General features: G+C 61.6%; 51 protein-coding genes (1 of these 51 running past the window's edge). 22 read left to right on the top strand and 29 right to left on the bottom strand.

Going from position 1 to position 57671, the window contains the following annotated elements; translation table 11 throughout:
* The 5 genes from NZ585_12850 to NZ585_12830 form a co-directional block, all read right to left on the bottom strand.
* Positions 1 to 1144: the 5' portion of an alpha/beta fold hydrolase gene (locus tag NZ585_12850; protein ID MCS7080921.1), read on the bottom strand. The gene continues 5 nt to the left of window position 1, outside the view; only the first 1144 of its 1149 coding nucleotides appear in the window; it begins with the start codon at positions 1142 to 1144; its stop codon lies beyond the left edge, outside the window.
* A gap of 97 nt (positions 1145 to 1241) precedes the next feature.
* On the bottom strand, positions 1242 to 1919 hold the full coding sequence (locus NZ585_12845) for a WG repeat-containing protein (protein ID MCS7080920.1): 678 nt from the start codon (positions 1917 to 1919) through the stop codon (positions 1242 to 1244).
* 78 nt (positions 1920 to 1997) lie between these two features.
* Complete coding sequence (locus NZ585_12840; GenBank protein ID MCS7080919.1) at positions 1998 to 2741, bottom strand: hypothetical protein; 744 nt, start codon at positions 2739 to 2741, stop codon at positions 1998 to 2000.
* Positions 2742 to 2845: 104 nt separating this feature from the next.
* Positions 2846 to 3544, bottom strand: coding sequence for a pirin family protein (locus tag NZ585_12835; protein ID MCS7080918.1), 699 nt, complete (start codon positions 3542 to 3544; stop codon positions 2846 to 2848).
* A 105-nt stretch (positions 3545 to 3649) separates the two neighbouring features.
* Complete coding sequence (locus NZ585_12830; GenBank protein ID MCS7080917.1) at positions 3650 to 3967, bottom strand: MarR family transcriptional regulator; 318 nt, start codon at positions 3965 to 3967, stop codon at positions 3650 to 3652.
* Between the two features lie 267 nt (positions 3968 to 4234).
* On the opposite strand from NZ585_12830, the gene cobN reads away from it, so the two are divergent.
* Together cobN and NZ585_12820 are read left to right on the top strand one after the other, a co-directional pair.
* Entirely contained in the window at positions 4235 to 8167 is a 3933-nt protein-coding gene (gene cobN / locus NZ585_12825; GenBank protein MCS7080916.1) for a cobaltochelatase subunit CobN, read from the top strand.
* An 8-nt stretch (positions 8168 to 8175) separates the two neighbouring features.
* Positions 8176 to 9078 carry an ABC transporter substrate-binding protein gene (locus NZ585_12820; GenBank protein MCS7080915.1) on the top strand — a complete coding sequence of 301 codons (903 nt, stop codon included), beginning with the start codon at positions 8176 to 8178 and terminating at the stop codon, positions 9076 to 9078.
* Positions 9079 to 9260: 182 nt separating this feature from the next.
* On the opposite strand, the gene NZ585_12815 is transcribed toward NZ585_12820, so the two are convergent.
* The gene (locus tag NZ585_12815; GenBank protein ID MCS7080914.1) at positions 9261 to 9842 is read right to left on the bottom strand and encodes a porin family protein; all 582 of its coding nucleotides are present in this window, start codon (positions 9840 to 9842) and stop codon (positions 9261 to 9263) included.
* A gap of 122 nt (positions 9843 to 9964) precedes the next feature.
* On the bottom strand, positions 9965 to 13288 hold the full coding sequence (locus tag NZ585_12810; GenBank protein ID MCS7080913.1) for a carboxypeptidase regulatory-like domain-containing protein: 3324 nt from the start codon (positions 13286 to 13288) through the stop codon (positions 9965 to 9967).
* A 458-nt stretch (positions 13289 to 13746) separates the two neighbouring features.
* Here NZ585_12810 and NZ585_12805 point away from each other — a divergent pair, with 458 nt between their 5' ends.
* The 5 genes from NZ585_12805 to NZ585_12785 all read left to right on the top strand — a co-directional run bounded on the left by NZ585_12805 (position 13747) and on the right by NZ585_12785 (position 17306).
* Positions 13747 to 14031 carry a hypothetical protein gene (locus NZ585_12805; GenBank protein MCS7080912.1) on the top strand — a complete coding sequence of 95 codons (285 nt, stop codon included), beginning with the start codon at positions 13747 to 13749 and terminating at the stop codon, positions 14029 to 14031.
* Entirely contained in the window at positions 14028 to 14714 is a 687-nt protein-coding gene (locus NZ585_12800) for a nucleotidyl transferase AbiEii/AbiGii toxin family protein (protein ID MCS7080911.1), read from the top strand. The genes NZ585_12805 and NZ585_12800 overlap by 4 nt, the downstream gene beginning before the upstream one ends.
* Entirely contained in the window at positions 14704 to 15345 is a 642-nt protein-coding gene (cobO, locus tag NZ585_12795; protein ID MCS7080910.1) for a cob(I)yrinic acid a,c-diamide adenosyltransferase, read from the top strand. Before NZ585_12800 ends, cobO begins: the two co-directional genes overlap by 11 nt.
* 72 nt (positions 15346 to 15417) lie before the next feature.
* Positions 15418 to 15762 (top strand): YddF family protein, encoded by a 345-nt coding sequence (locus tag NZ585_12790; GenBank protein MCS7080909.1) that lies wholly within the window; start codon positions 15418 to 15420, stop codon positions 15760 to 15762.
* 131 nt (positions 15763 to 15893) lie between these two features.
* Positions 15894 to 17306: a cobyrinate a,c-diamide synthase gene (locus tag NZ585_12785; protein ID MCS7080908.1), complete on the top strand. Its 1413-nt coding sequence runs from the start codon at positions 15894 to 15896 to the stop codon at positions 17304 to 17306.
* Here the strand turns inward: NZ585_12785 and NZ585_12780 are convergent.
* The 12 genes from NZ585_12780 to gap form a co-directional block, all read right to left on the bottom strand.
* Positions 17287 to 17709 carry a secondary thiamine-phosphate synthase enzyme YjbQ gene (locus NZ585_12780; GenBank protein MCS7080907.1) on the bottom strand — a complete coding sequence of 141 codons (423 nt, stop codon included), beginning with the start codon at positions 17707 to 17709 and terminating at the stop codon, positions 17287 to 17289. The two genes, NZ585_12785 and NZ585_12780, sit on opposite strands and share 20 nt — an antisense overlap.
* Before the next feature lie 30 nt (positions 17710 to 17739).
* The gene (locus tag NZ585_12775) at positions 17740 to 17958 is read right to left on the bottom strand and encodes a hypothetical protein (protein ID MCS7080906.1); all 219 of its coding nucleotides are present in this window, start codon (positions 17956 to 17958) and stop codon (positions 17740 to 17742) included.
* 513 nt (positions 17959 to 18471) lie between these two features.
* A complete protein-coding gene (locus NZ585_12770) occupies positions 18472 to 18819 on the bottom strand; it encodes a hypothetical protein (GenBank protein MCS7080905.1) in 348 nt (115 codons plus the stop codon).
* 75 nt (positions 18820 to 18894) lie between these two features.
* Positions 18895 to 19356: a hypothetical protein gene (locus tag NZ585_12765; GenBank protein ID MCS7080904.1), complete on the bottom strand. Its 462-nt coding sequence runs from the start codon at positions 19354 to 19356 to the stop codon at positions 18895 to 18897.
* 62 nt (positions 19357 to 19418) lie between these two features.
* Positions 19419 to 20303, bottom strand: a complete 885-nt coding sequence (locus NZ585_12760; protein ID MCS7080903.1) for a radical SAM protein — start codon at positions 20301 to 20303, stop codon at positions 19419 to 19421.
* Positions 20296 to 21168: a radical SAM protein gene (locus NZ585_12755; GenBank protein ID MCS7080902.1), complete on the bottom strand. Its 873-nt coding sequence runs from the start codon at positions 21166 to 21168 to the stop codon at positions 20296 to 20298. The genes NZ585_12760 and NZ585_12755 overlap by 8 nt, the downstream gene beginning before the upstream one ends.
* Before the next feature lie 260 nt (positions 21169 to 21428).
* On the bottom strand, positions 21429 to 22547 hold the full coding sequence (locus NZ585_12750; GenBank protein ID MCS7080901.1) for a radical SAM protein: 1119 nt from the start codon (positions 22545 to 22547) through the stop codon (positions 21429 to 21431).
* On the bottom strand, positions 22525 to 24324 hold the full coding sequence (locus NZ585_12745; protein MCS7080900.1) for a hypothetical protein: 1800 nt from the start codon (positions 24322 to 24324) through the stop codon (positions 22525 to 22527). Before NZ585_12745 ends, NZ585_12750 begins: the two co-directional genes overlap by 23 nt.
* Positions 24321 to 25568 (bottom strand): hypothetical protein, encoded by a 1248-nt coding sequence (locus NZ585_12740; GenBank protein MCS7080899.1) that lies wholly within the window; start codon positions 25566 to 25568, stop codon positions 24321 to 24323. The genes NZ585_12745 and NZ585_12740 overlap by 4 nt, the downstream gene beginning before the upstream one ends.
* Positions 25569 to 25751: 183 nt before the next feature.
* On the bottom strand, positions 25752 to 26822 hold the full coding sequence (gene bchU / locus NZ585_12735) for a C-20 methyltransferase BchU (GenBank protein ID MCS7080898.1): 1071 nt from the start codon (positions 26820 to 26822) through the stop codon (positions 25752 to 25754).
* Between the two features lie 371 nt (positions 26823 to 27193).
* Positions 27194 to 27319, bottom strand: coding sequence for a hypothetical protein (locus NZ585_12730; protein MCS7080897.1), 126 nt, complete (start codon positions 27317 to 27319; stop codon positions 27194 to 27196).
* Positions 27320 to 27563: 244 nt separating this feature from the next.
* The gene (gene gap, locus NZ585_12725) at positions 27564 to 28577 is read right to left on the bottom strand and encodes a type I glyceraldehyde-3-phosphate dehydrogenase (GenBank protein MCS7080896.1); all 1014 of its coding nucleotides are present in this window, start codon (positions 28575 to 28577) and stop codon (positions 27564 to 27566) included.
* A gap of 96 nt (positions 28578 to 28673) precedes the next feature.
* Between gap and NZ585_12720 the strand changes: the two genes are divergently transcribed.
* The 5 genes from NZ585_12720 to NZ585_12700 all read left to right on the top strand — a co-directional run bounded on the left by NZ585_12720 (position 28674) and on the right by NZ585_12700 (position 31727).
* Complete coding sequence (locus tag NZ585_12720; protein MCS7080895.1) at positions 28674 to 29165, top strand: hypothetical protein; 492 nt, start codon at positions 28674 to 28676, stop codon at positions 29163 to 29165.
* Between the two features lie 59 nt (positions 29166 to 29224).
* The gene (locus tag NZ585_12715; protein ID MCS7080894.1) at positions 29225 to 30070 is read left to right on the top strand and encodes an oxidoreductase; all 846 of its coding nucleotides are present in this window, start codon (positions 29225 to 29227) and stop codon (positions 30068 to 30070) included.
* 20 nt (positions 30071 to 30090) lie between these two features.
* Positions 30091 to 30663 carry an elongation factor P gene (gene efp, locus NZ585_12710; GenBank protein ID MCS7080893.1) on the top strand — a complete coding sequence of 191 codons (573 nt, stop codon included), beginning with the start codon at positions 30091 to 30093 and terminating at the stop codon, positions 30661 to 30663.
* A gap of 147 nt (positions 30664 to 30810) precedes the next feature.
* A complete protein-coding gene (locus tag NZ585_12705) occupies positions 30811 to 31395 on the top strand; it encodes a Uma2 family endonuclease (GenBank protein MCS7080892.1) in 585 nt (194 codons plus the stop codon).
* Between the two features lie 119 nt (positions 31396 to 31514).
* A complete protein-coding gene (locus NZ585_12700; GenBank protein ID MCS7080891.1) occupies positions 31515 to 31727 on the top strand; it encodes a DUF2283 domain-containing protein in 213 nt (70 codons plus the stop codon).
* A 136-nt stretch (positions 31728 to 31863) separates the two neighbouring features.
* Here the strand turns inward: NZ585_12700 and NZ585_12695 are convergent, their stop codons facing one another.
* The 10 genes from NZ585_12695 to NZ585_12650 all read right to left on the bottom strand — a co-directional run bounded on the left by NZ585_12695 (position 31864) and on the right by NZ585_12650 (position 45948).
* The gene (locus NZ585_12695; GenBank protein MCS7080890.1) at positions 31864 to 32553 is read right to left on the bottom strand and encodes a bacteriocin fulvocin C-related protein; all 690 of its coding nucleotides are present in this window, start codon (positions 32551 to 32553) and stop codon (positions 31864 to 31866) included.
* A gap of 82 nt (positions 32554 to 32635) precedes the next feature.
* Positions 32636 to 33706, bottom strand: coding sequence for a type III-B CRISPR module RAMP protein Cmr6 (gene cmr6 / locus NZ585_12690; protein MCS7080889.1), 1071 nt, complete (start codon positions 33704 to 33706; stop codon positions 32636 to 32638).
* On the bottom strand, positions 33675 to 34073 hold the full coding sequence (locus NZ585_12685; GenBank protein ID MCS7080888.1) for a type III-B CRISPR module-associated protein Cmr5: 399 nt from the start codon (positions 34071 to 34073) through the stop codon (positions 33675 to 33677). Before NZ585_12685 ends, cmr6 begins: the two co-directional genes overlap by 32 nt.
* Positions 34074 to 34075: 2 nt before the next feature.
* Positions 34076 to 34969 (bottom strand): type III-B CRISPR module RAMP protein Cmr4, encoded by an 894-nt coding sequence (gene cmr4 / locus NZ585_12680; GenBank protein ID MCS7080887.1) that lies wholly within the window; start codon positions 34967 to 34969, stop codon positions 34076 to 34078.
* A gap of 436 nt (positions 34970 to 35405) precedes the next feature.
* The gene (gene cmr1 / locus NZ585_12675) at positions 35406 to 36701 is read right to left on the bottom strand and encodes a type III-B CRISPR module RAMP protein Cmr1 (GenBank protein ID MCS7080886.1); all 1296 of its coding nucleotides are present in this window, start codon (positions 36699 to 36701) and stop codon (positions 35406 to 35408) included.
* Positions 36679 to 37884, bottom strand: a complete 1206-nt coding sequence (locus NZ585_12670) for a type III-B CRISPR module-associated protein Cmr3 (protein ID MCS7080885.1) — start codon at positions 37882 to 37884, stop codon at positions 36679 to 36681. The genes cmr1 and NZ585_12670 overlap by 23 nt, the downstream gene beginning before the upstream one ends.
* Positions 37881 to 39707: a type III-B CRISPR-associated protein Cas10/Cmr2 gene (cas10, locus tag NZ585_12665; protein MCS7080884.1), complete on the bottom strand. Its 1827-nt coding sequence runs from the start codon at positions 39705 to 39707 to the stop codon at positions 37881 to 37883. Before cas10 ends, NZ585_12670 begins: the two co-directional genes overlap by 4 nt.
* Positions 39704 to 40735 (bottom strand): CRISPR system precrRNA processing endoribonuclease RAMP protein Cas6, encoded by a 1032-nt coding sequence (cas6, locus tag NZ585_12660; protein ID MCS7080883.1) that lies wholly within the window; start codon positions 40733 to 40735, stop codon positions 39704 to 39706. Before cas6 ends, cas10 begins: the two co-directional genes overlap by 4 nt.
* 359 nt (positions 40736 to 41094) lie before the next feature.
* Positions 41095 to 44226 carry an IPT/TIG domain-containing protein gene (locus tag NZ585_12655; GenBank protein ID MCS7080882.1) on the bottom strand — a complete coding sequence of 1044 codons (3132 nt, stop codon included), beginning with the start codon at positions 44224 to 44226 and terminating at the stop codon, positions 41095 to 41097.
* A gap of 183 nt (positions 44227 to 44409) precedes the next feature.
* Positions 44410 to 45948 (bottom strand): AarF/UbiB family protein, encoded by a 1539-nt coding sequence (locus NZ585_12650; GenBank protein MCS7080881.1) that lies wholly within the window; start codon positions 45946 to 45948, stop codon positions 44410 to 44412.
* 570 nt (positions 45949 to 46518) lie between these two features.
* Here NZ585_12650 and clpS point away from each other — a divergent pair.
* From clpS to NZ585_12600, 10 genes are all read left to right on the top strand, one after another.
* Positions 46519 to 46836: an ATP-dependent Clp protease adapter ClpS gene (clpS, locus tag NZ585_12645; GenBank protein MCS7080880.1), complete on the top strand. Its 318-nt coding sequence runs from the start codon at positions 46519 to 46521 to the stop codon at positions 46834 to 46836.
* 135 nt (positions 46837 to 46971) lie between these two features.
* Positions 46972 to 49239 (top strand): ATP-dependent Clp protease ATP-binding subunit ClpA, encoded by a 2268-nt coding sequence (clpA, locus tag NZ585_12640; protein MCS7080879.1) that lies wholly within the window; start codon positions 46972 to 46974, stop codon positions 49237 to 49239.
* Positions 49236 to 50432, top strand: coding sequence for an FAD-dependent oxidoreductase (locus tag NZ585_12635; GenBank protein ID MCS7080878.1), 1197 nt, complete (start codon positions 49236 to 49238; stop codon positions 50430 to 50432). Before clpA ends, NZ585_12635 begins: the two co-directional genes overlap by 4 nt.
* A gap of 9 nt (positions 50433 to 50441) precedes the next feature.
* Positions 50442 to 50990, top strand: coding sequence for a hypothetical protein (locus NZ585_12630; protein MCS7080877.1), 549 nt, complete (start codon positions 50442 to 50444; stop codon positions 50988 to 50990).
* Positions 50991 to 51042: 52 nt separating this feature from the next.
* Complete coding sequence (locus tag NZ585_12625; protein MCS7080876.1) at positions 51043 to 53742, top strand: glucosidase; 2700 nt, start codon at positions 51043 to 51045, stop codon at positions 53740 to 53742.
* A gap of 3 nt (positions 53743 to 53745) precedes the next feature.
* Positions 53746 to 55551 (top strand): aspartate--tRNA ligase, encoded by a 1806-nt coding sequence (aspS, locus tag NZ585_12620; protein MCS7080875.1) that lies wholly within the window; start codon positions 53746 to 53748, stop codon positions 55549 to 55551.
* A complete protein-coding gene (locus NZ585_12615; protein MCS7080874.1) occupies positions 55548 to 56699 on the top strand; it encodes an alanine racemase in 1152 nt (383 codons plus the stop codon). Before aspS ends, NZ585_12615 begins: the two co-directional genes overlap by 4 nt.
* A 127-nt stretch (positions 56700 to 56826) precedes the next feature.
* Positions 56827 to 57024 (top strand): hypothetical protein, encoded by a 198-nt coding sequence (locus NZ585_12610; GenBank protein ID MCS7080873.1) that lies wholly within the window; start codon positions 56827 to 56829, stop codon positions 57022 to 57024.
* Positions 57025 to 57040: 16 nt separating this feature from the next.
* Positions 57041 to 57259 (top strand): hypothetical protein, encoded by a 219-nt coding sequence (locus NZ585_12605; protein ID MCS7080872.1) that lies wholly within the window; start codon positions 57041 to 57043, stop codon positions 57257 to 57259.
* Positions 57260 to 57336: 77 nt separating this feature from the next.
* Positions 57337 to 57671, top strand: a 335-nt coding sequence (locus NZ585_12600) for a circularly permuted type 2 ATP-grasp protein (protein MCS7080871.1), incomplete at its 3' end; no start/stop codon positions are given.

Genomic DNA, 57671 nt, shown 5'->3' with positions numbered 1-57671 from the left:
GCCGCCGAACGGCGTCCAACGCGCGGACAAAATCCATAATCCGGTGTTCGGCCCAGCGCCGGTCGGCGTCTGTCCCCCGCGCCGCCAGAAAGCCGACGTGGCCGCCGTGCTTGGTCAACAGGACGGCGATGCTGGGGTTGTCGGCGAAGGGCGGTTCGAGCAGCGGCGCAGCCGGAATGAACGGGTCGTCCTGCGCATGGATGATGAGCGTCGGCAGGCGAATCGCCGCCGCCGTTCGTACGGCGCTGGCCCGATGGTAGTAATCCGCTGCGCTTTCATAACCAGCGGCGACGGCGGTGTAAGTTTCATCGAACTCACGGATCGTCCGAATCCGCGCCAAGTGACGTGCGTCGTAGCGGTCAGGGAACAGCGCCGCTTTGCGTTTCATGCGCGCTTTGAGGCTTTGCACAAAGCGCCGGTGGTAAAGCCAGTTGCTGCGCCGCTCAATGGCGGCGGTACTGGCCGTCAAGTCGGCCGAAGGGGAAATAGCGGCGACGCCGCGAACATGCCGAGGGGCGTTTGCGCCGTACTCGCTCGCTAGCCGCAGCACGACGTTGCCGGACAGGGAAACGCCGACAACGTACACATCCGTTGCGCCGTCGCGCTCACCTAACTCGGCAATGACGGCACGTGCGTCCTCTGTCAGGCCGGCGTTGTAAAGATGCGGCGACAGATGCTCCGTCCCGCCGCAGGTGCGGGTGTTGAGGCGGATGACGTGGTAACCGGCCCGCAGGGCTTTCTCCGCTATACCGCGCATGTAGCTCGATTCCACCGAGCCTTCCATACCGTGCAGCAGCAGCAGCGTTGGCCGGTCGGCCGGTGTGTACCCGGTCTGCCAATGGCAAACACCCGTCACAGCCGTATCCGGTCGAGTCTGGAAGGTTCGCGGCTGACCGGTTTGATCCACGAGCGGCGTTCGGCGCGGCAGGATGGAACCAAGGATGGTTTGGAGGTGAGGATTGGTTAGACGCGGGTCGGGAACAAACGGGCGGGCGCGAAGCCGTTCCAGCAAATAGGCTCGCGGCGTGACCGCCCGCGTCGCCGTCCCTAGCGCTCCGAGTTGCATAGCGTGTACCCCAATACGTTGTTTTTCGAACTCGTCGGCGGCCTGCAGAAGCTGTCGCGGGTCGCGTTGCGGCAGCATAGGCGGTGTCGCTGCGTAACACCCACAACGGAGCAAAGACCGCGCCATACCGGCATGCGCCCCTGCAGGGCGGCTCGACTGGCGTCCGGTGCGGCCGTCAGTGTTGATGCCGATGCTCGTCGCTTCCGGGCTGTTCCCTGAAGCCATCTTTCTGGAGCCAGATGACGCGGCCTGTCCGGTCAATGTAGGCGTACCGTCCGTCTATAACAACCTGAGCGACGCCGCCGATGAAACGGTGGACATGGGAAAACTGCGCCGGAATCACCAACTTGCCCGTTCGGTCAATGTAGCCGTACAGCTTGCCCACCTTTACGGCCGCCAGCCCTTCAGAGAAGCTCATGGCGTCGTCAAACTGCAGCGGGATGACGACCTTGCCCGTGGGGTCAATGTAGCCGTATTTGCCATTCTGCTTGACCCAGGCCAAACCTTCCTTGAAAACATACGTGTCATCAAAGATGGCTGGAATGACGAGTTGACCGGTGCGGTCAATGTAGCCGTGTTTGCCGTTGAGGCGGACGCCGGCCAACCCTTCACTAAAGCCGAAGGTGTTTTCGTACTGCGGTGGGATGACGACCTTGCCTGTGTGGTCAATGTAGCCGTACTTGCCCTGTTCTCGAATCCAGTACAGCTGGGTTTCCCCAGTGGCCGGCGTCTGCGCAGTGGTTTTGCCGTGAGCGGTTTTCTTGCTAGCTGGCTTCTTCTGCGCAATCGCCGTCGTCGCCAAGGTCAAGCCGAGCGCCAAAGCCAGCGCCGGCGTCGTCAGCCTGTAAGTCATACGTGTCGGCTCCGTAAGGTAAGTCCGTAGTGTAAGCAAGTTTAAGCTGCGGTGTGCCGCCACAGTGTCAAAAAAAACTCACAACCGGTTGCGGATGGCATCGACCAGCTCGCGAAATTCCTCAGCCGTTTGGCCCGTAAATGACTCTAAGTTGGCGCGCGCTTGGCGGCGAATGCGTTCGCGTTCCAGCCCATCGGCGAACTCATACTGCGAGTTGATGGCCGTCGCCAAGATAGCCAGGGACTCGGCCAACGTTTGCCGCTCTCGATCGTCGGAGGCGAGGAAGTCCGCGTCGTTGAGCAAAATATCGGAGAAGAGTTCATAAAACGCATAGGGAACGCCCGGCGGCATCGGCGTTCCAAACACGATGGTGTAGTGGTTGTTGAGGTAGAGTGTCATGGCGGCGGCGACATCCTCGACAGGCCATCCTTGCTCAACCATCCCGCGCCGGTATTCACGCAAAGCGTTTTCGTAGAACCGGCGAACTTCGTCCGGGTCGCCGTCGGCCGACTGCGCCAGAATATCCGGCGCCAGCATGGCGGCGACCGGGCGGTACGCCGTCGTCCGACGAAGTGGGCCGCGACGCGGCGTGTCCGTCGGGCGAGTCCCACGGCGCGTCACCGGCCGGTCGGAAAAGATCGCCCCGGCGCGTTGTTCATAATCACGGATTTTATCCCGCGCCGGGCGGCCGTTAATCGTCGGCTCACGGCCGACTTGTTCATAGTCATACCAGTCGGGGTCGGCGGGACGGGGATTCTGAGCGGAAGCCGCCGCGCCGACGGCGAGTGTCATAAAGAACATCAGCAAAGTGCGCAAAAGCATGGGTTGATCCTTATCATGTGGGGCGGTGGTAACCTGTGCGGGCGTCGCCATGCATGCGGGGAGGATTCCGCCGTGCAGCGCGGCGCCCGTTTTTGGAAAAGCCGTCAGGCTAGGTCAAGCAGCATGATTTCGCTTTCCATGGATGCGTCAAAGGTCAGCCGGCGTTTGTTCTGTACGGCGAGGCCGTCCCCGGCGGTGAGCGTCACGCTGTTGACCGTCGCCGCGCCGCGCAGCATCTGTACCCACGCGCTGCGTCCCGGCGCAAGCTGATGCGCGGCGCTTTGTCCGGCGGCGAGTGTCGCCAGCCAGATGTGGGCGTCTTGGTGAATCTTGAGTTCGCCCGGCCGGGCGTCAGGTGATACGACACGACGGAATGCGCCGTGCGACGAGTCGTACTGCAGAGACAGTTCTTGGTAACTTGGCGGCAGTCCGGTGCGTTCCGGCAGAATCCAAATTTGCACAAAATGCACCGGCTCGGTTGCGGAGGCGTTCATTTCGCTATGCCGGACGCCCGTGCCGGCGGTCATACGTTGTAGGTCGCCGCGCCGGAGAACGGACGTGTTGCCCATGGAGTCGGTGTGGCGGAGCGCGCCGTCCAGCACGTAGGTCACAATTTCCATATCGCGGTGGCCGTGCATGCCGAAGCCGGCCCCGGGCGCGACACGGTCTTCATTGAGAACGCGCAGCGTCCGAAAGCCCATCCAGTTTGGGTCATAGTAGTCGGCGAAGGAAAAGGTGTGATGGGTGTTGAGCCAGCCGTAGTCGGCGTGGCCGCGATCATTGCTTTTGCGTATGGTCAGCATCGTTTCTCATGTCCTCCTTTTAGGTTTAGACGATATTTGTTCAAACGACATTTGGTTCGGAAAATGAGCGCGGTGACGATTTGGAGCGACATTCGTCTGATAACGTTAAGATGTTACCCGTGCTAGTAATGCCAGCAGCGTCCGCCGCTCAGCGGGGGAGAAGTGACCAAAGTGGTCGGCGTGCCAGTCGCGTACGGGCTGGTCAAGTTGGTTGACGAGCGCCAGACCTTCCGCCGTGAGTGTCGCCTTGACCACCCGGCGGTCATGGTCGTCACGGCGGCGGCGGACGAGTCCTTTGTGCTCAAGCCGGTCAAGCAGGCGCGTTACGTCGGGATCGCGGGTGATAAGACGAGCGGCGATGTCGTGACAGGTTGCGCCGTCGTCGCCCGCCCCGCGCAGGATGCGCAGCACGTTGTACTGCACGGGCGTCAGGTCGCATGCTTTCAGAAAGTCCGCGAAAGCCGTCGTGAGCGCGTCGGCGCTTTTTAAGGATGGTAAGGAAGACTTGCTCGCGTTCGCGGCCATCCGTTGAAAGCCTTGGTGCGGCGCGCAGTTTTTTGTTGTGAGGGGGGGGGCGTAAGCTGCAAGCAAGCTGGGACGTGCTTTGGGCAAGGTACGAGGAAGACATTCGTCTGATAACGTTTCTAGAGTGACACAAGCCTTTGATTCCCAAGAAAACTCGGAAACACCATGGGCTTTTACCATCCATCAACCGACAACGACGCGCCACTCAACAACAAACTCGCCTTCACCTGCGAACCTGCTGTTGCGACAGGCTGCCGGGACGACCATACAACCAAGCTTTACGCCGCCAAACCGGACATCGTGTTCATCTCGGCGTCCGACACGGAACTGCGTCTGGTCGCCGAAGCCCGAAAGCGGTTGCCGCAAAATTTCCCGGTCGTACAGACACAAACACTGCGGGCGCTCCAGCGGACGGCCGACCTTGACCGGTTTCTTGCCGACATTGCGCCGACAGCCAAGATCGTCATTGCCCGGATTTTGGGCGGCGTCGCCTACTTTGCGGAAGGTTTTGACCGGCTTGACCAATTGCACCGTGAAACCGGCTGCCGCGTTGTCGCGCTTCCGGGCGACAGCCGTTCCGATGCGGCGTTGCTTGCGCGCTCAACCGTCGGTGTGGATGTGGTTGAGCGATTGTTGGCGTACTGTACCGCGGGCGGTGTCGAAAACTACGCGCAGGCGTTGTGCTACACGGCCGACCGCCTGTTGGGAACAACGTTTGGCTTTGCGCCGCCGCAGGAAGCACCCTTGACGGGGCTGTACCACCCGCAAGCGACCGACCGAGACGCGACGGCGCGGATGCCGGTCGCCGACTTCCAGCGTGCTTACTGGCGTTCCGACCGTCCGGCCGTCGGGGTGGCGTTTTATCGCGCTTACTGGCAAAGCGGCGATTTAGCCGTTGTGGACGCGCTCATTTCGGCCGTCGAGGCGGCGGGCGGCAACGTCCTGCCGGTGTTTTGCTACAGCCTGCGCGATGAGAAAGAACGCGCCGACGGCTTGCCGGACATCTTCGCGCGCTACTTCAGCGACAACGGCCGCCCGCGCGTTCACGTCATTGTCAGCCTGCTGAGCTACGCCGTCGCCGACCTCGCACGTACGGAGCGGCTGACGTACGCCACAGGCGGCGCGGCCGAGGCGCTGCACGCGCTAGGCATCCCGGTCATTCAGGCGATCACCAGCGGCGAAACCGTCGCCGACTGGCGCGCGAGCGCCCAGGGACTGACGCCGCTTGACGCCGCGATGAAGGTCGTCATGGCGGAATTTGACGGGCGCATCATCACGACGGTCGTTGGCGCGCGCGAGTCGGACGCGGCCGGCGCGCGTCTGGCGGCGCTTCCCGAACAGGCTGACGCCGTGGCGCGGCTGGCTGTCCGGTGGGCAAGGCTGCGCGACCGGCCGAACGCCGAGAAGCGATTGGCGATTGTGCTGACTAACTTCGCCAACCGCAACGGGCGCGTCGGGAGCGCTGTCGGTCTCGATACGCCGGCGTCGGTGCTGAACATCCTGCGCGCGTTACGCGACGCGGGCTATACGGTCGGCGACCTGCCGCCGACTGGCGACGCTCTGATGGGCGAGTTACTGGCGCAGGGCGGCTACGAAGCGCCGGCGTTGTCCGAAGAACAGGCTGCACACGCTTTTGCGCAATACCGGGCGGATGATTACCGCGCGTGGTTCGCCGCGCTGCCGCCCGACAACCAAGCACAATTGCGGGCGACGTGGGGTGAGCCGCCCGGTACGGTCATGACGGCGGGGGAGGTGGGCTACATTGCTGCGCGGCGCTACGGGAACGTGTTGGTGATGATCCAGCCGCCGCGCGGCTATGGCGACAACACGCAGGCGCTTTACCACAGCGGAGAACTCGTCCCGCCGCATCACTACTTGGCCGTCTATCACTGGCTGCGCGACGTGTTTGGCGCGGACGCCGTCATCCACTGCGGCAAGCACGGCACGGCGGAGTGGCTGCCGGGCAAGGCGCTGGGGTTGTCCGGCGGTTGTTATCCGCAGCTTGTTCTGACGGATACGCCGGTGTTTTACCCGTTTCTGGTCGGCGATCCGGGCGAGGGATTGCAGGCGAAGCGGCGGTGGCATGCTTGCATCGTCAGCCATCTGCCGCCGCCGATGACGCAGGCGGAAGTTGACCGTGAAGGCGAGTTAGCCCCGTTGCAGGCGCTCTTGACCGAGTTGGCCCGCGCCGACCAACTCGACCCGGAAAAACGTCCGCTCATCATTGACGCTATTTGGGAGGCGGTGGTCGCCGCCCATCTCCACCGCGATCTCGGCTATGAAATCCGTCCCGATGAGGATGAAATCGGCGCGTTTCTGAAGAAGCTGGACGGCTACCTCTGCGACCTTGGCGAGATACAGATTCGTCACGGTTTGCATGTCTTCGGCGAAGCGCCGGCCGGCGATCGGCTGACGGACATGCTCTGCGCGCTGGCGCGGCAGACGACGCCGCCCCGACTGGGACTGCCGGCGGCGTTGGCGCGCGATTTGGGGCTGCCGGAGGACATCTTTGACCGTCCCAGTGACGCGCCATGGCCGCCGGAGGCGACGCCGCCGTGGCTGGCGGGTTTTGATGACGCGCCTATGACGAGCGTTGGGAGGCTGCGCCGCGCGCTTGACGCCGCTGTGCGACGCCTGGTTCAGGAACTTGTCGAGCGCAACTTCGACCCGGCGGCCGTCGCCCTACCGTCGCCGCCTGAAGCGGCGTCGGCGATGCGGTGTGTGCTGACGTATCTGGCGGAGGATATTGTCCCGCGTCTCCGGCAAACCCCGGACGAGATCACGAACCTTCTGGCCGGCCTCGACGGACGCGCCGTGCCGCCGGGACCTTCCGGCGCGCCGACGCGCGGGACGCCGGACATTCTGCCGACGGGACGCAACTTCTACGCCGTGGACATCCGCGCCGTTCCGTCGCCTTTCGCCTGGCAGGTCGGACGGCGATTGGGCGACGCCCTGCTGACGACCTATGTTCGCCAACAGGGGCGCTTCCCGGAAGTCGTCGGACTGACGCTGTGGGGGACATCCAACATGCGGACGCAGGGCGACGACGTAGCGCAGGCGTTGTGGCTGTTGGGCGTCGAGCCAGTTTGGCAGGTGGGGAACCGGCGCTTGGCGGGACTCAAGCTCTTGCCGGTTGAAACCCTCCGGCGTCCTCGCGTGGACGTGGTGATGCGCGTCTCCGGCTTTTTCCGCGACGCTTTTCCAAATGTGCTGGCGTTGCTGGATGAAGCTGTCAACTTGGCGGCGGACGCTGACGAACCCGATGAGTGGAACGCCGTACGCAAGCGCGTCCGCGCCGATGAAGCCCGCCGACTGGCGGCCGGCGAGTCGCCGGACGAGGCCCGCCGGCGCGCGCGTTTTCGGCTCTTTTCCAACCAGCCGGGCGTGTACGGCGTCGGCATTCTTTCGGCCATTACGGAAGGCGCATGGGAATCGCGCGAGGACCTGGCAGCGATTTACCTGCGCTGGAGCGGCTACGCCTACGCCAACGGGGCGTACGGCGCGCCCGCCGAAGACGTATTCGCCGCGCAGTTGGCGGCCTGCGAGGTCGCCGTTCAGAATCAGGATAACCGCGAGCATGACATTCTCGACAGCGACGATTACATGCAGTTTCACGGTGGGATGGCGGCGGCGGTGCGCAGTCTCCGGGGCGCAGCGCCGGTGACGCTGTTTGGCGATTCAGCTGATCCGACGCGCCCGCGTGTCCGCACGCTTCAAGACGAGTTGCGCCGTGTCGTACGGGCGCGCGTTACCAACCCGAAGTGGCTACAAGCCATGCAGGAACACGGCTACAAGGGGGCGCTCGAAATGGCGGCGACGGTAGATTACCTGTTTGGCTACAGTGCGCTGACCGGGCTGGTTGAGGACTGGATGTACGAGCGCGTCGCCGAGGCGTACTTGTTTGACGAGACGACGGCTGCGTTCCTGCAGCGCAGCAATCCGTGGGCGCAACGCGACATCGCGGCGCGCTTGCTTGAGGCTGTGCGTCGGGGGCTGTGGGCGCAACCACCGGAGGCCATGACGGCGCGGCTTGAGGCAATTCGGGCAGCGGCCGAAGAGAACTTGGCGCACCGTCGGGGGGAGGGAAGCGCCGGATGAGAGAGCGGATGAGAACACCCTGTGTGGCGGCGGCCGGCGCGCTCGCCGTTGTTGTCTGGACAACGGAGGGTTGTCAGGTCGGCGCTCCGCGACCGACTGGGGAAAAGGCGGTGGAGCAAACGCGCGTAACAAAACCGCAGCGCGTGGCGTCGCTTTCGATTGGGACGGATGAAATCCTGTGCGCGCTGGTTGAGCCGGAGCGGATTGTCGCGTTGTCGAAGTACGCTCCCGACCCGGAGGCGAGTTATGTCGCGGAGCTTGCCCGGCGCATCAGCGTATTTGTGGAGCGCGACCCGGAGCGGATTCTGGCGCTGCGGGCGGATTTGGTTCTGCTCGCGCGTTACACGAAGGCGGAGTTGCGGCGGGCGGTCGAGCAGACCGGGACGCCGACGCTTGTCGTCGAGGACTTCCGCTCTCTGGCCGACATTGAGGGCAACATTCGGCGGATTGGGCGGGCGGTCGGCGAGGAAGCGCGCGCCGAGGCGGTCATCGCTAACATGCGGGCCAAACTGGCGCAGGCGCGTGCGGCGCTGCGTTCCGACCGGGTGGGCCTGCGGGCGCTCTATGTCGCGCCGCCACTAGTGGTCGCCGGGCGGGACACCATGGGTGACGTCAAGTTGACGGCAGCGGGGCTGCGTAACGCAGCGGCGGACGCCGGCCTGACGGGCAACGCGACGCTTTCCGCCGAGGCGCTCCTGAAGCTTGACCCGGATGTGATTTTTGTAGCGACCGGCTTTGCGTCCGACGCTGGCTTTCGGGAACGGTTGTTGAATGATACGCAACTAGCGGCGCTGAGCGCCGTCCGGCGGAAGCGCGTCATTGCCCTGCCGTCGCGGGCGCTGCGGACAGTGTCACACCATACGGCCGACGCTGTTCTGGAGATCGTGCAAGCGGTCAACGCGCTGCCCTGATGGTTAGCGGCACCTGCCGAGGCCTTTTTCGGCGTAGCGCTATTTCAATCAGTTGTCCTTCATGGAAGGGCGAGTTCGAGGTGCCATTTGGCGTGACGGTGGCGTTCCGCCGCAAGCGCAGGTACTGAAGGGCGGGACAGGGTTTTTCCGCCCTTCAGCCCACTGGTTTCGGCAAGGGTTCGTCACTTTTTGCCGAAGGTAAAGTTGACGCCGAAGCTCAGGCGCAGGTGACTTTGCGTGTCGCGCAGCACACTGCCGGAGCCGCCGATTTTGGTGAACATATACTCACCCTGAATCGGACGCAGCGAAACGATATCGGAAACCTTTACGTCGAGGCCGCCGCCTACGGCCATGGCAAAGCCGCCGTCGCCGTCAAACCGGAGCGGTCGCGAGCCGCTGACCGGCACACGACTAGCGCGCGCGCCGCCAAGGAGGACGTGGGCGAAGGGCGTCAGGCGGTCGCTCCGCAAATTGACGCGCGGTCCAGCCATAAACGTATAGAGGTTCGTTGCATTGTCATAGTGTGCGCCAAAGTCGCCAACGATACCTAGCACGCGGTTCACGTTGTACACACCCTGCAAGTTGAAGCCGAAAGCGTCCTGACTGGGGCTGCGGGGTGTGAGGTCGTTCAGCCGCGCGTAGGTGAACCCGGCGAACAATTCGCCCTGCGGAACATCTTGGGCGTAGGCTGGAGCACTGAACCAGACCAGTCCAACGGCCGCTATAGCCGTCAACCACATTCGTTTCAGCATTCGTTTCAGCATAGGCATCATTCCTTAAAAGTAGACAGTAAGAAGTCGCGGCGTCCCCGGACGAGACGCCGAAACATCGACGGTCGAGCGGTTGGACAGGCTTACCCGTCCAACCGCCGAACGCTCAAAAAGCCTTAGAAGTCAATCCGCACTGCAAGCTGGATGACGCGCGGGTTGCTCCCGAACGTCGCTCGTGGACGGTTGAAGAAGCTGTCCGAGGCGATGGTGAAGCGGTTAATAGACGTTCCCGTGGTGTTCACCGGGTTGACGCCGTTGACCGAACCCGGCACAAACTGCGGGTGGTTGAAGGCGTTGAAAAAGTCCGCCCGGAACTGCGCCCGGATGCCCTCCGTGATGCGGAAGTTCTTGCGGATGAAGATGTCAAAGTTGTTGATGGCCGGCACCCGCAGGGTATTGCGTCCAGCCGTAGCCAAAGCGCCGGGGCCAGCGACGATGTACTGCGCGTTTGGATTGAGCGCCACATAGGCTACTGTCGCCGGATTGCCGATCGGCACAGTGTTGCCTAGTGCGTTGACGGCACGAACGCCGCTGCCCGTTCCACGTTGGCCGTTGGGGTTGAGGATTGTCCGGTCGCCGGCGTTGTCGCCGTTAAGGTTGGAATCCACACCGCTGCGCGCTGTAAACGGCTTACCGGTTTCGTAGCTGTAGGTTCCCGAAAGGCTGAACCCGCCCAGCAACGACCGCAGCCACGGGTTCGCGCTGTTGAGGAAGAACGGCAAGTCATAGGTCCCGGCGATGGTGAGGCGATGGGTGCTGTCCAGCAAGGAGAGCGACCGCTCGGGGCGCAGGTTCTGGAAGTCTTGGACGCGCCGTGAGGCCAAGACCGTGCTGAACAGCTCCGCCGTTGTGTCGTCAATCAGCTTGCTGAAAGTGTAGGCGAGGTTGACCGTGTAGTTCCGAGTCAGCCGCTTCTGCACCTGCAACTGCAAGCCGTGGTAAGTCGAGTTGCCGTTGGAGAGAAACGCGACGAGATTGCCCGCGTTGAAGCCGGCCGCTGCGAACGCTGGGACGAAATTCGACCGCGCCGCGATGATCTGTGCCAGTGTCGGCAGCCCGGCAAGCTGGGCAGGCGTTGGGGGCGTGAGAAATGTCGGCAGTGAGTTCTGCGGCGTGACGCGCGGTTGCCGGTTGATGCGGTTCTGCGTCAGCAGGTGGACGCCGCGTGTTCCAACATAGCGCGCCTCCACAGCCCAATCCTTGAAGACCTGGCGCTGAACGCCTAGCGTCCACGTAATGGCGTAGGGCACTTTCTGGTCGGGAATCCACGACGACGTAATAGCGCGCAACTGCGCCGGCGTTCCCGTGACGGGCGCGGGCGTCGGCGGCAGCCCGCCGCCAGCTAGAAAGCCCGGCACACCGGGCACTTCAACGTTCCGCGTCTGGTTGAACTGCGGGGGCAACGACAAGATGTAGAGGTTATCAAAGATGATGTCATAGCCCATGGAAAAACCAGCGCGGATGGAACTTTCGCCGGGATTGCCGAAAATTTGGTTCAGCAGTCCCGATGAAAAGTTCGGCGCGTAAGCCAGACCAATGACTGGCGCAAAGTTGGTGGTTTGTTCCTCCGGTGCGTCAAACGAAATCAACCCCGGCACAGACGCGGCGCTGTTGAGCCGCTGCAACCGCGCCGTAAAAGGCACTTGCTGATAGGAATACCGGAAGCCGTAGTTGAAGGTCAGCTCCGGCCGAATGCGCCAGCTATCTTGCGCAAAGCCGAAGAACAGCCACTGGTTGCCATAGTAGGGCGACACGCCGACAGTGCGTTCGCCGAATTCAGGACTGAGATCGCGCAAAAACGACTCCGTCGCCAAGTAGAAGTAGTCGCCGCGCTGCCGCTGGACAAACGACTGCGGAGCGATCAAGCGGCGGGTGTCAATCCCGAACTTCAGCGTGTGGTTTCCGACCGTCCATGTGATGTTTTCAATGAGTTGGTAGTTGTTCTCTATACCGAACTGCGGGGCGACCGGATTCGGCCCAATGTTGACGCCCAAATCATTGAGTTCGATGTTGGGGAAGCTGTCTAGCCCCGGATAGGGGATATCCGGCACCGGCACGTCGTTGCGCGACCGCCGGAAGGAGAAGCGGAACTCATTGGTCAGGTTTGGCCGAATGGCAAAGACGTTCGTGTAGGAAAAGAGTCGGCCGTCTGTTGGGATGGAGGTGAAAAAGGCCGGTAGTCCTGCACCGGTGTCAATGCCACGGATGCGGTCAAAGATGAAGCGCGTCCGGTGCGTCATGCGCTCGCTTTGCATAAAGTCAAGATTGAGCACGAAGTTGCGCTGGTTGCTGAAGGATGGCCGCTGAATAGGCACAAACCCGACCGGGATATTGCGGCCGGCGACAACCAGCCTTCCAGACAATGATGGATCGGCTGTCGGCGCAGCGGGCAGATACGTCCGCAGGATATTGAGATTGGTCGCCGACAGACCAGGAATGCTGCTGAGGATGCTGTAGCCGGCCTGGGTCGGCGCGATAATGCCGCCGGCGGTCGCCGATGAACCGGTCTGCTGACCTTCATACTGAGTGAAGAAAAACAGCCGGTCTTTGACAATCGGGCCGCCAACGTTAGTGCCGTAACGCGAATAGTCAAAGCGCGGCTGCGTGTCGCGCGTGATGCCCTGTTCTTTTTCCCGTACACCAAGCGCGTTGAGGTTACGGTTCTGAAGAAAGAAATAAGCCGTCCCGTGGAAGGCGTTTGTCCCCGACTTGGTGACGGTAATGAACTGTCCCCCGTTGGAGCGGCTGAACTCCGCCCCAAACTGGTTAGTGAGGAGGGTGAACTCGGCGACGGCTTCCGGTGAAATGTAGATTTGCGGTCCTGTCACTGACTTATCGTTGTTGTCAATGCCGTCCACAGTGAAGTTATTGTTGCGCGGCCGTTGGCCGCCGACCGAACCGCCCGTGCCGACGCCTAAACCGCCGCCGCTTGAAACGCCCGCCGAGAGCAGCGCCAAGTTGTAGATGCCGCCTGCGGATGTGGTCTGGCCCAGTTCGACAACCTGCCGCGCCTCGTACGAGCGAGCCAAGTCGTTGGAACTGGTTTGAACAAGCCCAACGTTGGTGGCCGTAATCTCAACCACATCCGTTGTCCCCCCGGCCTCCAACCTCGCCAGTAGGTCGGTCGTCCGATTGAGCTCAACCCGCACATCCGTAAAGCGCAGGGCCGAGAAATTTGTGGCTTCAATCTTGACTTCATAGAGACCCGGCGGCAAGTTGACGAACAAGAACTCGCCATTGTCGCTGGACTGCTGGGTGGCGACTTTATTGGTTTGCTTGTCGGTAAGCGTGACTTTAGCGCCGGCGATCACGGCGCCGGTGGCGTCCTGAACGATGCCGCGAATGTTGCCGTTGGTGACTTGCGCTTGCCCCGGCGCAGTCAACAGCCCAGCAAGGGCGAACAGCGCCGCAATCAGCGCTGACCGCCAGCGGCTGAGCATTAATCGAGGTCTGCACATAGCCTTTGAGAACTCCTATCTTCAGAAGGTCTGTCGGATCAAATGTTCAGGAGCTTCTGCTGGGCAAACTATGTGCCAAATAGAACAGTTAGGCTAAACTCATGTCGGACAAAGAGTTAGGTGCGGCGCTTTGCAAGCCCGCCTTTCAAAAAAGTACGAACCGATTCATTTTCTCGTAAAGCGTCCGCTGCTCTCTACGCCGGCTAAGCAACGCTCAACGCGCCGGACGCGCCGCCCTGTGAGCGCTTTGCCTTTGCGCTGGCGCAGGCCGGCCTGTAAGAATGGCGAACGGGTATAGTCGGAAAGTCCCCTAGGCTGCGTCTTCCCGCCAGCCACAGCACCACAGGCTTCCAACGCGATGTGCGCCAGACGCCAGCCTGTTATCAACAATCAGGCTACCACAACGTCTAGGGAGTGGGACGAAAGCCACCATTCTCGCCATGCAGGACAACGCCTTAGCTGATCTTGCTCAACGCTACGTATGGTGGAAATCGCCGGAGGAAGCGCACGATGACTTGCGGCGGTTGGCCATACAGGTAATGAACCTGGGTGATTTCGACGATGTTCAGCGGCTCCTAGCGCTTGTTGGCGAAGATTATCTAGCAGACGTGCTACGTACGGCTGAAGCCGGCGACTTCGAGCCGCGTTCGTGGCATTACTGGCACTACCGATTGGGGCTGGCGACTGATGGGACCGTGCCGCCGCTGCCACAGAGGTTTCCATGACGCCGCGCCTTGACCAGCTGCTGCCGGCCCAACTGGCGCTCTGGCCGCAACTTGCGCCCTGCGCCGGTCTGCGCTACGTCCTGTACGGTGGCACCGCAATCACCCTGTGGCTAGGCCACCGCGTCTCGGTTGACTTCGATTTCTTCACCGACCAGCCGCTTGACCGAAAACGTCTCCGCGCCGCCTTGCCATGGTTGAAGCGCAGCCTCGTTATTCAAGATCGCCCAGAAACGCTCACAGTGTTGGCGTCACCGGACACTGCTCGCTGCGATACGGTGAAGGTCTCGTTTTTTGGCGGGATAGGCTTCGGGCGCGTCGGCGAGCCAAGCCTAACAGCCGACGGCGTAGCATGGGTCGCATCTTTGGAAGATCTCATGGCGAGCAAGCTCAAAGTAATGCTCCAGCGTATTTCATCCAAGGACTACTTGGATGTGGCCGCCCTGCTCGACGCCGGTGTTGACCTAGCGGTAGGGTTGGCGGCGGCGCGCGCTCTTTGGGGCGACGCTTTCCAACCGATGGAGAGCCTCAAGGCGCTGGCCTACTTTGAGGGGGGTGACTTGGCTACGCTTCCGGCGACCGTGAGACAAAAGCTCATCGCTGCAGCAGCGCGGGTTGCCCATTTGCCGTTGATCCCCAGGAAGTCAACCCGCCTATCACCCGACGAGCAGCCGTATGACCAATGAGCCAACCGCCACGCCTTCCAAGACAAGCCAAATTGATGCCGACGCCCGTCATCGCGAGCGGATGGCTCGGAAAAAAGCCATCCAAGACGCCCGCCTTGCGCGGGCGACACAAGAAAAAGGTCTCATTATCGTTCACACCGGGACCGGGAAGGGCAAAACAACCGCAGCGCTAGGGATGGTTTTTCGGGCCCTGGGTCATGGTATGCGCGTCGCCGTCGTCCAGTTCACGAAGGGTGCACGGACCAGCGGGGAAGCTGCCTTTGCCCGCGAACTCGCCGGTCGAGTGGATTTTTTTGCGCTTGGCGAAGGTTTTACGTGGGAAACCCAGGACCGCGCGCGCGACCGCGCCGCCGCCGAACGCGCGTGGGCTAAGGCCTGTGAACTAATGGCCGATCCCAGCTACGCGCTAGTGGTTCTAGATGAACTGAACATCGTCCTGCGGGACGATACCTTGCCGCTTGAGGTCGTCTTGACGGCCTTGCGCCAAAAGCGCCCAGAACTGCATGTAGTTGTCACCGGGCGCAGCGCCCGCCCGGAACTCATTGAGATGGCTGACCTCGTGACTGAAATGAAGCTGGTCAAGCATCCCTTTCGCGCCGGCGTCAAAGCGCAGCCGGGCGTTGACTTTTAAGCGTTTGCCGCGTCTGCCTCCGTGGACAGGCGTTGTGTTGATGGCGAAACCCGGCCTATAAGTTACGCCGTTATGGAGCCGCCCTGTATTTTGCTCATCAACGCTAGCATCCTGACCGCCTATGGACTTTACCGCTACGAACCGCTCACAATTGAGGACGCCCGACGACTGGTGACGTACAGCCAATCAAATGGGGTCCAGTTGCGGTCGGCGATTGGCCATGCGGCGACGGCGAAGTTGCTGACACGCTTGCTCGGCGTCGAGGTACCGGTCAACCGCATCGCCATCACGCAACAGGTCGGCGAGCAGGCGATCGTCTTCCGCCTGAAAGACCGTCCGCCCGAAGGGGCGATTTTGTCGGAGACTGAACTTGAGGCTATCGGCTACGAACTTGGCTTGCTGACCCGGCTTGAATAGTTGTTGCTCTTCACAGGAGACGGAAAATGCCAACGATGACCATTCGTAATTTACCAGACGAGCTTCACCACGCGATTCAAGCGCGCGCAGCTAGGACTGGCGGTCGTTAGGGAAGCACATTTTTGAAAGCCTTGTTTCACGCGCCGCGACTCATCATCGCCGCGCCGTCCAGCGGCAGCGGAAAAAGTACGGTGGCGACTGGCTTGATGGCGGCCTTTGCGCAACGCCTGCGCGTACAAGGCTTCAAGGTCGGACCCGACTACATTGACCCCATGTACCACACCGCCGCGACGGGCCGCCCGTCGCGCAACCTTGACGCCTGGATGCTCCCGCCTGAAGCTGTCCGGCGCGCCTTCTCACAGGCCGCCGCCGATGCGCAACTCAGCGTCATTGAAGGCGTCATGGGCTTTTTCGATGGAGCAGACGCCGAACCGCTCGACGGCAGTACGGCGCAAATAGCCCAACTGCTGGAAGCGCCGGTCATCCTCGTCGTGGACTGCGCTTGTATGTCGGTCAGCGCCGCCGCCGTCGTCCACGGCTTTCACACGTTTATGCCAAAGGTCAGTATCGCGGGCGTCATCTGTAACCGCGTCGGCGGCGAGCGTCACGCCGCTTGGCTGCGCGAGGCTATTGAGCGGTACGGCGTGCCGGTGCTGGGCTGTCTCCCGCGTCTGCCTGATCTCACAATCCCCGAGCGCCACTTGGGACTACTGACGGTCGCCGAGCGGCCGCAGGCGGTCGAGAAGTTTCTCGCGGCGGCGCGCGAAGCCATGGCGCGTTATCTTGATTTGGAAGCTCTACTGAGACTGGCGGAGTCCGCTCCGCCGCTCACGCCGGATGCGTCCGACGTTGGCGCGTCGTCCGCTTCCATAGAATGGCCGCCGGTTCGAATTGGCATCGCCCGCGATGAAGCTTTCTGCTTTTACTACGAGGACAACCTAGACGCCTTACGTCGGCACGGCGCGGAGACGGTCTTTTTCAGCCCTCTGCGCGACGTGATGTTGCCGGACGATGTTTCCGGCCTGTACTTCGGCGGCGGCTACCCCGAACTCTACGCTCAATACCTGAGCGCCAATGCGCCGATGCGCGCCGCCGTGCAGGCCGCACATCGGCAGGGGATGCCGATCTACGCCGAGTGTGGAGGGCTGATGTACCTCGCCGAAGCCGTTGATGTGGACGGCCGCGCATGGCCGATGGCGGGGCTGCTCCCCGGCGTGTGCCAGATGGCAACGTGCCTCACCATGGGCTACCGCGAAGTTGCGCTTGCGCGCGACGGTCTGCTGGGACGGGCGGGGCAGCGCCTCCGCGGGCATGAGTTCCATTACTCGCAATGGGAGGGTCGCCCCGCCGACCGGCCGGCGTACGAAGTCCTGCCGCGTCAGGCGGCGGAGACGCCGCGCGCGGAAGGCTTCGCACAGGACAATTTGCACGCGAGCTACATTCACATTCACTTCGGGCAGGATCAAGGACTCGCAGCCAGCTTCGTCGCCCACTGCCGGCTATGGCGCGACCGCGTGCAAACTGTTACTCGCCAATCACCTTGACAAGCACCCGTTTGGGCCGGCGGCCATCAAACTCGCCGTAGAAGATTTGCTCCCACGGGCCAAAGTCAAGCCGCCCATTTGTAATCGCCACCACGACTTCGCGCCCCATGATCTGGCGCTTGAGGTGGGCGTCAGCATTGTCCTCGCCGGTGCGATTGTGGTGGTAATGGTTGGGGTCAGGGTTGAAGGGGGCAAGCTTTTCCAACCAGACGCTGAAATCGTGGTGCAGTCCGTGTTCGTCGTCGTTGATGAAAACACTCGACGTAATGTGCATGCTGTTGCACAACACCAGCCCTTCCTTGACCCCACTCCGGCGGACAATGGCCTCAACCTGGGGCGTAATGTTCACAAAACCCATCCGAGACGGAATGTTGAAGGTCAGATACTCAGTCAGCGACTTCATAGGCGATGCTCAAACGTAACAAGAAACACGCTAGGGGTTTGTGACCACAACCAGCTCCCCGCCATTTCCGGCGTTTGGGTCCATCGAGAAAGCGGTTATCGAAGCGTTATTGAGCTGAAAGAAACCACAAAGGGCATGGCCTGCTTGTCCGGCGCAGATGAATGTCAGTCCACCTTCGGAGCCGATGACCATTTCACTCGCGTTGTCTTTGACCACGACGGCGTTTGCCGTAATCTTCAGTTTTGTCATTCGTGTTACCTCCGAGCCGTTTAAAAGTACCAACTCACGGTTTCCATCTTATCAGGCAATGCCGTAGCTGCCTTCAGTTGGCAAGCTTGCCGGTAAACTTAACGACTATTATCAGACTCAAAACATCCCCCCGACGACTGTTCCCCACTTCCGCCCGCACCGGACAATGCGCTAGCGCTGGCTGGCGGAGGAACGCCGGCTGACGGCACCTGACTCCTGGTGGCATACGACCACTCTATGACTCAAAAGACCCCACGCACGCGGACTTAACAGTCAAGTCTGGATCGAGATGATTGCGAAAGGGTGACCACCGCTCAACCGCCAACCTAGTAGGCCTATATGTCCGCCCCAACGCCCCACCGCCTCCCTAAACCCACCGCCGGCTTTGACGACGCCCAGTTTGCAGCCTTCACACGGCTTCATCCCGACCTGCGCATCGAGCGCGATGCCACCGGAAAACTCATTGTTATGCCCCCGACCGGCTGGAACACAGGACGCCGCAATCAAGAATTGTCACGCCAACTTGGCAACTGGTCTCAACAGGATGGAAGAGGCGTCGCCGTGGATTCCTCGACCGGCTTCAAACTCCCCAATGGCGCTATCCGATCCCCAGACGCCGCTTGGGTACCCCACGAGCGGCTGGCGACGCTGTCCCCGGCCGACCTCGACGGCTTCCCGCCCCTGTGTCCCGATTTCGTCGTCGAACTGCGTCCCCCAAGCGATACACTCGACGAACTCCACGCCAAAATGCGCGAATACCTCGCCAACGGCGCGCGGCTGGGCTGGTTGATTGACCCGTACACGCGAACGGTCTTCGTCTATCGTCCAAACCGCCGCGTCAGTGTTCGAAAAAAACCTCACACGCCTCGCCGCCGACCCCGAACTGCCCGGCTTTATACTCGATCTAGCCAACATCTGGGACTGACCCCTGCACGCCTATTTGGAAACCCACCGCCCGCCGCGCCAGCGATATTCCACGTCGTAGTTTTCATCGTCGCGCGACGCCACCAACCGCTTGACCGGCTCGCCGTTGATGATGGTGATCTTCTCATCCCACTTGCTGTTGCGGTTGAGGTCAATCTTCGCCCGATTCCATCCTTGTCCAGGCGTGTCACAATAGAGGCTGATCTTGTACGGCCGGTTGGGAAAGGCATCCTTGATGCGGTCAGTCGTCGCCGGACGGCGCAAGGCTTCCAACAGGTCGCGATCCACCGGACGCAGGACGTTTTCGTCAGCCGGGATGGGGGACGCTTGCGGCGACGACGGGAGAGACGGCTGTGACGCCGCCGGGCGGCGTGAGCGGGCCGTCGAAAGCAGCCATACGCAGGAGCCGACGACCAGCGCCGACGCCACTACGCCTCCAGCAATAACCAACGCCAGAAACGTCTTGAACTTCATAAATTCCAAGGTCCCCTTCCAAAATTAGACGCCGACGAGAATCAGGCAAACGTAAAGCCGACCTACCGCGCTGGCATGCCCCGCTCAATCGGGACGGTGCAGTTGCAGTAAGCGTATTGACACAGGCGCGCCGCGTCATAGAGCGCAAACGTCCCGTCCAGAAAGTTTCCCAGATACTCGCGCCGGTAGCGCCGCGCCGGATAACACCGCCATGCCGCTCCGCGATCATCGAGCGTAAAGGCGTATGCGCCCGCCCAGCACGGCCGCCCTTTAAACGACGGCGCAATCACACCCAAATCATTGTGTCCGCCAAGCGCCAAAAGTTGGGCGTGCTCTTCCTCCGTGTAATCAATCACGTCCCGGTTCTGCTTTTCCGGCTGGACTTTGAAACGAATCCCTGCTGCCGCAAACCGTCGCGCCAACGCCGGAAGCTCCGGCAAATTGCGCCGCGTTGCTACGCAGGTCACGTTAAACGTCGCCCCCAGCGGCAACTGCGCAGTCACCCGCCGCCCCTTCTCAATAAACGCCGTCAGTTCCGCCTCCGTCGTCACGTACTCACGGTGCAGGCTCGCTGAAAACACGCGCAGCGCCCCACCCGCCGCCGCTAGAAACTGATCGAGCTTTTCTATTGAGGCTGAGAAGTTCGTCACCACACTCACCCAGTGCCCCATCGCGGCCAACGCCGCGACAACCTCCAACAGCGTCGGGTGCAGAAATGGCTCGCCGCCCGAAATTTTGACTTCCCACCGTCCAGGTAACCGCCGAAAGCCCTCCAAAAAACGCGGCGTGTCACGCGCCCAGCGCGTCCGGTCGTCCAGAAACCGCTGTGTGCAGTAGGAACACCGGTAGTTGCACGTCGTGTTGATGTTCCACATCACGACGCCTTCCGCCGGCCGCGGCGGCGCTTCCCACCTTACCGACGCTTCTCCAGATGATGACTCAAGCATTTGGCGGCTTTGCCTCATGACGCTCATCAAGACCTTCAATCATGCCCCGATTAGCCGGCACGGTGCAGGGGCAAATGTCATAACGACACACTTCCGGTCTGTCCGCCAAGCGAAACGTCCCGTCAAGAACGTTCCCCAAGTACCCCTCCCCGTACCGCTTAGCTGTTCGACAGCGAAAAGCGTCACCAAACTGGTCAACGACAAAGTAGGCCGCGCCGGCCCAACAGCGCCGCCCCCTGTATGACGGCGCGATGTTTGCTTCGCGCGCTGTCGGCCGCTCGCCGGTCAGCGCCTTCACAAGCACCGCCTCCGCCGCGTCGTAAGCATAGACGCCGCGCTTGGTCTTCATGACCTGCGGAAAGTACTTTAGCCCGGCGGCCTCGACTTGCGCTCTGACGGCCGCCAGTTCGGCAACCGTTCCCGGCACGAGGACGTTGTTGACGACAAACGCCGTTTCCGGTCGCAGCCAAGACCGGAAGGTTTGCGCTTTGGCGACAAACGCGCCCACCTTGACGTACTCCAAATGCAAACTCGCCGAGAACACCTCCAGCTTGTCGCCGACCAAATCTACAAACCGGCGCAGGACAGGCAAAGGCGCAGAAAAATTCGTCAACACTGACACGCGATGTTGTAGCTTTGCCAGACCCGGAATGACGCGCGTCATAAAACCACGAAACGCGAACGGCTCGCCGCCCGACATCTTGATTTCCCAAACACCTGGCAGCGCAGCGAAAAAACTCAGAAAACGATCCACATCGGCGTCTGACGGGTGACCCTGCCGGTATTGGCGCGACTGAATGCAGTATGAACAGTCATAGTTGCAGACGCCGTTGGTTTGCCATTCAATCGTCGGTCGGGGCGGCATGGCTAGTTCCTCCAAACAATAGCGACTGCTTTGGCGAACTCCTCGAAAAAGGACGAAGGTCTCCAACTCTATCCGACGGGATTGCGTCACCCGCTACGCGAGGCTTTTAGAGTGGGTGGAGCGCGCCTGTTCAGTATTCCAGACCTGCGGTACGCCAACCAGCCTACGGGCTGTCGCCCGCCAACCAAGCTTGGAGGCTACCGCTGCTGCCGGCCCTAAGCCAGCGTTGCGGCGCTGCCTTTCGTCCAAATCCGCGCCCGTCACAGCCGTCGGTGCTCTCTCTTTGCTTCGTTATCAGATGCTCGTCGCCCAGTCAGCGCCAGATACGCTGCTTCTCCGAGCTTCGCCCTGACCTTCGCCGCCAGCTTGACGTTCTGATTGAACTTCCCACACTGCTGACAAGCAGGCGCGTATGTCCCAGCCATCAACTGCGCCCGTAGCGCTTCCCACGACGCTCCAAACCACTGGGTCGAAAACGGCCCCCAGTCCAGATGTCCGACCTGAAGCGTCGTTGCGCAGCAATACAGCAACGCACCCTCGACCGTAACACGCGCGTAGTGCCAACCCATAAAACAACCAACTTCCTCAATTGGTGTCGTCGCTAGGCCGCCGGCCGCGAGCTGCCGTGCAAACACATCAAGATTTGTCGCCACACCCAGCCGCGCCGCCGCCGCCCTTGCCTCCGGCACAAGCCATTTCTGCAATTGCGCCCGCTGCGCTTCCGTCACGGCGCAGGCTTCTGTCCCGCCGCCCAAACTCGCCAACTTGAAGGTCACATGACGCGCGCCATAACGCGCGGCAAACTCAACCATTTCAACCAACTCCGGCGCGGTGTCACGGTTGATGACTTGGACGTGCTTGACCGGCACGCCCAGCACCTGCCACCGCGCCAGCAGCGTCTTCAGCCGCTCAAAATCCTCCGCCCGCAGATTGGGATGAAAGGCCGTGTAGGACGCCGGCGTGACGCCGTTGACCGATACCAGCATGGCGTCCACACCCAGCGCAGCAATGCGGTCGGCGTCAGCCAACAGTGCGTTGGTTAACACTGTCACATGCCAGCCATGCCGCTTACACTCGGCGATAATGTCGTAAATCGCCGGATTAACGAACGGATCGCCCATGCCCGACAAAATCACTGCCTCTACTGACTGCATCCCAGCCAAATCCTGCGCCAGCGCGACAAACCGCTCAAAATCAAACAGCTTTCGCTTCCAAACGGCTGAACGCGGCGTCGTCAACAGCGGCGAGTGATCCCAGCACGTCGTACAGTTGGTGTTGCAGCCGTTAGCCAAGTCAATGTGGACGGTTTGCGGGCCGACAAGCGTTCGCCCTTCGGCAATCCCCTTCCACCGTCGCTTACGCGCCTGCTCGTAAACCATCGCTCACCTCCCGCGCGGCGGCTTCAACCGCCGTCAGCCAGCGCCAGGGATCGCTTTCCGCCCCCGCCGTATGGCGTTCCAGCACGCTTAACGCCCGGTAAAGGCTTTCGCCCGCCGCGCTTGCAGCCGCCAAGAAGCGGATGATGACGCGCACTTGATCATCCGGCGACGCCCGCCGCGACCACGGCAGATGCTGTAGAAATGCGACGCGCCCCCGTGCATCGCCAAAGGGTCGCAACGCCTCCGCCAGCCTTACCCACAAGGCAAAGGCAGCTTCAAGGTCAGCAGCGTCAGCCAGTGTCGGCAGCCGACTGGCAAACTTTAGGAAATCCTCCAGCCCGAAACTTTCCGGCAGCTGCTCCAAAAGCTCAGCTAAGTCGTCGCCGTCGGTGATGGCGGCGGTTAGCGCCCACAAGCGTGCGCACTGTTCGGCGTCCAGCTTCTGCCGTTCCAGCCATTGGCACAGGCGCGGCGTTGCGCGCGCTACCGCCGCATGTAGTTCTTTATGTTTGAGCAGCAGTTGCAGCCCGTACCAGGCGGCCTGCCGCGCTCCCCCCAACGGGACAAACGCCCGCGCTTGCGCCGCCAACTTTACCCGCGTTGCTTCGTCGCGCAGGCAGGCAAACGTTTCGCGCAAGGCCGCCGCGTCCGGTCGCCCATCTGCACCAGCCGGCAACCACAGCGCCGCGCCGGCCGCCGCTGCGCGCGCTGCGCGGGCGGCCTGGTCGTCGGCGATTTTCTCCTGCGCAAACAACGCCGTCGGGACACCCATCGCTAGCAACTCGTACGTTGTATTGAAACCAGCGGCCGACACAGCGGCGTCCAGACCGGCGAAATCCTCGACAGCCAGCGGCTCGGTCAGCCACGTCAGGCGCGGCCCACGTCGTGGCGCGCCGGTGTAGAGCGGCCCTGCGCCAACAACCAGATGCACATCCGGCATTGCTTCAAAAGCGTCAATGAGTGCCATCAGGGTCTGTTCGGCGGCAGGGTCGCCGCCGCCGCCTGCGCTCAGCCACAGGGCAAAGGCGTCGTCGGGAACACCCAGCCGCCGCCGCGCCGTTGTCCGGTCGTGGCAGGCCTCCGGCTCACGCAGCAGAATGGGTGACACATACCGCGTCCGCGCGACCGCCACCGACGACAATGCGCCGCCGTTTGTCGCCTGCCAACCGGCAAGCCCTGCATCTGGTTCAATGCCGCAGGCGTCACTGCCGAAATCGGCTACCTCATCTCGCTCCGCCCCACTAGACGAAGCGACGGACGGAGGAGCGGCAAAATAACTTTCGTTATCAGTCGCTTGTCGGGCCGCCCCCGGCTCTACCACCGTCACAATGCGGTCATAATACGGCAGCCACGCCGCGAAACCCGCCGCGTCAAACCCAGCCTTGACCGCCCGCGACACAAACACCTTGCGCGCCGGTAGGTCGAGCGCCGGGCCAAGCTCGCCGAACGTCCCGCCCGGAAAGGTGTCCACCAGCAGCAGATCGGGGTTGAGCAGGCCCAGGCTGTGCCACACCCACTGCCGGGCGACACGGAGATAGTCCTCTTTCGGCAGCCCAGCCGCGCGGACAACCGTCTTGCTCGGCAGCTTGAATGTCGCAAACCCCTCGCGCAGCGCCAGTTGCCCGGCCTCGGAAGTCGTCAACACGTAGGCGTCCAGCCGCCGGCCGGCGCACAACGCCAGCCGCCGCATCCAACGCAGTACGGCCAGAACGCGCGTCAGGTGGCCGATGCCCGCGCCATTGACGGCGTATGCAACGATGGTCAGCCCCCGCGTCATGACACATCCACCCGATACTCATACTGGTAAGGCGGCTCTGGGCGCTGATACACATAGCCCGGATGCGTCTGCCGGTACTCATAAACTTCGGGGATGAAATCGCCGTCTAGCCGCCCGTCGGTCATAACATCCCACCAGAGCAAGTCGGCGGTGAAGTCATAGCGGTCATACCGGTCATAATAGGCTATGCGGTCATAGTCGCGCCAAAACCGCTCACGCCGCGCCACCAACCGCTCGCGCGGGTCGCGCAACCACGCCTGAGCTTGATAAGGGTCCAAGTACGTCCCGGCGTACTTCGGACGCGAAAATTTGGCGATCTTGCGATCCAACTTGGCGAGTTCCTCTGCCAAGTAACGGCGTTCTTCTTCAATGCGCCGCTCGGCCATGGCTTTGGTGTACACCAACTGCTTTTCCACGCCGTCAAGCCGCTTGATGAGCGATTCGCGCACACGGTCGCCGCCCGCCCACCGAAACAGCTGCTCCCGGTCGGCGAACGCCAAATGTTCGCGCAGCATGCGACGGAAATCCTCCAGCACGAACTTCGGCAGGTCCCCAAGTCGGCGCTGTGCCTCATTGAGTTCGGTGATCAGCCGCCGCACGTCTTGGATTTCACCCTCAATCGTTTCTACAGTCTTTCGGCACGCGGCGCGCCCGCGCAACAAGTTTTCATAGGCGGCGCGAACCTCGGAGAACGCTTTACAGCCAAACTTCTCCGTAATTTCATCGCCGCGTTTCCAATCTTTGTAGTACTGGAGCGTAAACACGCTCTGACGGTAAGCTGGTGTCCGGTAGCCGCGCTGGTACAGGCTGAGGAAATCCGGCTCCTGTTCGTAGCGTTGGAGACCGCTCTCGATGATGGCCAGTTCGTCACGCGCCTGCTTGGCCTTGAGGATCAACTCGCCGGCTGTTGGGTCTAACAGCTCCTGCCGGCGAAGGAAGCGCGGATCAGCTTGAATTTGCGCCGCACGTTGCGCCAGACGGTCGCGTTCACGCCTTAGGTAGGCGTCTAAGTCGAGGTCACGAAAGCGACCGTAGCCAGTGTAGCGTTCAACCGTCGCAAGCGTCGCCTGGTCCAGAGACGGGAGATTGACCTGCGTTAGCTCATCGAGGCTTTTTTCACGAAGCTGCTGTAGCTCTTTTGTCCGCGCTTCATGCCGGACAAACTGCGAAGGCAGCGCCGCCAGCGCCTTACGGAGTTCAGCGCTGCGTTGCCGGGCCAACGAGAGAAATTGGCTGACGTGCACGACGGCCGCCCAAAACGACGAAAGTTACCAAACGTACGCTTTTCAGCCTAACCCGGTACTATGGCGACGGCAAGACCTGACGACGCCGAACCATGCCGCCGAATGCTTCCCTAAAACGGGCTGTTCTCCGAATCAACGGTGCTCTCGACCCAACCCAGCGATCAAGCTGCGCGCCAACGCCAATCATCGTTTGCGCGCTTGGTATAGGACGTGGCCGTGCCGCTCGACCTTGTGGGCGTCGGTGAAGCCAAGCTGTTGAAAGACATCAAAGTACTCGTCCTGCCGCTTGAAGGTCATCATGGCAGGGTCCACACCAACGCTGGTCAGAAAATGCGCCAGATAATCGTAGTTCGCCAGCCCTCGCTCGTCGCGCAGGAGCATATCGGCGATTAGAACCCGTCCACCCGGCGGCAGCGCCGCAGCAGCCCTCCCCAGTAGCAGTCCGCACACCTGCGCATTGAACGGATAGAGAATCCGTGCAAAAAGAACGGCGTCGCAAGCCGGGTATGGGTCACGGTACATGTCGAGCGCCACCGGGATGATGCGGTCGGCGAGGCCATGGGCGGCGACGTTGTCGCGTACGATGTCAAGCGCCGAGGGCAAGTTGATGAGCGTAATCCGCTCGATGTTCGGAAACCGCTTCGCCAGCGCGATGGCGATATCACCGTTGCCGCCGCCCACATCCACCAGATGCGTAACCCCCTCCAAATCGGCTTCCTCGACCAACAAAGCGCGCACAAAGTAGTTGTTGCTTCGGTGGATTTCCTCATAAAAAGCGCTGTCTTCGCGGGTCTTGGGCGGCCACGGCGTCAGCGCCGTAAAATCCATTTCGCCCCGGATGACCTTGGCTAAGTGAATGTGATACCGCTCCATAATCGTGACGGCGTAGCGGACAAACGGCTCCATCGTCAGGTTTTGATTGCCCGAATGAGGTGGGAGGAAAAACTGGCGTGCGAAGGGCGTCAGCGCCAGCCGTCCTTCGGCATCCTTGGCGAGCAAATCCATTTCAACGAGCATGTCGGTAAACTTGACCAACCGATTCAGCCGGCCGCCGGTGGCGGCGGCCAGCGCCTCCACCGACTGCGGCGCATCAGCCAACAGGGTAAACAAACCAAGTTCATATGCGGCCTTGAGAACGAACAAGTCCACTGTTCCACGGTAGGTCATATCGCACGCCCGCAGGTACTGCTCGTACAGCGCGTCGTCGAGAGCAGCCGTCCCAGGTTCAGCCCTCGCTGGAAGCGGATTTGACATAAACAAAAACTCCTTTGCTGGATGAAAAATGCAGTCTGTCGGGCGACGCCCCATCCAACGTACAAAAACGGACGCAGACGCGCTATGTTGGTTTTGTAGAGTGGTGTCAACGAGTGAGTTCCCCACTCGGACGCCTTCCTCAAGGAGGATCAACGCTATGACCGCGATTTTGATTGCCTGCCTGTTTGTCCTAGGCGGCTATGCGGCGCTGTGGGGCATCATTCAGTTCGTTGTCGCCAACACCAAAGACATCGCCGCCAACTAGGCCGAGCCTATCAACAAAAACTGCTTCCTGCGCCCGTCGGAAACCTTCGGCGGGCGCATTTGTTTTTGGCAACCTAACACGTGAAAAGGCACCGCCGAGACCACACCTACCGCTCCAGCAACCGCTCCGGCAACAGCCGCCCTTGCGCGTCCAGCCACACTGATTGCAGCGCTGGCAGCGCGTCCTCTATCCCGCCGACATCCCCTGCGGCAACACTTCCCGGTAAAGTCATTTTCCCCACCTGACGCGGCGTGTGAGGGAAAAGTACGCCTGCTGGTCAATCAGTCACCGCCCTTCCAGCAGGCGCTCCACCGGCGGCAGCCTGTAGTGAATGTCCGGCCGACACGGCCCGCGGCGTTGAAGTAAGGCATACTGGAAAGAATGAAGAATGATGAAAAAAGTGGAGAATGATAAGCCGTGAAAACACTGCCCATTCTTATCTCATTCTCCGCTATGTTTCACTCTTCCCCCCATATTTAGATGCCCTTCTCAGCCATGAACTTGATGAGGTCGCGCACGCGGCAGCTATACCCCCACTCGTTGTCGTACCACGAGAGCACCTTGACTAGATGCCCGCCGATGACGCGCGTAAACGAGCCGTCCACGATGGATGACCGGTCGTCCCCGCGATAATCAATCGAAACCAGCGGCTCTTCTGAATAGCCCAGAATGCCCTTGAGCGCCCCGTCCGCCGCCTCGCGCAACGCCGCGTTGACGCCGGCCTTGTCGGTCGCTTTCGCCACTTGGAACGTCACATCCACGAGCGAGACGTTCGGCGTCGGCACACGCACGGCGATACCGTCAAACTTGCCCTTGAGTTCCGGCATAACGAGTTCCACCGCCTGCGCCGCGCCCGTTTTGGTCGGAATCATCGAAAGCGCCGCCGCCCGCGCCCGCCGCAGGTCTTCATGCGGTAAATCGAGAATCCGCTGGTCGTTTGTGTAGCTGTGTACGGTCGTCATGATGGCTCTCTCGATACCAAACGCCTCGTGAATCACTTTCGCCACCGGCGCAAGACAGTTGGTCGTACAGGAGGCGTTTGAGACCACGTGATGCTGCGCCGGGTCGTAGGCGGACTCATTGACGCCCAGCACGATGGTCAGGTCTTCGTTCTTGGCCGGCGCGGAAATGATGACCTTCTTGACCGTGCCGCGCAAATGCCCAACAGCCTTGTCCTTGTTGGTAAACAACCCGGTGGATTCGATGATGATTTGCGCCCCTGTTGCAGCCCAGTCAATTTCGGCAGGGTTGCGCACCTTAAACACACGAATCGGATGTCCATCCACCGTGATCGTGTCCTCGTCGGGCGCGGCGACCGTGTGGTTGGTAAGATTACCGAGGATGGAGTCGTACTTGAGCAAATGTGCAAGAGTTTTGGAATCCGTCAGGTCGTTGACAGCGACGAACTCAATCTCGCTGTGGCCGAGCGCCGTCCGAAGCACATTGCGACCGATGCGGCCAAACCCGTTAATGCCGACTTTGACTGCCATAAGCGCCTCCGTGTGGGAAAGGAGTGAAAAGGTTGGAAGATCGAGTACGTAACGAAACTAACACATTACAACGCCCAATGCGGCCTGTCGTTCGCTGTGGCATCCGTACGGCTGGAGAAGCGGCGCATGGTCGGTAGTCCAGCGTGGTGGGCGCTGAGTCTCAACGCGGCGACTGCACTCTACATGACCGGCGTCATCTGGCTGGTGCAGCGCGTTCACTACCCGCTGCTGCGCTACGTCGGCGCAGAGAGTTTCGCCGACTACCACCACCGGCACGTCGCGGCGATTTTCCCGGTCGTAGCGCCGCCGATGCTGGTGGAAGGCGTCGCCGCCGTCTGGCTGGTTTTTCAGCCGCCAGTCGGTGTTTCGCGCTGGGTGCTGTGGGGCGGGTTGGCGTGCGTCCTCACAGCGTTCGGCGTCACGGCGTTGGTCTCGATTCCCTGCCACGACCGGCTGGCGGCGCAGGGGTTTGACGGCGCGACGCTGGAGCGCCTGGTGTCCACCAACTGGCTGCGAACACTAGCCTGGACGCTGCATGGTGTCTTGAGCCTTGCGGCGCTCGTGCAGTTTGGTTGCCAAAAGCGATAGCGAGCCGCATATACTCGCCCGGCGTTTTCCATAGCGGGGAACGGCAGGAGTGACAAGACATGAGCGATTCACCACAGACATGGTTTATCACCGGCGTTTCAACGGGCTTTGGATTGGAGCTTTCCAAACTACTTCTTCAACAAGGTCGCATCGTCGCGGGCACAGCGCGCCGCCCGGAAGATTTGGCGGCGTTTGAGGCCCTTGCGCCCGGCCGCGCGCATGCCTTTCGCCTTGACCTGACCGAACCACACACCATCGCGCCGCTAGTCGAACAGGTCATCGAACGGCTTGGTCACGTGGATGTCGTCGTCAACAACGCCGGTTACGGCACGGCCGGCGCGATTGAAGAAGTCACTGACGAGCAAATCCGCCGCCAGATGGAGGTCAACTTCTTTGGTGCGCTAGCCGTGATGCGGGCGTTTCTGCCGCACATGCGCGCGCGACGCCGGGGCTGGATTCTCAATCTATCTTCCATTGCCGGCGTCATCGCCAATCCGGGGTTGGGTCTCTACTGCGCGAGCAAATTCGCGCTCGAAGCCGTTTCCGAAGCCCTTGCGAAGGAAGTCGCGCCGCTCGGCGTCAAGGTCGTCATCATCGAGCCGGGGCCGTTTCGGACGGACTTCGCCGGACGGTCGTTGGCCGTTGCGCCGGTCATCCCAGACTACGAAGCGACGGCTGGCGTGATGCGTCGGTATTTCGCGCAAGCTGACGGCAAGCAGGCCGGCGATCCGGTCAAGGCGGCGCGTGCAATGATTGAACTGGTTGGCATGTCCGACCCGCCGCTGCGCTTGGCGATGGGCAACCGCGCCGTGGACCTCATTCGCAGCAAACTTGAAAGCCAACTGGCCGAGCTGGCTAAGTATGAAGCGTGGGCCCGCTCGCTCGACTACGACGCTTCCGAATAATCCAAGGAGTGCAACCTCCAATGCTTTCGACTTCCGACTTCAAGCGCGGCGCTTACATTTTGGTGGACGGCGAGCCGTATGTCGTCCTTGACTGGACGGTGCAGACGCCCTCGGCGCGCGGCGCGGCGACGCTGGTTCGGACGCGCGTACGGCACGTTCTGACGAACGCCGTGCTGGAAAAAACTTTCAAGTCCGGCGACAAGTTCGATGAGCCGGACGTTGACCAGCGCGAAGTGCAGTTTTTGTACGAGTCCGGCGGTGAGTATTACTTTCTCGACCAAGAAAGCTATGAGCAGTACGCCCTGCCCGCATCGGCGATGGAGAGCGTGAAGCCCTACCTGACTGAAAACGCCCAACTTAAGGCGCTGTTTTACGAGGGCAATCTGATAAGCGTCGAGTTACCACAGTTTTTAGAGTTTGAGGTTGTCGAGACCGAGCCGGGCACGCGGGGCGATACGGCAGCCGGCAAGGTGACAAAGCTAGCCAAGATTTCAACAGGGGCGAGCATCAAAGTGCCGCTGTACATTGAGGCCGGGGAGCGGATCGTTGTGGATACGACGACCGGCGAGTTCGCCCGCCGCGCCAAGTCGTAGCGCAAACCGGCGCGTCGGAGCGCGTTTGGATTCCCTCCGTTTGACCGCCTCCGCCGCGTCGGAGCAACTTTTGTACGGAAAAGCGTCCGCCACCAACCTGAGTCAGTCCGACGCAAGCGCTGCTCAACCGCCAATCCGGTGAACGCCATGTCCGCTCCGGTGACCCACCGCCTTCCCAAATCCGCCGCCGGCTTTGACGACGTGCAGTTTACGGCCTTCACGCGGCTTCATCCCGACCTACGCATTGAGCGCGATGCCACCGGAAAACTCATTGTCATGCCGCCGACCGGATGGAACTCAGGTAAACGCAACGCCAACCTCACGATGCAACTGGCGCAGTGGGCGCAAAGCAATGGGCGCGGCGTCGCCGTGGATTCCTCGACCGGCTTCAAACTCCCCAACGGCGCTATCCGATCCCCAGACGCCGCTTGGGTACCCCACGAGCGGCTGGCGACGCTGTCCCCGGCCGACCTCGACGGCTTCCCGCCTCTGTGTCCCGATTTCGTCGTCGAACTGCGTTCCCCAAGCGATACGCTCGACGAACTCCACGCCAAAATGCGCGAATACCTCGCCAACGGTGCGCGGCTGGGCTGGTTGATTGACCCGTACACGCGAACGGTCTTCGTCTATCGTCCAAACCGCCGCGTCAGTGTTCGAAAAAACCTCACACGCCTCGCCGCCGACCCCGAACTGCCCGGCTTTACGTTGGATCTCGCCGGCATCTGGGAGTGAATGTGCGCAGTCCTACTTGTCAGAGGCTGAAAGCGTAACGAACCTGCACCTGCCGTACTACCGCTGTATTACCGTTGTTGGTACGGAGGTACTACCGTTGTAGAAGGAAGGCGTTTGATATGGCTCAAGTAAAAATCTTTTATGACGAAGTAGGCAATACGCTGACGGTCTGGTTTGGCGACTCCGCCGAGGAGTATGTGGTGGAAGAGACAGGCCAAGAGGTTGTGTTGATGAAGGACAAAAACGGCCACGTGATTGGCTTTGAAAAGCTCAACTTTTCCAAGGTCAAGCCGAACCGCCTTCAGATTGCCTTTGAGACCATGGCCGCCTGAGTGCTTCCCAGACGCCGCTTTCCGGCGTGGCAGTTTCTTTTATCCAGCTTCATGACGAGAAAAGCTTGGGAAGCTATCCGGCGCGTCAAGCCGCGCCGTGACAAAGCGGCGTCAAGCCGCCGCACTCCAAACCGTCCTAGTTGATTGAGCACAGCCCGTCGCAGGTCTGCGTACCGCCGGGGCCGCAACTGTTATAAGGACTGCACTTATCACTGTCTCCACAACTCGTTGACATCCCACCGCAGTTCGCAGCCCGCCCGACGTAGGTGCGGCAGTTACAACCGGCCGCCGACTGCAACCTTGGGTCGGGGCGCATTGAGAAAAGCCCGCGCTGTTGCCCACCAACGGACGGTTCCTCGCCGTAAAACACAAAGGCGAACAGCGTTGGTTCAAACGCTTGGCGAAAGCCTTCGATGGGAGCCGTAAAGCCTCGAATGTCGGCGAACGGCTTGTACAACTCCGCCGACATCAGTTCATCGGCTTTACTAACGCAGGCCTGCTGTTGCGGCGTGAGCGGCAGCGACGCGAGGCAGTATCGGAAGTGTCCTTTCCAAATGGCCGCTTTGGTTTCCGGCGTCAATCGCACATAGACCTCGCGGCGCAGTTCCAGCGGCAACCCCATATAGTTTTCGTAGGGCTTTCCCGCTTTACCTTCTTCGATATGCAACGCCATGCCGTCAATCATGGCGAGCAGCGACTTGACGCGCTCATCCGGTGTGACGGTATGCGTTTCAGTTCGTTTCCACGGCGCGCAAGCCGGCCAAAAGCATATCGCCCCGCTCAGGAGCGCCACACATAAGCCTTTCTTGAACCGGCGTCGCACCATATTCAACCTCCGTAGGCTTCAACTGGTTAATCGGAAATGGTAGCCGCCCAAGCTTGACAAACCGTACTACACCGTCGCGCCATTACGATGATTTCCCGTAACGGTCACAGTAGGCCAAAATCTCCTGAAACCACGGCTGCTTTTTAGCGCCTTTCCAACTTCGCGCCTTCTCAACAATTACCTGCGCCGCCTTCAACTTCCCCGGCGAACCGTCCGGCAATGCTGACCAGCCTTCGGATTTCTTCTGCAGTTGACTAGCGACTTCGTTAGGTCGTAGGCTGTTCACAGCCTCGATGATCTTCTCAGCCGCTTCCAGCGATGGGTCGGGCGGCGGTTCGGGCTTTTTCCCCAGCGTCATCCGCCCGTAGCCGGCCGTCGTCTTCGCCCCAACGCCCATCTCCGCCAACGCGCCGTCCAACAACTCAAACGCGGCGTCCACCCACTTTTCCGGGCCGGCCAACGCGATGAGAAACTTCCCTGTCGCCGTCAAAAACGGCACGACCGTCGGCGAGTCCCAATCCGCCGGCGGCGCATGCTCGCCGCGATAGTACGCCGCGTGGTGCACCGACATGACATCCGCCGCCAGCGGACCACGGGCGCTGTCCGGCATCCAGAGCGCGTCAAAGAACGTCACATAGCCCATCGCCGGCGCTTTGTCCGTCATCGAGCCGAACATGACGCGGTGCGCTGCGCCCTGCGCCTGTGCCTGCGTCAACTTCCTCCACTCGTCGGACGCCAACCGTTGATGCGCATAAGCCGACGCCAACCCCTTGAGCGCGCTGCCGGGAATGACCGGCACGCCGTACGTCCGGTGCAGATGAATGCTTGTCTCCGTCGCGCTCTCCGCGCCCAGACCGACAATGAGCCGCCCCGTGACTTCCGCCTCGCGTATCTGCGCCCCAAACGCTTCCAGTTGCGCCCGCCATCGCGTGAAAAATTCCGCATAAAGCGCCGGCGACTTCATTGCGGCGACTTCTTTGACCAGCGCCGTACGCGGCTGGTCGCCCGCCTCCGTCGCCGCGCCAGTACCGCCGCCCTCTTCGGCTCTTTGGGCGGACAGAAATCGGTCAAACCACAGACCCGAATGCGTACATCCGGCGGCGACCAGATTGCGCAGCGCCTTACGCCGACTCTCCAGCATCTTCCCGCTCATCGTCGAAACCCTCCGTTCCGCTCACATTCAGAACCGACTGGGCAAACCGCTTGTACCAAACCAGCGCGGCCAGCGTCCGGCGCGTCAGGCTAAGGTAGGTCATTACGTTTGACTCCCGAATCTCACGCCCAAAGGCGTTCCACTCACGAAAGCCGAGCGTTTCCGCCAAATCCTTGAGTAGTTGTTTACCTTCCGCCTTGCCGCGCGCCTCGACAAAGGCCGTCGCCTGCGCCAGCCCGGCCGTCCGAATGAGCGCCGGCAGCTTGAGCGCCAACACGCCGTACCGCTTATGATCGAGCTTGGCCTCCCTGAGCGCGGTGATGCGCTCGTACGCATGCCGCGCGTAGCGTTGATCACGAGTCTGCATGGCTACTTGCCCTCCCCTACCCCGCAAAGCTGCATCCGACACAACCCGCGCCCGACCGACGCCTTACCCCCAAACTGGCGCGGGTTGCCGGTCAGCTTGCCCAAGACGGTAAAAATGAGGTTGGCTTCCAGTTCGGCCTTTTTCACCGGCGCGGCGACAGCCAACCCGTACAGGACGCTTTCCGCCGGCAGCGCCTCCTCGTACCACAGCGCCCCTTCCGCAACGGTTTTGGCGTCGTCGTCCAACCGGATGCGCGCCGTCGTTTCCGTCGCCGTCTCGGCCAGAAAGTTGAACACGTCGTCGCTGACGACGCACAGCCGCTCGCGCAACCAGCCTCGCCACGCTGCGGCGTCGGGAAACAGGCGTTGACTCAACCAGTCCGCCCATTCCCTTGCACGCGGGTCGGGCTGCCCGTTGAGGTCAAGGTCTTCAAGGACGATGGTTTCACCCTGCGCCTTCAGGACGGTTTCCGTGGCCGTCAGCGCCGTTTGGCCGTTTGATTTCAAGTTTGTTATCAGACTCGGCGTCGTCAACCCGGCCGCTGCCGCGTCGCGGGCGAAACGCGCCAGGACGTACGGTGAAGTCGTCCACGCAAAGGTTCCGGCGAAGCTCCGTACCGGCAGCAGCAACAGCCGCTGGTCGGCGAGATGAAGCGTCCCGGCATGGTCGCTCGCGTTGTCGGTTTCGGGGCCGAAGATTTTCGACGTGTGCTCCTTGCACTCGTCATTGGCTTGGCAGGCGTCGCGCAAGACGCCCTTGACCGACGAGCCGGGCACGTAAGGCAAACCCGTCGCTTTGTCGCGGGCAATCGGTAGGTCAATGACGCCGACGCCCTGCCCCGTCCCGGCGTGGAGCGGCGACAGCGCGTGCATCAACAGTAATCGGGTGAAACTCATGATTGCCTCCGAAGTGGTGGTGTGATTTGAAGGGTGGCGGCGTCTCGCTGCGCGCAACGCCGTCTATGTCATTGATGAGGACATCCAAATGTCTTGTTTTGATGAAGCGATACGCTGTTGTGGAGCGGCGTCAAGCGTTTGGAGTGCGGCGGCTTGACGCCGCTCTCCGACGTGGCGGCTCGACGCCACGCGCCACGCCGTAAGGCGTGGCAGTTCCTTCCCGCAAGACAAGTTTGGAAGTCGTCGGCGCGTCAAGCCGCGCCGTAACAAAGCGGCGTCAAGCCGCCGCACTCCAAACCGTTGACGCGATTCGACCGAGGTATCGCTACACTTACTCGGAAACTATCCTAGCCCTCCCGGCGTCCCATTCAAATATGAGTTTCATCAGGGCTAAACTCTATGCCGCGCTTCATCTAGAGATGACTGTCGGTGACACTCAAACCCAATCAAGAAAAGCCTCCAACACGTCAGTCTTGCCTTTCAAAGGTGTTACTTGCTGGGCTTCCGCTTTGGTGAGTCCACGATCGCTGACCGGCCCGCTGTAGCCGCCTTTGTCGCTCTCCAACCGTAAGCCATCAGGCAACCGGCGCGGCGTGCTCAACACAAGCGCCAGCCCAACCGCTCCCTTCTCAAGGGCGATGGGGCGCAAAATCAACGGGCTGGCCAACCGATCTTGTTCCGTGCCGACCAACGTGGCGTCGGGCGTTCTGTCCTGTGGAAAGTGAAAAATAATGGGCAGCCCAAAGACGGCGCGCGGGAAGGGTGACGGGTCCTGACCGTCCCGCTTTCCCTTCACGGCGTTGCGAATCACATCCGGCTCAGGCCAGACGGATTTGCCGTACTCGCTTTGCTTGCCATCCTTGCCCAGTCGGTATTGCCGAAAGTCTTTCAGCTTCTTGATAAGACTTTTCCAAGCCTCGATGGGTTTGTCGGCAGCGTTCTTAGTCAGCCGCCAAAGCCGATGCTCCGGCGTCAAATGCGGCACACCCGCGACGGGCGGTTCGGGAACGACGTGCTTGGCAAAACCTTCCCTGATGAACTTCTCAATACCGTCCCTGTCGCGCAGCTTTGCGCCGCCATCCACGCGCTGAAGCGCGCCGAAGCCCCGGCGTGTCCGCCCACCGACGCCGCCGAAAGTCTCCCACGCCCACAGGGCCGCTTCCAGATCGGCATTGTGTCGCTCGTAGGCGTCGCGCGCGATGCGGAATGTGACGGTAAACTCTACGCCCACCCGCACCGGCTTGGATTGCCAGCCGGCCTTTTTCCGGTCGTCGTCGGTTGGGAGCAAAGGAAAAGCGGCATAGTCGGCGACATTGGCCGACGGTTCGGGCTTGCTGCCCTTCACGGTAAAAGCGACTTCCGGTTGTCCCGGCTGGACGACGTTCACTTCAATCGAAATCGGCGACGGCCTTGCCGTATCGCCCCACAGCGCGCCCTCGGCGTCACGCAGCAAATCGTAAGCCGTGGTTTTTTTCTTGTCGCCTTGCGCCTTGGCTTCAGCCTCCTGTAGTCGCTCCAATGATGAGTATTGCCCGCCGCGCGTCGCGCGCCACCAGAAACGCAAGTGGCCGCGGATTTCCGAGGCGCGGATGACGGTAAGAGGATCGGCCGTCTGCGGCTCGACGCCCCCGCCGAACAACGGCGTGATGAGTTTGTACCGGCGCGTTTCAACGTACACCTTGGCGTCGTTCTTCGTTATGGCCGGCGGTTCAAAGCTTGGCGTGCGTCGCATCGGGCTGCTCCTCCTGCATCAGGGTTGGTTGGCCGTCCCACGCGCCGACGAGCGCGCAGCCGAAACCGTCCCGGCGCGCTTGTTCATCGTCGCTGATGGGTTGAAGCCAAATCTTGTCGAGCCACGCCCGGCGGGCTTCCGGAGAGCCCTCAAGGCGTAGGAAATACACGCTTCCGGCGGGTGCCAGCCGGCGGGTCGGCTTGGCTTGGTTGCGCTCAAAATCCCAGCCGGAAACAACGACTGCCCGCCCGACGGCCGCGCCGACAAGCGTCACAGTCAGCCCCGTCACCCCGGCCGCGAGCGTCTCGGTTGCCGGCCGCCACCCGGCGGCAAAGTAGCCCGGCGTCGCCAACACCAGCCGACACGCGCCCGCGTTGACGACGGCTTCCGACACGGCCTTCGGACAAGCCGGCAACGCCTGCTTGTCGGCTCGCCAGTGGACGAGTCGCCGCTCGCCGCCCAGCGGCGCCGGCCCCGGACGGATGCCTTCCCCGCCCGCCACATGGACGGCCAGCGCCAGCCGCCGCCGTTCGCCGTCGCCTGTTCGGCCGGTAAAAATGAGGCCGCGCGTTTGGAACAGCCTGCCTTCGTCGGCGGTCAGCGTCGTTGGGTCGAGGCCGACGTGAGTTCGCTGTTCGGGAACGGGGCCGTGGTGGCCTACCTCGTCCGCCGCAACCGCCGACCAATCACCCGCCTGTGTCAGCCAGCGTTCAAGCGCCGCCCAGCGCCAGTAGCGCGGTGCGTCGCCGGACGGTTTGCCCTTGACCGGCGTGGCCAACCCAACCGGATGTGGCGCGTCGGCGGGCTGATTGACCGTGACGCCGGGGGGCAACTGAAGCGGCGTCAGGCGCTTGATGTCGAACCGGTCTTGCCGGACGGTCGCCCACGCCACGGCGTCCAGCGGCGCGGGGAAAAGCCATTCGCGGATGTGGTCGGCCTCATCGAGTTCGACCAGAAACGGCCCGCGAACAGCCAGCGCCCGCACGTCGTCCAGCGAACGCCCCTGCGCCGCCGGGTCAAAGTGTCCCTTGGCGTTGAGGAAGGCGCGGGTTCGGACGCCCCCGGCAATGGTCGAGGGGAACGGAAAGGGCAGCGACGCCGCCCGCGCGCCGCCCCATGCGCCGAATGGCCGTCCGTCACGAAAAATGATGGGGTCGCGGGGTTCAATCGTCCACACCGTCATAGCTCGGTTCCTCGCATCGTCACCTGCTCGCTGGTCGGTTCGTCGGCGGAAGGGGACGCGACCGGCGTCGGCGAAGGTTTACGCAGGCGCGCAAACTCCCGCGCCAGTACCAGTTCGTCGGCCAGCGCGCCGACGCTTTGTTGCTCAAGAGCCGCCGCGAGCGTTTGGAGCGTCTCCACGCTGACGGGCGCTCCCCGCCGGTCGCGCTTGCGTTGCAGTATGCGCAGCGCCTCCAGACGAATCGCCGTGCGAAACTCGGCGTCGGCGTTTCTTTCGTCAAGCTGACGCGCCAGCCGCCGCAACTCATACGCCGCGCCATGCGCCAGCGCGCCTGCGGCATAGAGCGCAATCAGTTGGTCAAACCGTGCGTCAAACTTACCCCACTCGCCGCCGACGACCGTTTCCACGCCGCCGCGTTTGTCGAAGGCAATGGCGAGCGCATTGCGCGTTTGTTTGGCGCGGCCTTCCGCGCGTCGCGCGCGCAGGATGGCGTCCTCCAGCGGGTCGAGATGGTGCGACACGGCCAGCCCGACCGACAGCGTCGGCGCTTGGCCGTCGGCGGTTTGAAATCCGCCAAGCTTTTGGCGAAAAGCGTCGGCGAGCGCCTTGGCGCATGCGAGCGCCGTATGCAGCGGGACGTAGGCCAGCACGTCGTCGCCTCCGGCGTAAATGAGCGAGCCGCGATGGTCGTCCTCAACAATGCGCCGCGTATTCCCGGCGAAGTCGGCGAGCGCCCGTGAGAGTTTCCGGTGCGCTTCCGGCGTCTTGCAGTCGTCAATTGCCGCGCCCATTCGGTCGCCGTCCGCCAGCAACAGCCCATAGTACGGATACGGCGCTTTGACGCCCGCCTCGCGTAGAAACCGCTTCAACGCCCGGACGGCCGTTTCCTGTTTTCGGCGGCGCTCGGCGCGATCCGGCTCGTCTTCAAAGAACTCTCCGTAACGGCTCTCAAACAGCAACCGGCCGTCCCTGTCGCCGAAGACCGGATGGGGGAATGGCGTTTTGCCGAAGACCTCCGCAGGCAATCCCAACTCTTCACGCAACACGCGGAAGAACTCGCTCGCCGCCCGACGCGCGTCTTCGTTATCCGGTATTTGCTCAAGCGTGGGCAGCGCCGCCACATGCGACGTGCTGCATACACGGTCGGCCTGGTCGCCGCGCCCGCGCTGCCCGTGGCGTTTCATCAGCCCCACGCCGCAGAGCTGTTCTCCTCCACGGACGCCATACTTTTCGTACCGTTTCGCGGCGTCTTCACCTTTCGGCTCCGGCAACACCGATTCGCGCAGCCCGTCGAGCGACGACTTCGGCCGCACGCTTCCCCATTCGCCGACCGGCGCGAAATCCCGCAGCGACTTACGCGCCGCCAACGCCCGCTCGGCGCGATCGCGCGCCGCCGCGTAGCCGTCCGCCGCCACTTCGGCCGTCGCCCAGACGACTTCCGGCAGATCGGCAACCTGCTTGAGCGCAATGTCGCGGTCAAAGCGACCCTTGACGTGCCCGAAGGCTTCTTCAGCAAGCTGCTTGACGCGCGTCGCCACGGCCGCACGAGCCGCTTCGGCGATCTCGGCCGCCTGCGCCGCCGGCACCAGCGCCACCACCTTGTTTGCCACATTCAGCGATGAATCCGGCTGCAAATCTTTTTCGTTATCAGTCGCAGGAAAAATCAGCGCCCCGACGCCGACCCGCGCCGCCACGGCCTGCGCCGCCGCTTTCGACAACTCGCTCAGTAGCCACGAGCCGTACCACAAATCCCGACTGCGCCGCGCCGCTGCAATGAACCCCTGCACCGGCCCAATCGCCATGATCACGACCGCTTCAGTCATAGCTCTCCGCCTACTTTGGGTTGGAGGATTTCATGGCCGCTCGTTCGCCGCGCGGCGCTTGTTTCCTGCGTTCCATCAAGCAGCGGCTCGACGCGCATCCGGCCTAGGCCTAGAGTCGTTCCGGTTCCGACGTGCAGCACTTCGCCCGCCGCCAGCCATGGCGCAAATCCGGGCAAGGCATCCCCACTGAAGACGATTTCGCCCAAAAAACCGCCCATCTTGAGGTTTTCGCGTTGACGATTTGACCAGCGTTCCCAATCCAGCCACCGGAGCAGGCTTTGTTCGGTACGGACGGTCTCGGCGGCGGCGAGGAAGGCTTTGGCGTCAAGGTCGGCGCGCCCTGCGCCGTGGACTTCCGCCAGCAACGTGACGCGCCGCAGCAGGTTGCGCGCCAGCAGCGCAAAGTTGACTTCCGCCTGCAAGTCGCCGGCCACGCGGATGCGCGTCGGCGTTTCAAACGTCACTCGGATGCGCCGCGCCGTCGCCAGCGTCGCCGTCCGTTCGGCCGTGACGGCGGACAACGGCCGCGCCGTCGCCCGGCCGTTCTGCGCGCCATCGCTGTCCACCGCCTGTACGTCGGTTAGGCGAAAGCGCGTTCGGTCACGCCCCAGTCCCGACTTACCCAAGTCGGCGACGGCTTGCACGACGTATTTCAGTGCCTCCTGCGCCCGCGCGCCAATCAGCGTCATGCCAAACTGAAGCGGGTGTTCCGGCGTCGGCCGCGCCGTGTACTCCGCCGGCGCAATCTCTAGCAGAAACGGTGCAGGCGCGTCCTTGCTCCCGCTGCGCAGTGGCAAATGCCCTGGAAACGGGGTTTCGAACCAATAGGGGTAATGACAGCTCTCGCGCAGAATACAGCGCGAACACTCGCCGTGTTCAACAACACAGACAGCCTGCTTAAGCGCCCAGCCAAACGCCCCACGCAGCATCGAGCCAGGGTAGCCCGGCAAAATGGTGGGACGTTGCGGACGCAGCGTGAAGCGATAGCGTGCGATGTCAAGGCTGGGCAGTGAAGCTGGGCCGGCCATGGACTCCTCCTCGCGTAACAATCAGCGGCCAGCGCACGCCACAGCGACGCCGCGCCGCTTGTACGCGGTCAACCCTAGCCGAAAAACCAGCTGAACAATGTTCCGGCAAGCTTGCGGAAAAAGCGGCGCTCCGCTTCGTCATGCGACGGCGCAAGGCAACGATACGCAATAACAAATAAGGCAAGGAATAAGGCCAGGCTACAACGTGCCAGCGCAGAATGAAAGTTTCTCGCACGCTTGTCAGCCAGCAGGAGTAAGTGCGAGGCGGAACCGGCTTTCACACAAAGAGTCGTAGCACTTTTTGAGAAAACACCGCCGAGGTGAACGGCCAGACGCTTGGCGTTCTCTACAACAGGGGATTAGCGCGGGCCGACAATCCGCCATCGGCGATCGGGAACAGAGGGCAACGGCACACTCTGCACCAGCGTCAGGTCACGCAACAGCCAGATGACGTTTTGCCCGTTGGTCTCATGGCGCCACACGATGTCCGGCTGGCCGTCTCGGTTGTAGTCGCCGACCGCCGCCGGTTGCCAGTCAGAGCCGGGGGTTGGGATTGCACGACTTCCAACCGCCGTTGCGCCAATCAGCGTGACGATTCGCGCTCCAGCTGCAGCCGGATTGTAAACCAGCAGGTCCAGCAGGCCGTTCCGGTCAAAGTCGCCGCCGCCGACAATCTGCTCCGATAGAGCGAGGTCTGGAATGACCAGCGGGACGACGGCGCTGCGGGCGCGGCCGTTCATCAGCCATACCTCCGCTGCGCCGGTTGCGGTGTTGCGGCGAATGATATCGGTTTGCCCATCGCGGTTGACATCGCCGGTGCAGCTAATCGTCCAGTTGAGATCGGTTTGTTCAGGCGTAATCGGAAGCGACGCCGTCGGCGTCGTCCCGGAAAACGTCCAAACGGCGTCGAAGCCGGTCACGTCCTGATTACGCCATAGAATGTCCGTATTGCCGTCGCCGTTGAAGTCGGCGACGCCGCCGATCACCCAGCAGTCGTCAACGGTTGGTAGGAAGACGCTTTCTACGAAGCTGACGCCGTTCATTTTCCAAATCGCGCTTTGTCCGGTGACGCGATTGCGCCAGACGATGGTCGAGTTGCCGGTCTGAAAGTCACCGGGCGGGATAACAGGCGGCGTCTTCCAGCGCCCGGCCAGCGGCAGGTCGCCTGATTGACCGAAGGCTACGGCGAGGTCGGCGAAGCCCGCCGTGTTCGTATTGCGCAGGAAGAACGTCCCGCGCCGGAAAACGCCGATGGTCGTCACACCGTCGCCGTCCCAGTCGCCGACCACAGGCAGGTCGTCCGCCAAGCCGTAGAAGAAGCTCACGTCGGCGTTTCCCGATGTATTCTCATCGCGCAGGAAGAAAAAGCCGGTCGAAGGACGGAACGCGCCGATGGTGGTTCGGCCGTCGCCGTCCCAGTCGCCGACCACAGGCAAGTCGGTCGGCAGCCCATAGTTCACCACGATGTCCGGGTTGCCGGCCGTATTGCTGTTGCGGAGCAGGAACACGCCGCGCCGAAAAACGCCAATGCTGTCGAAGCCCTTGCCGGTCCAGTCGCCGGCCAGCGGCAGGTCGCCGGTCTGCCCGAACACGACCGTCGTCACGGATGCGCCGCTGGCATTCTCATTCCGAATGAGGAACTGGCCATTGCGGAACAGCGCTACGGTGGTTCGGCCGTCGCCGTCCCAGTCGCCGACCACGGGCAGGTCGCCCGGCTGGCCCAATCCAACAGCGATGTCGGGTGGTCCCGCCGTGTTAGCCTGTCGGAGTAGGAACGACTGACCAGGACGAAAAACGCCTATCGTCTGAGGCGGTACGCGCGGGACGACGGTGAAGTTGGTGCGGCTGGTCGCTGTCCCGCCCGGTGTCGTCACGGCGATTGGACCGGTGGTTGCGCCGACTGGAACCGTCGCCGTCACTTGGTCGCCGCCGCGAACCGTGAACCGAGCACTAAGGCCGTTGAAAGTCACGCCGGTTGCCCCCTCAAAGTTTGTCCCCGTAATCGTCACCGCCGTCCCGACCACACCTGAAGTCGGCGCAAAGCTCGTGATGGTCGGCGGCTGGACAACCACAAATGGCGTCTGACTCGTCGCCGTCGTTCCGTCCGGCGTCGTCACGGCAATCGGGCCGGTCGTCGCACCCGTCGGAACGGTCGCCGTGATCTGCGTCGGGCTGTTGACGGTGAACGTTGCACTGACGCCGTTGAAGGTGACGCGCGTCACGTTCGCAAAGTTCGTCCCCGTAATCGTCACTACCGTCCCGACCGAACCCGAAGTCGGCGTAAAACTTGTGATACTCAGCGATGGAATGACCACGAACGGCGCTTGACTTGTCGCCGTCCCGCCCGGCGTCGTCACGGCAATCGGGCCGGTCGTCGCACCTGTCGGGACGATCGCCGTCACCTGCGTTGGACTGTTGAGAGTAAACGTCGCGTTGACCCCGTTGAAAGTCACGGCCGTCACACCCGTAAAGTTCGTCCCCGTAATCGTCACCGCCGTCCCAACCACACCCGAAGTCGGCGCAAAGCTCGTGATGGTTGGCGGCTCAAGCACAACGAATGGCGCCGGACTACTGACCGTCACCCCCGGCGCCGTGATGGTGATCGGGCCGGTGGTCGCACTGGCCGGGACAGTCGCCGTGATTCGCGTCTGGTTGAGCACGCTAAACGTCGCCTCAACACGGTTGAATCGGACATTCGTTACGTTGATGAAGTTCGAGCCAAAAATCTCGACAGTCGTGCCGACCGGGCCTGCACCCGGAATGAAGTTGATGATGACCGGCAGCGGCGGCGCGTTCGTGACGACAAAGTTCGTACTGCTGACGGCTTCATCGTCGTCCACTCGCACCTTGATCGGCCCGGTCGTGGCGCCGGGGGGCACCGTGGCGATGATTTCCGTATTGCTCACAACTTGAAAGACCTGAGCCGGTACGTCGTTGAAGCAAACCTCTACGTCGCCTTCGCTTCGCCCCGTATGGAGCGCGACGGGTGTTGGAGGCACGAAGCCCGTGCCGCTGATGTTCACCACGGTTCCAACCGGCCCGGAAGTCGGGCTGAATCCGGTGATGGTCAGGGAGGACTGCAGCGCAGCAGCCGGCGGCGTCAAGCCGACGCTGTCGCCAAGAATCATTTCGCCGGTGAACTGTCCAAGTGCTGCATAGGCGGATGCAGCGCCCCGCCCCCAATGACCAACAGCGTTAGGTTCGTTGTCGCGCCGCGCGCCATCTCCCGCCGGGCGCAGCGGCATAGTCTTTTGTCGCTCGGCCGCCACACGAACGGCGGCGGACGCCAACGGCGGCGCAGTACATGCCAAGAAAGACAGCCCACAGAGCAACCACACCATCACCGGTTGACTAAAAACCTTGTGCATTGGCCGAATCTCCATCGTTTGCCGAGGCGACACGACCGGCGCTGTCCGGCGGCCGTGTGCGTTCACCTCGGAACCGGAAAACAAGCTGTAATCGCAGGCGTTTCGCCGCAACGAGCGAAACATTGGGATAAAAAGCACTAAAAAGTTTGAAAAGCGTAGCCGACAAATGTGCGTTTGCCAACAAGTGGGCTAAGCATCCGCCGGGGGCGTTCAAACATCGCCGGCGGACGACAAGCGTTGACGCCCTTTCACGGAGGCGCGTTGCCATATTCGACGACGATTTGTACGGCGAGGGCGGCGCCTTTTTTAGGAAGGCAACGTCAGACGCGGCGTTTGTCCCGAAGCTGGTGTAGCGGTTCCGCCCTGCCACATGCGACGAACGAAGTCCTTGGCGTAGGAAACTTTTTTGCGCTGCATGACGCGGCTGAGATAGGCGTCAAAACGCTCGGCGAACACTTCAGCCGCATAACGCAGGGCGGTCGCCGCCGGGACAATGCGGGCAATGAGCCTAAAACCAACACGCTTGGCAATGGGTACGGCGTCCCGAATGCTGTCGAAGTTGTTGTCGAAACGAATCGCCACACCCTCAATTAGCGTCGCCATGCGAAGCAAATACACCATCTGCCGGGGCATTCGCAGATGGTGCAAAATGCGCGTCTTCTCAAAAAGCTGCTCGACCGCCATTTGCACCTGCCGCTGATGCGTCCGCGCCAGGTGCCGCAAGTTCATGATGGTCTCCGTGACGTACGTCAGTTGCTCCGCCGGCGTGTCGGGATCAACCATGCCCAACTCGTACAGCTTGGCGACGACCTCGTCGTACTGATTGGCGTTTGCCGCCAGAATCAACCCCAGAAAGCGGTCGCGCGTCACCGGATCGAGTTCATCCACCATGCCGTAGTCAAGCAGAATGATGTCCCCGCGCCGATTGATCAGGATGTTGCCCGGATGCGGGTCGGCGTGAAAGAAGCCGTGAACCAAAAGCTGTGAAAACACGATTTCAAGCAGGGCTTCGACTAGTTCGCCCAAATCCAGCCCGTAGCTGCGGATGGTCTCCACGGCGTCAATGCGGACGCCCTCGCAAAATTCCATCACCAGCAAATCTTCGTGTGTTAGTTCGTGGGCGATTTCCGGGATGACCAGCCGTGGATGGCGCGGCTGCTGGGCGCGCAGCCGTTCGGCGTTTTGCGCTTCAATACGAAAATCCAACTCGCCGACGACAATCCGCTTGTACTCGGCGAACAACACCTCGAAGCCGCGATACAGATAGTGTTCGCCAAAAAACGGACGCAGCCACTCCAGCAGTGTCCCAAGAATGGCGTTGTCAAGCATGATGGTTTCGACTACATTCGGCCGCCGAATCTTGACGACGACATCCACGCCCTTGTACCGCGCCCGGTGAACCTGCCCGATGGAAGCTGAAGCGATGGCGTTAGGGTCGAAGTCACTGAACAGCTCATCCGGGGATTTGCCCGTCCGGCGGCGAATGACTTCACGGACATAGTCCATCCCCGCCGCCGGGGTTTGGTCGAGAAGCCGGGCGAATTCGCGCGCGTAAACCTTCGGGACAAGGTCTTCGCGCACTGCCAGAATTTGTGACAGCTTGATATAAGACGGTCCCAGCCGAGCAAACGTGTCCACCAACTTCTTCGCCCGGCGGGCATGTTGCTCATCTGTCAGGACGCGCGGCGCGCCCCACTTGATCCAGCGCCGCCGGTCGCGCAGGAAACTCACCAGAAAGGGGAGGAGCGCCGCGGAAACGACAATGAAGCGGCGCAAGTGACGTAGATTGTCGCCGAGCGAAAGCGCGCGCGACAGAACCGGAACATCCAACGTCAGAGCAGACATGACCACCACGGGCGAAGCGAAACCTCCAACATTGACGCGCCCTGGTTTCGCTTGGGTTGAACGTGACGCACGTCGGTACGTTAGCAAACACAGCCCGCCACCGCATCACGTCCGCGCGTCGCCGCATGGGGGGCGTACAGGAGAGGAAACAAACGCAAAGGTGAAGGTAGAAAAGGCGCAAGCCGTCTGTCGGTTTGCCTGCGCACTTTAGCGAGCTGGGGGCAGCTCTACGCGCGCCGTGAAAAGTGGCAAGCAAACCGAAAGTTTAGGTGACCGAAAAAGGTAGACGTCGTTGCAACGAATGCCTCTGGTTGCGCTAGTATTGCGCTAGAATGCAAAGCAAAGCGACCGCCGAGAAAGGAGCGTGCAATGCAGTATTGGATCACCATGAGCGCTGTCAGCTTGGCGACTGGATTTCTGTTGTACCGCTGGTGGCGCGCTGCATGCCGAATCCTGTCTTCCTCCAGTAGCTGCGGCGCATGCGGTTGTGCACGACCGGGGTCGAACACCGCCCCGCCGTTTAAGCCATCCAAAGCGAACATCGAGTCAATCCAGTTGGGATGATTGCTTATGCCGAACCCTGTGCCGGATCGCGACGAAGAGCTGCTTGTCGAAGAACGAACGACAACGAAAGAGCCGCCGATGTATCGCGTTTTGCTCCACAACGACGACTACACGACGATGCCGTTTGTGGTGTACGTCCTCCAACACATTTTCCACCACTCGGAAAGCGAGGCGACGCGCATCATGCTCAACGTGCATCGCCGGGGCGTCGGCGTCGCAGGCGTCTACCCGTATGAAATCGCCGAAACCAAAATGATGCAGACCATCCAGCTTGCGCGCGCCAACGAGTTTCCGCTTCTGTGTACAATTGAGCCGGCCGAGTAAGCGAACCACCCGCTTGACGGCGCAAGCGCGGATGACTTTTTACCGTCCCAAGTGGCGTTTTATGCTCTCAGTCCGGCGTTCGGGCCGTTTGGCCTGAACGCGACTCGCACTTTTCCAGCTCAGCGGTCGTTTGCCATGCCTATGCCTGCAATGTTTACCAAAGACCTGCAAACCGCGCTGACCGCGGCCGTCAACGAAGCGATGGCGCGTGGTCACGAATACCTCACACTCGAGCACGTCCTGTATGCCCTGCTTGACGACCCAACTTCCGCCGACGTGATCCGCGCCTGCGGCGGCAACCTTGACGCGCTACGCCGCGATCTCGAACGGTTTTTCACGGAACGCCTCACCTCGGTGAAACGGCCGGCGGGCCGGCCGCCCAGCCCACCCGAGCAAACGGCGGCATTCCAGCGCGTGTTGGAACGCGCTTATGCGCAGGCGCAGGCCGCCGAACAACGCAAGATAGACGGCGGCAACATTTTAGCCGCGATGTACGCCGAGGAGCACTCCTACGCCGTCTATCTACTCAAACGGCAGGGTATCGAACGACTGGACGTGCTCAACTACATTTCGCATGGCATTGCCAAGGCGACCAACGAAGAACCCGCCGACGTGGACGGCGGCGAAGCGCCGGCGCCGGCGCGCGACCCGTTGGAAACCTACACCGTCAATTTGGTCAAGCGCGCTGCGCAAGGTCTCATTGATCCCCTCATTGGTCGCCAAGCCGAATTGGAACGCACGATTCAAGTGCTGTGCCGGCGGCGAAAAAACAACCCGATCTTCATCGGCGATCCGGGCGTCGGCAAGACGGCCATTGCGGAAGGCTTGGCGATGAAAATTCACACCGGCGACGTACCCGACCTGCTCAAGAACGCCGAAGTGTACGCACTCGACATGGGCGCGCTGCTGGCCGGAACGCGCTATCGCGGCGACTTCGAGCAACGGCTCAAACAGGTCATTGCCGCGCTTAAGAAGCGTCCGAACGCCATCCTGTTCATTGACGAAATCCATACCATTGTCGGGGCCGGCGCGGTCAACGGCGGTACTATGGACGCCGCCAACATCCTCAAGCCGGCGCTGGCGGCGGGCGAACTGCGCTGCATTGGTTCAACGACACACCAGGAATACAAGCAGTCGTTCGAGCGCGACCGGGCGCTAGCACGCCGGTTTCAAAAGATCGAAGTCGGCGAACCGACGGTGGACGAAGCCGAGCAGATTTTGGCCGGCCTCAAGGCCGCCTACGAACAGCACCACGGCGTGACCTATACGCCGGAGGCGCTGCGGGCAGCCGCCGAGTTGGCGGCCAAACACATTACAGATCGGTGTCTGCCCGACAAAGCAATTGACGTCATGGACGAAGCTGGCGCGGCGCTGCGGTTGCTGCCGCCGGAGCAACGTCCCAAGACGGTTGACACACACCACATCGAGGCGATTGTAGCCAAGATTGCGCGTGTGCCGGCCAAGTCGGTTTCCGCCGCCGAACGTGACCGGATGAAAACCCTTGAAGCCGATCTCAAGGCGGTCATTTACGGTCAGGACAAAGCCATTGAGCAGGTCGTCAACGCCATCAAGATTTCCCGCGCCGGGCTGGGTAGTCCGACGAAACCCGTCGGCTGCTTCTTGTTCTCTGGGCCGACCGGCGTCGGCAAAACCGAACTAGCCAAACAGCTGGCGAACGTGCTGGGCGTAGCTTTCCTGCGCTTCGACATGAGCGAGTACATGGAAAAACACACCGTGTCGCGGCTCATCGGGGCGCCGCCGGGCTACGTCGGGTTTGATCAGGGTGGGTTACTGACCGACGCCGTCAACAAACATCCGTACTCCGTCGTCGTTCTCGATGAGATCGAGAAAGCCCACCCCGACGTGTTCAACCTCCTGCTGCAGGTCATGGACAGCGCCACCCTGACCGACAACAACGGCAAAAAGGCCGATTTCCGCAACGTCATCCTGATTATGACGACCAACGCCGGCGCCAAGGAAATGAGCGCCGCCGCGATTGGGTTCAACAAGGAAACCGGCGGCAACCGCACCAAGCAGGCTGTCGAGCGAACCTTTGCGCCGGAGTTCCGCAACCGCTTGGACGCATGGATTGTGTTCGAGCCGCTGTCGTTTGAAAACATCCGGCGAGTCGTCCTGAAGTTCCTTGACGAGGTGCGGAGACAACTCGCCGACAAGCAGGTGACGCTCGAAGTCAGCGACGCGGCCGTTGAGTGGCTGGCGAAAAAGGGCTTCGATCCTAAGTATGGCGCGCGTCCGATGGGGCGGCTCATTCACGAGAAAATCAAGCAGCCGCTAGCCAACGAGATTCTCTTTGGCGCTCTGACCAAAGGTGGGCGAGCGACGGTCACGTTGACGGACGACGACTTGACTATCCGCTGCCATTCGGTTGAGGCCGAGTTGTGAACAGCGCGTCGGTGCTTGTCATTGGAGGCGGCGTCGCCGGCGCGACGTTCGCCCACCGCTGTGCGCGCGTCGGCCTGGCCGTCACCGTTTTGGAAAAAGACACCGAACCCGGCGGCGCGTTACGGTCACACCGCTTCGCCAAAGGCGGCGGTTTCTGGACGGAACTGGGCGCGCACACCTGTTATAACAGCTACGGCACGCTGCTGTCGGTCATCGAGGAGTGCGGACTGCTCAAGGAATTGCGGCCGCGCGCCAAGGTTGGCTTCAAGTTTTTGGTGGCGAATCAGGTCAAGCCTGTTGTGTCGCAGCTTCACTTTTTAGAAGCGATATGGCGGTTGCCGTTGGGGTTGCGCACAAAGAAAACCGGTTTGAGCGTTGCCGAGTACTACAGCCGGCTGCTGGGTGCGAAAAACTACAGCGATGTGCTGTCGCCCGCGTTCAATGCCGTGATGTGCCAAACGGCGGATGATTTGCCAGCCGACATGCTGTTCAAAAAACGGCCCCGCCGCACCGACGTACGGCGCACCTACACCCTGCCGAACGGCTTACAAAGCATCATTACGACCGCTCTTGCCCAGCCGGGGGTGACGCTGGCGACCAGCCGCGAAGTCGTCGGCGTCGAACGCGCCGAGGCAGGATTTGAGGTGACGACGGCCGCCGGGGAGACCTATCAGGCGCGGCTGCTGGTGCTGGCGACGCCGGCGAACGTCGCCGCGCAACTTCTGCGTCACGCCTTTCCGTCGGTGTCGGAAAAACTGTCACGGATTCGCGTTGAAACCATCGAGACGGTCGGCGTTCTTGTGCCGCGCGCGGCCGTCAAGGTGCCGCCGGTCGCCGGCTTGATTGCGCGGGATGATTTGTTCTATTCAGCAGTGTCACGCGATGTACTACCGGATCCGACATGGCGTGGTTTTGCATTTCACTTTAAGCCGGGCAAACTTGACGCGGAAGGCAAGCTGCGACGCATCGCCGATGCGCTTGGCGTCGCGCGGACGGACATCGTTGAAGCGGTTTTTCGGACGAATGTTCTCCCGTCCCCCAGAGTCGGCCACGCGGCGCTGATTGAGAGCTTGGACGCCACGCTCGCCGGGACGCCGCTTTTCCTGATCGGAAACTATTTTGAGGGCGTCTCCATTGAAGATTGCGCCGTACGCGCCGTGCGGGAGTTTACCCGACTGACTTCGATGAAGTGAGTCGTGGTCATGCGTCTTAGAACACTTGGCAAGGCTCTGGCTTTCTGTGTGGGAGGGGCGGCGTTGGGCGTCGGCGGCGCGGTTGTCGCCGGTTATCCCCTACAAAGCTATATCGGCGAGAACAATGCACCGCTGCTCTGGTTGGTCGGCGGCATCGGCGGCTTTGTCCTCGGACTCTCACAAGCGTCTTGGCGGCGGCGCCGGCGGCGGCGCCGGCGGCACCCACAGGTTGTCCTACCGCCGATGAAGCCAGCGGCGGGCGGCACCAGCACAGAGGCCCTATCAGCCGACGCTGCGGCTGGTCGGATGACTGGCGACGATCCCCGCGAGTTGTTCCGCCAAGCAACGGGCGCAACGCTTGCTGAAGTAGAGAATGTGCGCGTCTGTGACATCCGCCTCGACAGCGATGGCGAGCCGCTCAGCGTCCGGTTGTCCCAAGATCACCAAGAACGTGAGGTGTTTTTGGTTCATGAGTACCATCGCGATGTCGTCGCCGAGGCGCTTGAGGCGGCGCTTCGGCGCGAACCGGGGAATCGGCGCGCCAAGCTCTTTGTATGAGGCGGCTTTTTCTGGCGCGGACCTGGTGATAGCTTCTGCCTCGGCATAACGCATGCCCACCCCCGACGGCGACTTTTCCGCTTCTATGCCGACTGCTGAAGAAATCCGTTTGGAAGAATCGGCTGCGCGAACAAAACACTGGAAACGCTGGGGACCCTACGTAAGCGAGCGTGCGTGGGGTACCGTCCGTGAGGACTACAGCCCGCACGGCGACGCTTGGCGGTATTTCCCCTATGAACACAGTCGCTCCAAGGCCTACCGCTGGGGCGAAGACGGCCTGGCCGGCATCTGCGATCGGCGGCAAATCCTGTGCTTTGCGCTGGCGTTGTGGAATGAACGCGATCCACACTTGAAGGAACGTCTGTTCGGCCTGACCGGCCCGCAGGGCAACCACGGCGAGGATGTCAAGGAGTACTACTTTTACCTCGATTCGACGCCGACCCACAGCTACATGAAGTGGCTGTACAAATACCCGCAGGCGCGGTTTCCCTACGAAGAGTTGGTGCACTTCGGGCGCGTGCGCTCGCGGCGCGAACCAGAATACGAGCTGCTGGACACGGGCGTCTTTGATGGTGACCGCTACTTTGACGTGTTCGTGGAATACGCGAAAGCCGATGTGGACGACATCGTGATCCGCATCACTGTCGTCAACCGCGGCCCGGACCGCGCGCCGATTCATGTGCTGCCGACGCTCTGGTTTCGGAACACTTGGTCATGGGCGCCAATGCAGGGTGAAAAACCTTACATTCGGCAAATTCAAGACCTTGGCCGAACGCGCGTCATGGCATGCGATCACCCAATGCTTGGTAAACGCTGGCTCTATTGCGCTGATAGTCCGGCGTTGCTTTTCACGGAGAACGAAACCAACTTGGAGCGGCTCTACGGCGTACCGAACCGCACGCCCTATGTCAAAGACGGCATCAACGAATACCTCGTCAACGGCCGGACGCACGCCGTCAATCCAGCGCTTGTCGGGACAAAAGCCGCCGCCCATTATCACTTCGACCTCGCGGGCGGCGCAGCGACGACGCTATGGCTGCGGCTATGCAACTTTGATCCCGACACCCTGCGCGGTGAGCCGTTCGGACCTGCTGTGCGCGTTATGGCGGTACGGCAGGCCGAGGCCGACGAATTTTACGCGACGCGCATTCCAGAAACCCTTTCCGACGACGCCAAAAACGTGATGCGGCAGGCGTTCGCGGGACTGCTCTGGACGAAGCAGTTTTACGCCTACGAAGTGGATCGCTGGTTAACCGGCGACCCGCTTCAGCCGCCGCCGCCCGCGTCGCGTCGGCGTGGGCGCAACCGCAACTGGCTGCACCTGCACTGCGAAGATGTGATCTCCATGCCGGACAAGTGGGAATACCCGTGGTTCGCCTCGTGGGATTTAGCCTTTCACTGCGTGCCGTTGGCGCTGGTGGACAGCGATTTCGCCAAGCAACAACTCATTCTGATGCTACGCGAGTGGTACATGCACCCCAACGGGCAGCTTCCGGCGTATGAGTGGTCGTTTGACGACGTAAACCCGCCGGTGCACGCTTGGGCTGCGTGGCGCGTCTATAAAATCGAGAAAAAACGCACCGGCAAAGGCGATACAGCGTTTCTGGAGCGCATCTTTCACAAGCTGCTTTTGAACTTCACCTGGTGGATCAACCGCAAGGACGCCGACGGCAGCAACATCTTTGAGGGCGGCTTTCTCGGGCTGGACAACATCGGCGTCTTTGATCGGAGTGCTCAATTGCCTACCGGTGGGACACTCCAACAATCTGACGCCACAAGCTGGATGGGGATGTATTGTCTGAACATGCTCGCCATCGCCCTCGAACTCGCCCGCCACGACATTGTGTATGAAGACGTGGCGAGCAAGTTTTACGAGCATTTCCTGTACATCGCCGACGCCCTCAGCCATCGTGAAGACATTGAAGGCGGCTCGTTGTGGGACGAAAAGGACGGCTTTTACTACGACGCGGTGGCGTTCCCGGATGGGCGTCGGTTGCAGCTGCGCGTTCGTTCGATGGTGGGTCTGATTCCGCTCTTCGCCGTGCAGATGATGGAGAGCTGGTGGCTAGAGCCACTACCCGGCTTTCGGCGGCGGATGGACTGGTTCGTGCGCAACCGGCCTGAACTCGTCAACAGTATCGTCTCGGTGGACGACCAAGGGAATGTCGTCCAACAGTTGCTTTCATTGCCGAATACCGCGCAGTTGCGGCGCATTCTGCGCGTCATGCTCGACGAAAATGAGTTTCTGTCGCCCTACGGCGTGCGGTCGTTGTCGCGTTATCACTTGCACAACCCATACGTCTTGCATGTAGCTGGGCAGGAATACCGCGTGGATTACGACCCAGCGGAGTCTTCCATTCCGATGTTCGGCGGTAACTCCAACTGGCGTGGCCCGATTTGGTTTCCTTTGAATTTTCTCATCATTGAATCACTTCAAAAGTTTCATCGCTTCTACGGCGACAGTTTCAAAGTAGAGTGTCCGACGGGTTCGGGCCGCCTAATGACCCTGTGGGAAGTCGCGGTGGAACTATCGCGACGATTGTCACGGATTTTTCTCAGAGATCAGGACGGCCGTCGTCCGGTGTACCGCCATCCGGGCATGGAACGCTTTGACACTGATCCGCATTGGCGCGATCTCGTGTTGTTTTACGAGTACTTCCACGGCGATACTGGCGCGGGACTGGGCGCTAGCCACCAGACCGGCTGGACGGCATTGGTGGCGAAATTGCTCGCCCAGAGCGGCGAAGGATAACTCATGGTTGAACTTGACCATCTCGGAGACTGGCGGCGGACGCATCTGAATGGTGTGTTGCGCGTCGCCGACGTTGGGCAAACAGTGACGCTGATGGGCTGGGTTGGCCGCCGGCGCGACCATGCCACGGCGACGTTTGTGGATTTGCGTGACTACAGCGGGTTCGTTCAAGTGGTGTTTGACAGCACGCGCGGCGACGGCGCGGCATACGCCAAGGCGCGACCGCTGCGGACGGAATACGTTATCGCCGTACGAGGCGTTGTGGTGCGCCGTGCGCCGGAGGCCGTCAATCCCAAAATGGCGACTGGTGAGATTGAAATCCACGCCGACGAACTGCGCATTCTCAACGACGCCCAGACGCCGCCGTTGCCGCTGGATGAGGAAAAGGCCCCAACCTTGGCTGGCGAAGACGTACGGCTCAAATACCGCTATTTGGACCTGCGCCGGCCGACCATGCAGGCCAACCTGCGCCTGCGGGCGCAAGTGACGGCGACCATCCGCCGCTGGATGGAGCGTCACGGCTTTCTGGAGGTGGAAACACCGTTTCTGATTCGCTCAACGCCAGAGGGCGCACGGGACTTCATTGTGCCCAGCCGGGTGCATCCGGGAAATTTCTTTGCGCTACCGCAGTCGCCACAGCTTTTCAAGCAGTTGTTGATGATCGGCGGCTGCGACCGGTACTACCAAATCGCCCGCTGCTTCCGCGACGAGGACCTGCGCGCCGACCGGCAACCGGAATTCACACAGCTCGACGTGGAAATGTCCTTCCCGCAAACCGAGGAGTTGTTCGCCGTCATAGAGGGTTTGATGGCGGAACTCGCCAAACTGCGTGGCATTGACGTGGCGCTGCCGCTGCCGCGTTTGACGTATGACGAAGCCATGCGCCGTTTTGGTTCGGACAAGCCTGACATTCGTTTTGGCATGGAGTTGCAGGATATCTCCGAGGTCGTCCGCGCGGTAGACTTCCCACCTTATCAAACGGCGCTGGCGTCCGGCGGTTGTGTGAAGGCGATTGTCGCGCCCGGAAAGGCTGACTATAGCCGGAAGGTTCTCGATGATTTCACCGACCGGTTGCGCAAGGACTACAAGGCGGGTGGGCTAGGTTATCTCAAAGTTTTAGCCGAAGGAGTGCAGTCGCCGCTGGTGAAGGCGCTTGGTGAGGAGACCGCCCAAACCATTGCTTGTGCGACAGGCGCGCAGGTCGGCGATATGGTGTTCATTGTCGCGGGGTCGCAGCCGGTTGTTGCAGCGAGTCTAGGGGCGCTGCGGGTGGAAATCGCCAAACGCGAACGGCTCTTCGACCCGAACCGGTTTGCGTTTCTCTGGGTGACGGACTTCCCAATGTTTGAGTTTGACCCGAACGAGCGCCGCTGGTACGCCATGCACCACCCCTTTACGGCTCCTTGCGAGGAAGATGTGCCGCTGCTGGAGGCGGGACCGGAACAGTGGGGACGGGTGCGGGCGCAAGCGTACGATTTGGTGCTCAACGGCGTGGAGATCGGCGGCGGCTCGATTCGCATCCACCGGGCAGACGTGCAGCGGAAGGTCTTTGATGTGCTCGGCTTCAGCGAGCAGGACGCGCGGCAACGCTTCGGCTTTTTCCTTGACGCGCTGACCTACGGCACGCCGCCGCACGGAGGCATTGCCTTGGGGCTGGATCGGCTGGTGATGCTGCTGGCTGGGGCGGACTCGATCCGCGATGTGATTGCGTTCCCGAAGACAGCGCACGCAACGGATTTGATGTGTGACGCGCCGAATGTTGTTGAACCGGCTCAGTTGCGCGAATTGCGCCTGCGGATTGACTTGTGACGGTCGCCAACTTGCCTGACCTTCCGCCGGATTTGCTTGCCGTTCCGACGCCGGCGCTCATCCTCGACCTTGAGCGCCTGACGCGCAATATTGCGCGCATGAGCGCCCATGTCGCTGGCTTGGGGGCGCGGTTGCGTCCGCACATCAAAACGCACAAGTGTGTACCGATTGCCCGACGGCAGGTGGCAGGTTGGTTTGGCGGCGTGACGATTTCGACCTTAGCGGAAGGCTTCGCTTTTGCCGAGGCCGGCTTCATGGATTTGCTCTACGCTGTACCGTTGGAGCCGGGTAAATTCGCGCGGGTATGCGAACTGGCGCGGCGCGTCCGGCGGCTGACCGTCATCACCGATAATCCCGACCTTCCACCGCGTCTGTCGGTGGCGGCTGCGGAGGCGGGTGTTGCGCTGGATGTGTTGATCGAGATTGACTGCGGCGATGGTCGGACGGGACTACCGTTTGACGCCGCGATGCGCATCGCGGATGTGGCGCGCGCCGTCGCGTCGGCGAAGCGGCTAACGTTGGCCGGTGTACTGACGCATGCCGGGCAGGCCTACGCCGCACGGTCAGCGGCGGAACGACGAACGATTGCGAAGCTTGAGCGCGACCGCCTGCAGGAAGCCGCCGCCGAGCTGGAGCGACGCGGTTTTGATGTTCCTTGCATCAGTATCGGCTCGACGCCGACCGTCATGGCGCTAGACGCTCCGCTGCCCCCCAACTTTGAAGTGCGGCCGGGCAACTACGTGTTTTTTGACGCTTTCCAAGCTCAATGCGGCGTCTGCGCGTTGGACGACTGCGCGCTGACTGTGCTGACCGCCGTTGTCCATCGCGGTGCAGACAAGGTTGTGGTGGACGCCGGCGCGATTGCTTTGTCAAAGGACATCGGTGCAGAGGATTTCTTTCCCGACAACGGCTATGGCTTGGTCGGCGATCTGGAAGGCCGTCCGCTGGGTCTGCGGGTGGCCACCGTTTCACAAGAACATGGCCGAATTCCGGTGGCGGACCGCACACTACTCGACCAACTAGCGGTCGGCGCGCGGTTGCAGATTGTGCCAAACCACTCCTGCCTGACTGCTGCGCAGCATGACCACTATTGGGTGGTCGCCGGCGGTCGGGTGGTTGACCGGTGGCCAATCATACGCGGTTGGTGAAGCTTTGGTCAGCATTGTGCTGCAAAAAACAGTCGTTTCGAAGGGCTGGGGCTACATTGGCGTCGCGTTCCCGGAATCGACCTCAACTGAAGATGCCGGCCAGGTTTCGGCCGGCCAGAGGTTCGCCATGAACTGGAAAGAAATCAGTTGGCGGATGGCGATTATCTACGCCCTGTTGACCTACGTACCGTTGCTCGTCTTTTGGGTGCTGACCGTAGCCTTTGCGAATGCTTTAGGTGGGATTAGCCACTTCATTTTGATTATGGGCATGATCTTCGCCATCATCCTCGACATCAAACGTCGCTCGCCGGGTTATTCGATTTAGCGCATTTTCTAGGCAAATGTCCTCCTACCGTCTTGTTGGTCGGCGCAACGTCATCCCTGACCGGCAAGGCGCAGACGGCGCGGCCTTATCCGCCGTGCTTGCCGTCATTGCCCGACACCGCCACATGCCGGCGCCGTGCCTGACTGGAAAGCAACCCAACCGGCGGGAGACCCTTCATTCACGGTCACAGGCGGCAGGCTGGATGTTCTTCCGGCTGTTGGCTATGGTTGGCTGACACAAACAGGCAAAGCTCTCTAAGGTGGACTCAGGCCCGTTTTCCCCTCGCTTTGTTTTTGAACGGTAAACAAACCCATGCCCAATGGCGTGGGTCGAGGTTGGTTTCGGCAACGCATCCGCGCGCTCAATGCCTTCCTCGCCGACGTGTACGGCGAGCAGCGCATCCTCAAGGACGGCGTACCGCCGCCCAACCTCATTCTCAACAGTCCGAGTTACCTAGAAGCCTGCCGAGGGCTGCGACCGCCGCGCGGCGTCTGGTGCCACATCACCGGGACTGACTTGGTGCGCGGTCAGCACGGCCAAATCTATGTTCCAGAGGACAACCTGCGCTGTCCGTACATCCTCTACGGCGAGGACATCTTCGTGTTGCCGGGCGGGCTGACGCGCGTGGCGCTGCGCCGCGGCTCACT

This window comes from Chloracidobacterium sp., assembly GCA_025057975.1.
Lineage (GTDB): Bacteria > Acidobacteriota > Blastocatellia > Chloracidobacteriales > Chloracidobacteriaceae > Chloracidobacterium.
The sequence above is the reverse complement of the archived record's forward strand: the minus strand, read 5'-3'. Positions and strand labels throughout refer to the sequence as shown.

Coding starts and splice junctions, on each gene's coding strand:
- NZ585_12845 (MCS7080920.1), bottom strand. CDS start 1,919: ATGACTTACAGGCTGACGACGCCGGCGCTGGCTTTGGCGCTCGGCTTG.
- NZ585_12840 (MCS7080919.1), bottom strand. CDS start 2,741: ATGCTTTTGCGCACTTTGCTGATGTTCTTTATGACACTCGCCGTCGGC.
- NZ585_12835 (MCS7080918.1), bottom strand. CDS start 3,544: ATGCTGACCATACGCAAAAGCAATGATCGCGGCCACGCCGACTACGGC.
- cobN (MCS7080916.1), top strand. CDS start 4,235: ATGGGCTTTTACCATCCATCAACCGACAACGACGCGCCACTCAACAAC.
- NZ585_12820 (MCS7080915.1), top strand. CDS start 8,176: ATGAGAACACCCTGTGTGGCGGCGGCCGGCGCGCTCGCCGTTGTTGTC.
- NZ585_12815 (MCS7080914.1), bottom strand. CDS start 9,842: ATGCTGAAACGAATGCTGAAACGAATGTGGTTGACGGCTATAGCGGCC.
- NZ585_12810 (MCS7080913.1), bottom strand. CDS start 13,288: ATGCTCAGCCGCTGGCGGTCAGCGCTGATTGCGGCGCTGTTCGCCCTT.
- NZ585_12805 (MCS7080912.1), top strand. CDS start 13,747: ATGCAGGACAACGCCTTAGCTGATCTTGCTCAACGCTACGTATGGTGG.
- NZ585_12800 (MCS7080911.1), top strand. CDS start 14,028: ATGACGCCGCGCCTTGACCAGCTGCTGCCGGCCCAACTGGCGCTCTGG.
- cobO (MCS7080910.1), top strand. CDS start 14,704: ATGACCAATGAGCCAACCGCCACGCCTTCCAAGACAAGCCAAATTGAT.
- NZ585_12790 (MCS7080909.1), top strand. CDS start 15,418: ATGGAGCCGCCCTGTATTTTGCTCATCAACGCTAGCATCCTGACCGCC.
- NZ585_12780 (MCS7080907.1), bottom strand. CDS start 17,709: ATGAAGTCGCTGACTGAGTATCTGACCTTCAACATTCCGTCTCGGATG.
- NZ585_12775 (MCS7080906.1), bottom strand. CDS start 17,958: ATGACAAAACTGAAGATTACGGCAAACGCCGTCGTGGTCAAAGACAAC.
- NZ585_12765 (MCS7080904.1), bottom strand. CDS start 19,356: ATGAAGTTCAAGACGTTTCTGGCGTTGGTTATTGCTGGAGGCGTAGTG.
- NZ585_12760 (MCS7080903.1), bottom strand. CDS start 20,303: ATGCTTGAGTCATCATCTGGAGAAGCGTCGGTAAGGTGGGAAGCGCCG.
- NZ585_12755 (MCS7080902.1), bottom strand. CDS start 21,168: ATGCCGCCCCGACCGACGATTGAATGGCAAACCAACGGCGTCTGCAAC.
- NZ585_12750 (MCS7080901.1), bottom strand. CDS start 22,547: ATGGTTTACGAGCAGGCGCGTAAGCGACGGTGGAAGGGGATTGCCGAA.
- NZ585_12745 (MCS7080900.1), bottom strand. CDS start 24,324: ATGACGCGGGGGCTGACCATCGTTGCATACGCCGTCAATGGCGCGGGC.
- bchU (MCS7080898.1), bottom strand. CDS start 26,822: ATGTCAAATCCGCTTCCAGCGAGGGCTGAACCTGGGACGGCTGCTCTC.
- NZ585_12730 (MCS7080897.1), bottom strand. CDS start 27,319: ATGACTTTACCGGGAAGTGTTGCCGCAGGGGATGTCGGCGGGATAGAG.
- gap (MCS7080896.1), bottom strand. CDS start 28,577: ATGGCAGTCAAAGTCGGCATTAACGGGTTTGGCCGCATCGGTCGCAAT.
- NZ585_12715 (MCS7080894.1), top strand. CDS start 29,225: ATGAGCGATTCACCACAGACATGGTTTATCACCGGCGTTTCAACGGGC.
- efp (MCS7080893.1), top strand. CDS start 30,091: ATGCTTTCGACTTCCGACTTCAAGCGCGGCGCTTACATTTTGGTGGAC.
- NZ585_12705 (MCS7080892.1), top strand. CDS start 30,811: ATGTCCGCTCCGGTGACCCACCGCCTTCCCAAATCCGCCGCCGGCTTT.
- NZ585_12700 (MCS7080891.1), top strand. CDS start 31,515: ATGGCTCAAGTAAAAATCTTTTATGACGAAGTAGGCAATACGCTGACG.
- NZ585_12695 (MCS7080890.1), bottom strand. CDS start 32,553: ATGGTGCGACGCCGGTTCAAGAAAGGCTTATGTGTGGCGCTCCTGAGC.
- cmr6 (MCS7080889.1), bottom strand. CDS start 33,706: ATGAGCGGGAAGATGCTGGAGAGTCGGCGTAAGGCGCTGCGCAATCTG.
- NZ585_12685 (MCS7080888.1), bottom strand. CDS start 34,073: ATGCAGACTCGTGATCAACGCTACGCGCGGCATGCGTACGAGCGCATC.
- cmr4 (MCS7080887.1), bottom strand. CDS start 34,969: ATGAGTTTCACCCGATTACTGTTGATGCACGCGCTGTCGCCGCTCCAC.
- cmr1 (MCS7080886.1), bottom strand. CDS start 36,701: ATGCGACGCACGCCAAGCTTTGAACCGCCGGCCATAACGAAGAACGAC.
- NZ585_12670 (MCS7080885.1), bottom strand. CDS start 37,884: ATGACGGTGTGGACGATTGAACCCCGCGACCCCATCATTTTTCGTGAC.
- cas10 (MCS7080884.1), bottom strand. CDS start 39,707: ATGACTGAAGCGGTCGTGATCATGGCGATTGGGCCGGTGCAGGGGTTC.
- cas6 (MCS7080883.1), bottom strand. CDS start 40,735: ATGGCCGGCCCAGCTTCACTGCCCAGCCTTGACATCGCACGCTATCGC.
- NZ585_12655 (MCS7080882.1), bottom strand. CDS start 44,226: ATGTTTCGCTCGTTGCGGCGAAACGCCTGCGATTACAGCTTGTTTTCC.
- NZ585_12650 (MCS7080881.1), bottom strand. CDS start 45,948: ATGTCTGCTCTGACGTTGGATGTTCCGGTTCTGTCGCGCGCGCTTTCG.
- clpS (MCS7080880.1), top strand. CDS start 46,519: ATGCCGAACCCTGTGCCGGATCGCGACGAAGAGCTGCTTGTCGAAGAA.
- clpA (MCS7080879.1), top strand. CDS start 46,972: ATGCCTATGCCTGCAATGTTTACCAAAGACCTGCAAACCGCGCTGACC.
- NZ585_12630 (MCS7080877.1), top strand. CDS start 50,442: ATGCGTCTTAGAACACTTGGCAAGGCTCTGGCTTTCTGTGTGGGAGGG.
- NZ585_12625 (MCS7080876.1), top strand. CDS start 51,043: ATGCCCACCCCCGACGGCGACTTTTCCGCTTCTATGCCGACTGCTGAA.
- aspS (MCS7080875.1), top strand. CDS start 53,746: ATGGTTGAACTTGACCATCTCGGAGACTGGCGGCGGACGCATCTGAAT.
- NZ585_12610 (MCS7080873.1), top strand. CDS start 56,827: ATGAACTGGAAAGAAATCAGTTGGCGGATGGCGATTATCTACGCCCTG.
- NZ585_12605 (MCS7080872.1), top strand. CDS start 57,041: ATGTCCTCCTACCGTCTTGTTGGTCGGCGCAACGTCATCCCTGACCGG.